This window comes from Geminicoccus roseus DSM 18922 (genome assembly GCF_000427665.1).
GTDB lineage: Bacteria > Pseudomonadota > Alphaproteobacteria > Geminicoccales > Geminicoccaceae > Geminicoccus > Geminicoccus roseus.
On sequence record NZ_KE386572.1, the window covers coordinates 4227000 to 4281890 of the forward strand.

The following is a 54891-nucleotide window of genomic DNA, read 5'->3' on the forward strand; positions in this document are numbered from 1 at the left end:
CAGATGCTCATGGTGGTGGTGGAGCCGCCGGCACCCGCCCCGGTCAGGGTGTAGACATTGTCGAACACCCGGAAACCGTCGATGAAGCGGATGAAGAAGGCCGCCCCCATGGCCGGCGCCATCAGCGGCAGGTCGATCGCCCAGAGCCGCCGCCAGGGTCCCGCCCCGTCGATCGCGGCTGCCTCGCGCACCTCGGCCGGGACCGCCGCATAGGCCGAGTAGAGGATCAGCAGCGCGAACGGCGTCCATTGCAGGACCTCCACCACCACCAGGGTGGTGAACGCATTGTCCGGGCCCAGGAAGGACGGGCTGTCGCCCCAGTAGGTGAACAGGAACCAGGGCACCACGCCCACGAACTCGTGCAGGATCAGCCGGTACATCAGGCCGACCAGAGCCGGCGCCACCATCATCGGCAGCATCAGGAACGCGAGCAGCCAGGGCCGCTTGTCGATCAGGGGTGCGAGGAAGATCGCCAGGAACAGGCCCAGCAGGAGCTGAGCCAGGGCGGCGATCAGCCCGAAGCGCAAGGAGAACCAGGCGGCCTGCCAATAGCTCTCCGAGCGCAGGGCCTGGCCATAGTTCTCCAGCCCCACGAACTGGGGCGAGAGGATCGTGGCGAACTCGACGCGGGAGAGCGAGTAGATCAGGTCGACCGCCAGGGGCAGGCCGAGCATCGCCAGGAGGAAGATGGTCAGCGGTGCCAAAAGGAACCGCCCGTCGCGTGCATGGGCCGTCGACAACGGAAGGCCGCTCCTCGTCGCTTGGGTCAAACAAACGGCAACGGAGGGCCGAAGCCCTCCGCAGGTCGAAACAGGGCAGCCGGCGGCGCCCTGGCTTACTTCAGCAGCTCTTCCATGCCCTCGGCGGTGGCGGACAGCGCCTCGTCCAGGCTTTCCTGGCCGGCCCAGTAGCCGGTGAAGTGCTGGGCCTGCAGCTCGTAGACCGGCAAGGCGCCGGCCGAGGTCGCCCCGGTCATCACGAAGCCGTACTGGCCGGCATAGTCGCCCAGCTGCGCCAGGTCCGGGCGCTGCTCCACCACCGGCTGCAGCGCGTCCTTCGAGAGAGCCGGCGCGCCGCCGGCCAGGGCATAGGCCTGCATCGCCTCCGGGGTGGCCAGCCACTCCAGGAAGCGCACCGCTCCCTCCTTGTTCTGCGCCGCCTTGTTCAGGCCGAGGCCCAGGCCGTGGATATGGGTGAAGCGGCCGGCATCGCCGGAGGGCGGCGCCACCGTGCCGACCTTGCCGCCCACCGCCGGGGTCTTGTCCGGGTCGTTCAGATCGGCGGCCGCCGCGTTCCACTGCAGCATGGTCGCGACCTGGCCGGAGCCGAACGCCGCGTTGGCTTCCGCGAACTCGTAGCTCAGGCTGTCTTTGGGCGAGGCGCCGGCATCGTAGAGAGCCTTGTACAGCTCCAGCCCCTGCCGGTAGGCCTCGCTGTCCACGGTGATCTCGCCCTGGTCGTTCATCCAGTCGCCGCCGAACGAGCGGGCGGTGGACTGCCAGACCATCATGTTGAACAGGAGGTTCTTCATCTGCAGCACCGTCCCGTAGCGGGTCGGGCTGTCCGGGTTGACCGCCTTGGTGAAGAACAGCGCGGTCGCCTGGTAGTCGTCCCAGCTCCACTGCTCGGGCGGCAGGGGCGACATCTCCTTGCCCAGCCGTTCCTGCGCGATCTCCTGGTAGCGCGCCTGCCAGTCGGCGTCGGAGAGGAGCTGGTCGATCAGGTCCTCGCGGAAATACATGAAATGCAGCGACAGGTCGGTGGGCACGCCGTACTGCTGGCCCTCGAACTGCATGGTCGCCAGCACCTTCTCGCCGAACAGCTCGGCAGCGCCGTCCGGCAGGGTGATCGGCTCCATGAACGGCGCGTAGCGGCCGATCGCGTAGGTCGCCAGCAGGTTCAGGTCGAACTCGCCGCTGCCCGCCGCGAGGTCGGTCTGCAGCTTGTCCCAGAACCCGTCGCGGTTGAAGAAGATCAGCTCGACCCGGTCCTCCTCGGCCAGCCCGTCCTGGCCGTTGTAGAGGTCGGCCGCGGCGCGCAGCGCCGTCTCCTCCGGCCCGCCCGGCCAGCCCAGGACGGTCACCTCGGCCCGGGCGGCGGCGCTCGACAGCAGCAGGCCGGCGGCCAGGGCGGGAAGTGCGAGGCCTGGAAGCAGGCGGCGGGTCCTCATAGCGACTGATCCTCTCTTGTTGCGGCGGCCTCGCGCAGCGCGAGGTCGACGATGCCGATAATGCCGGCATGGGCGCCGAGCGAAGCCGGAACCAGCTCCGGCCGCTCGACGTCGGACAGATGCGCGAGCCTGGCCCGGATTCGCTCCAGGTGGCCCGGCGCCAGGCCGACCCCGCCGCCCACGACGATGCGGGCCGGATCGTAGAGATATTGCAGGTCGCGAAACAATAGCGCGCTGGCATCGACCGCCCGGTCGAGGACCGCGGCGGCGAAGGCCTCGCCGGCGGCGGCCGCGGCGAACAGGGCGGGCGCGTCCAGGACATGGCCCTCCGCCGCCGCCATCCGGGCGATGCCGGATCCCGACGCTACCTCCTCCAGCCGCTGCCCTGCCGGCAGGCGGATCTGGCCGATGCTGCCGGCCATCCCGCTGCGCCCGAGCAGGAGCCGCCCGTCCAGGATCACCCCGCCGCCGATCCCGGTGGAGATCGTGACGAACACCATGTCGTCGGCACCGCGGCCGGCACCGGCGACATGCTCGCCCCAGGCGGCGGCCTGGGCGTCGTTCAGGGAGGTGACCGGCACGCGCAGCCGCCGGGTCAGCTCGGCTTCCAGCAGGAACCCGGCCGGGATCGGCAGGGTGTCCGGGTTGAGCGCCTGCCAGTGGCCGCGCTGGACCAGGCCGGTCACCGCCACGCCGGCCAGGCTGAACCGTCCGGCCCAGGGTGCGGCCAGCTCGCCCACCGCGTCCATCCAGGCGTCGACTCCGCCCTCCCTGGGCGTGGCCGCCCGGCTCTCCTCCAGGATCCGGCCTTCCTGGACCAGGCAGGCCAGGATCTTGCTGCCGCCGAGATCGACCGCCAGCACCGTGGTCATCGCTGCACCTTCGCTACCGCCTGCGCGAACCAGCCGGTCACATGCTCGGTCCGGGTGATCGCGGATCCGACCACCACGGCGAACGCGCCCGCCTCGATTGCCGCGGCGGCGTCGGCCGGGGTGTTGAAGCGTCCCTCGGCCAGAACCGGCACGTCCAGCGCCCGGGCGGCCTCACGCACGAACTCCAGGTCCGGCAGGTCCGGCACCGGGCCGCCAGTATAGCCGCTCATGGTGGTGCCGACGATGTCGGCACCGAGTTGCGCAGCCGCCTGCGCCTCGGCCGGGCTGGCGCAGTCGGCCATGGCGAGCCTTCCATGACGGCGCACTTCCGCCAAAAGGTCGGCCACCGGAACGGGCCGTGTCCGCTCGGTGGCGTCGAACGCCACCACGTCGGCGCCGGCTTCGGCCAGGGCCTGCACGTCGGCGATCAGCGGAGTGATCCGCACGGGGCTGTCGGCCAGGTCACGCTTGATCAGGCCCAGGATCGGCAGGTCGCAGGCGGCGCGCACCGCGGCGACGTTGGCCGCGCCCTCGATCCGCAGTCCGGCGGCGCCGCCGTCGCGCGCCGCCAGGGCCAGCGCTACCACGATCTCGACCCGGTCCATCGGCCCGCCGGACACCGGCTGGCAGGACACCACCAGCCGGCCGCGGAGCCGTTGCAGGAGCGCGTGCATGATCCTCCATCGCGTCATCGAAACCTGGCGGCACTTCTAGCGGCGCGCTCGGCCGGCGACAGGGGGTAAGTGGTTCAGCCGCCGTGTTTTTCGAGGAAGGCCTCGACGGTCAGGCTCCGGAAGTCGCCGATCGCCTCCGCCAGCCGCCCGTGCGGCCAGTCCCACCAGGCCAGCGCCTCCAGCCGCTCGGCGATTCCGGGCTCGAAACGGGCCCGCAGCGGCCGGGCCGGCACCCCGCCGACGATCTGGTAGGGCTCGACCCGCTTGCTGACCACCGCGCCGGCGCCGATCACCGCACCGTTGCCGATCTTGGCCCCGGCCAGGATCACCGCGCCATGGCCGATCCAGACATCGTGGCCGATCTCGACCGCATGGGCGCGCCGCCAGCCGAAGAACTCGGCCTCGTCCTGGCCCAGGCCGTAGCTGGCCGCGCGGTACAGCCAGTGGTGCTGGGAGGCGCGCCAGGTCGGGTGGTTGCCCGGGTTGATCCGGGTCTTGGCGGCGATCGAGCAGAACTTGCCGATGGTCGAGTAGATGATCTCGGCGTCGTTCACGACATAGGAATAGTCGCCCAGCACGCTCTCCACCACCGAGCTGCGGGCACCCACCGCCGTCCAGGCGCCGAAGGAGGAGCGGGCGATGTTGGCATGGGGGTGGATCGAGGGGCCGTCGGCGGAGAGCGGCGGCTGGCCGGGGTCGTCGGCGGCCGGGTGGCGGTCGATGGTGACGAGCGTGCTCATCGCGACGGTCCTCCGATGAAGCGGCGCCGGATCAGCGCGGAGGCCTGGTCGACCAGGGACACCGTGAGCAGGATCAGCAGCATGATGAAGGCGGCCTGGTCCCAGTACTGCACCTTCATCCGCTCGGAGAGCTGCAGGCCGATGCCGCCGGCGCCGACCACGCCCAGCACGGTCGCCGAGCGGGTGTTGCTCTCGATGTAGTAGAGGGTCTGCGACAGGAAGACCGGGAAGATCTGCGGCAGGAAGCCGAAGCGGTAGACCTGCATCCGGGACGCCCCGGTGGCCCGCACCCCCTCGACCTGCTTGCGGTCGACATTCTCCAGGGCCTCGGAATAGAGCTTGCCGAGCGTGCCGATGTCCGAGGTGAAGATCGCCAGCAGGCCGGACAGGGGCCCCAGGCCCAATGCCCGGACGAACACCAGCGCCCAGATCAGCTGGTCGATGCCGCGCAGCATGTCGAACAGCCGGCGGATGACGTGCCGGGGCAGGGCCGGGCGGACCACCGTGCGCGCCGCCAGGAACGCCAGCGGCAGCGCCACCAGCGAGGCCATGATCGTGCCCAGGAACGCCATCGCCAGCGACTGGCCCAGCCCCAGGAAGATCCCCTCGAAGTCCCAGGACCAGAAGTCCTTCCAGACCAGCATCTGGCCGAACACCACGCCGATCCGGCCAAGGCCCGCGGTCAGCCGCTGCCAGCTGACGTCGAACAGCCAGGCGCAGAACAGGCCGTAGGCCAGGCAGGCGGCGACCGCCCCCACCTGGATCTGGAGGCGGCGCGACGCCTGGCGGAAGGGCTCGGGATGGCGCGCGCGCACGTCGTCGATGGTCAGGCTGCTCACAGCATGTGCTCCTCGCCGGTGGCCATCGCGCGCAGCTTGGCGGACAAAAGGTCGATCGCGGTGACGGTGAGGATCACCATCAGAACGATGGCGCTGACTTCCTCGTAGAAGTTGAAGCTGATCACGTAGTAGAGTTCCTGGCCGATCCCGCCGGCGCCGACGAAGCCCAGGATCGAGCTGGAGCGCACGTTGATCTCGAAGCGCAGGAGCGTGTAGCTCAGGAAGTTCGGCAGGACCTGGGGGAACACGCCGTAGCGCATCTCCTGCAGCCAGGAGCCGCCGGCACCCCGCACCCCCTCGATCGGGCCCGTGGCGACGTTCTCGTTGACCTCGGAGAACAGCTTGCCGAGCGCGCCCGCGGTGTGGATCGCGAGCGCCAGCACGCCGGCCAGCGGGCCGATCCCGAAGGTGTAGACGAACAGGATCGCGTAGATGATCTCGGGGATCGCCCGGCACACCTCCATCAGCCGGCGGGTCCCGGCATAGATCCAGGTCGAGCGGACCAGGTTGCGGCTGGCCGGGAAGCACATCACCAGCGCCCCGGTGGCGCCCAGCGCCGTGCCGATCAGCGCCATGTTGAGGGTCTCGGCGAGCAGGCGCAGGTATTTCGGCAGGTTGAAGTACCAGTAGGCCAGCGAGCCCTCGGTCTTGCTGTTCTCGAACAGCACGTCCGGCCGCAGGTGGGGCAGGGTGGCGTAGATATAGTCGCCGACCTTGGGCAGGCCGGTCAGGAGGCGCTCGGGGAACAGCTGGGCGACGTTCAGGGAGACCGCCAGCCCGATCGCCAGGGCCAGGAAGAAGATCGCGCTGTCCCGGCGCCTGCGCGCCATCAGCTCGTGGCGGTGCAGTTCGAAGTTACGGACCGCCGGGCGGTTGCCGAGATCGATGTGGAGAGCGTCGCTGCCGGCCATCATGTCATCCGTGGAATGCGACGGGAGCCGCCCCTGGCGGACGGCTCCCTTTCGGATCGATCGGACCGGCGGTCAGCCGCGGCGGGAGTTCATCTGTTCCTTGCGGACGGCGATCACGCCTTCGTAGAAGGTCTGGTCGATCTCCTCGAACCCGTCGAAGTCGCCGCCCTGGGTCTTGTAGAAGCAGTCCGGGTCGGTCTCGGGCAGGGCGCGCAGGAACTCCTTGTACTCGGCCTTCAGTTCCTCGGGCAGCGCCTGGCGGACGACCTCGGGACCGTTCGGGATCAGGTTGGACTGCCACAGGATCCGGATGTCGCTCATCTTCAGCGCACCCTTGTCGACCATCTTGCGCAGGTTGCCGGAGGTGTAGCCCTCGGAGATCTCGCCCACGCCCGAGGTCCAGGTCACGCCGGCATCGTACTGGCCGTCCAGCACCGCGATGACGCCCTGCTCATGGCCGCCGGCAAAGCCGGTGGAGCCGAAATAGCTGGCGGGGTCGTAGCCCTGGAGCTTCAGCTCGACCGAGGGATAGAGATAGCCGGAGGTCGAGTTCGGGTCGGCGAAGGCCAGGGTCTTGCCCTCGAGGTCTTCCAGCTTCTGGTAGGGGCTGTCGGAGCGCACGTAGAGCACCGAGTAGTAGCCGGTGGAGCCGTCGACCTGCTTCTGGGTGAACAGCGGCTCGACCGCGTTCGGGTCCTCCAGGTAGATGCCGGCATAGCCGGAGGCGCCGAGCAGGCCAGCCTCCAGCGTGCCGGCGATCAGGCCCTGCATCACGCCGGCATAGTCGGAGGCCGGGTAGAGCTCGACCGGGATGCCGAGCTTGGCCGAAAGCTGCTCCTGGAAGCAGGCATAGTTGGTCAGGCGGTCGGCCTCGTTCTCGCCGCCGATGATGCCGTAGCGGAACACCGGCACCTCGTCCTTCCAGCTCTGGGCCTGGACGGGAGCGGAATGCAGGGCCACGGCCAGCGTGCTGGCGCCGAGCAGGGACAAGGCGAAACGTCGGAGCATGGATGCTCTCCAGGAGGTTTGTTCGAGGGCGGACGGACAGGCGGAGGCGACGCGGACTGCTCGGGTCAGGCGACCGCCTGGGGGGAGGCGGGCTCCCGGTTCAGCGTGGTGGAGGTGACGGTCTCGGCGAGCGACTCCTCGAGGCCGTCGCTGCCGTAGAGTTCGCGGGCGACGTCGATGGTGAGGTCGGCCGGAAGGCCGTCGAACACGACCTTGCCGCGGGTCATACCGACGATCCGGTCGCAATAGGTCCGGGCAGTGTCCAGCGTGTGCAGGTTGGCGAGCACGGTGATGCCGTCCTCGCGGTTGATCCGCCGGAGCGCTTCCATGACCAGCTGGGCATTGCGCGGGTCGAGCGAGGCGATCGGCTCGTCGGCGAGCAGCAGGTCGGGCTTCTGCATCAGCGCCCGGGCGATCGCGACCCGCTGCTGCTGGCCGCCGGACAGGGTGTCGGCGCGCTGCAGGGCGGTGTGCGCCATGTCGAGGCGCTCCAGCGCCAGGATCGCGTCGGCGCGCTCGCGGGCGGTGAACCGGGCCAGCATGGAGGACACGAAGCCGGTCTGGTTGAGCCGGCCGAGCAGGACGTTGGTGATGACGTCCAGGCGTCCCACCAGGTTGAACTGCTGGAAGATCATGGCGCAGCGGCCGCGCCACGCCATCAGCTCCCGGCCCTTGAGCCGGGTGATGTCCAGCCCGTCATAGCTGATCGTGCCGGAGCTGGGGTCGCCCAGCCGGTTGATGGTGCGCAGCAGGGTCGACTTGCCGGCGCCGGAGCGTCCGATGACGCCCAGCATCCGGCCGCGCGGAACGTTCAGGCTGACGTCGTCCAGGGCCTTCATCGTGCCGAAGACCTTGTCGACGTTCTGAACGACCAGCATGCAGGCTACCTCGTGCGGATCTCACTCACGCACGGGGTCCTAGTCCAGCTTGATGACCGGCGAGCGATCCGGCCGTGACGACCGGATGACGGGCGCCTCAGAGTTCGCGCACGAGCACCGGGCGGTCGCTGCGCTTCTCGCCCAGCGGGTTGCGCAGCGGCCGGCCGAACGGCTCGGCGGCGATCTCGAACACGTCGCCCGGCTGCGGCTTCATCCCGTCGGCGAAGCTGAGCGTGGCGGTGCCGAAGTAGTGGACATGCACGTCGCCCGGGCGGCGGAACACGTCGTACTTGAAGTGGTGGTGCTCGAGGTTGGCGAGGGTGTGCGACATGGCGCTCTCGCCGGACACGAACGGCTTGCTCCAGATCACCTGACCGTCACGCAGGATCGAGGAGGTGCCCTCGACCCGCTCGGGCAGCCCGCCGATCCGCAGTTCCGGCCCGAAGCTCGAGCTGCGCAGCTTGGAATGCGCCAGCCACAGATAGTTGACCCGCTCGGTCACGTGGTCGGAATACTCGTTGCCGAGCGCGAAGCCCAGGCGCCAGGGGGTTCCGTCCGGCCCGATCAGGTACAGCCCGCAGATCTCCGGCTCCTCGCCGCCATCCTCGGCAAAGCCCGGATACTCCATCGGCGCTTCGGGAGGCACGATCGAGCCGCCATCGCCCTTGTAGAACCATTCCGGCTGCGCGCCGATGGTGTCCGGCGCCGGCTTGCCGCCCTCGATGCCCATCTTGAACATCTTCATGCTGTCGGTGAGCTTTTCCGGCTCGGTGACATGCATCGCGTCGCGCGTGGCAGCGCTGCCCAGATGGGTCAGGCCGGTGCCAGTCACCAGCAGATGCGCCGGGTCGGGATGGTCCAGCGGGGTCAGCAGGCGCTTTTCCGCGATGACCGCCTCATAGTCCTCGACCTGGTCGCCCAGCCGCTCCGTCACGACCTTTTCCAGGCTTTCGCCAGCGGCCACCGCGGCCAGCGCCAGCCCGTAGACGGTTGTGGCCCGATCGACCACGCGCAGACTGTTGCCTTCGACCACAGCGACGGCACGCCCACCATGCGCCGTGCTGAATTGAACCAGGTTCATTGCGACCCCCGTTGGCGCCAAACGTACAGAAACTAGCGACCGGAGGTTGCGACGTCACTAGCTCTCCACCTCGAGGAGAACCGGTCACGCGGCAGTGATCCGGGCAGGGAACACTCGCGCCGCACCGGATGGCGTCCGGATCGTCGCCGGTCGCCTCCCGCCGGCCGAGCTTGCGAGCGGCCATGGCACGTGCGACCACCAAGCGCAACGGCCTGGGGAGGCGGGGATGACGGTTACCATCGAGGCTCTGCTGACGCAGGCGGAGCCGGCAGCACCTGCGATCGCCGGCTTTGGCCGGACGACGATGAGCCATGCAGGGCTGGCGGCGCTGACGGAGCGTACCCGCGCGGCGCTGGCGGCCGCCGGGATCGGCGGCGGCGCCCGGGTGGCGACGGTGCTGCCGAACGGGCCGGCCGCGGCCAGCGCGTTCGTCGCGATCGCGCAATGCGCCACGGTAGCCCCGCTCAACCAGGCCTATCGCGCCGATGAATTCGACTTCTACCTGTCGGACCTGGGCGCCAAGGCGGTGGTGGTGCCCGACGGCCTGGACGGGCCGGCGGTCGAGGTGGCGCGTCGCAAGGGCTGCGTGGTGCTGCGCCTGGCCGAGGACCCGGCCGGTCCGGCCGGCGACTTCACGCTGCGGGTGGACGGCCGGGCAGGGCAGCCGGTCGAGCCGCACCGCCCCGGGGCCGGCGACGTGGCGCTGATCCTTCACACGTCAGGCACCACGTCCCGGCCGAAGATCGTGCCGCTCACCCAGGCGAACCTCGCCGCCTCGGCCGGCCACATCGTGCAGACCCTGGCCCTGACCAGGGCCGACCGCTGCCTGGTGGTGATGCCGCTCTTCCATATCCATGGCCTGATCGCGGCGACCCTGTCCTCGCTTTCGGCCGGCGGCTCGCTGATCGTCCCCGACGGCGGGTTCGACGGGCTGAAATTCTTCCGGCAGCTCGAGGAGAGCGAGGCCAGCTGGATGACGGCGGTGCCCACCATGTACCAGGCGATCCTGGCCCGGTCGGAGCGCAACCGGGAGGTGATCGCGCGGGCAGGGCTCCGGCTGCTGCGCTCGTCCTCCGCCTCGCTGCCGCCCCAGGTGATGCTGGAACTGGAGGCCGCGTTCGGCTGCCCGGTGATCGAGAGCTACGGCATGACCGAGGCCGCCCACCAGATGACCAGCAACCCGCTGCCGCCGGCGGAGCGCAGGCCCGGCTCGGTGGGGATCGCGGCCGGGCCGCAGGTGCGGGTCTGCGCCCCCGACGGCACCATGCTGGCGCCGGGCGAGGAGGGCGAGGTGGTGATCAGCGGGCCGAACGTGACGCCCGGCTACGAGGCCAACCCCGGCGCCAATGCCGACGCCTTCTTCGAGGCCGTCGGCCGGCGCTGGTTCCGCACCGGCGACCAGGGCCGGATGGACGCCGAAGGCTATCTGCGCATCACCGGGCGCCTGAAGGAGATCATCAATCGTGGCGGCGAGAAGGTCAGCCCCCTGGAGGTCGACGAGGTGGTGATGGATCATCCGGCGGTGCGCCAGTGCGTCACCTTCGCGATCCCGCATCCGAAGCTGGGGGAGGAGGTCGCCGTCGCCGTGGTGCTGCGCGAGGGGCAGGAAGCCGGCGAGCAGCAGATCCGCGACTTCGCGGCGCAGCGCCTGGCGCCGTTCAAGGTGCCGCGCCGGGTGGTGATCCTGGCCGAGATCCCCAAGGGGGCGACCGGCAAGCTGCAACGGATCGGGCTCGCCGCGAAACTGGGGCTTGGGTGATGCGGATCTGCGTGTACGGCGCCGGAGCGATCGGAGGCTACCTGGCCGCCAAGCTGGCGCGCTCTGGACAGGACGTGTCGGTGGTCGCCCGCGGCGCCCACCTGGAGGCGATCCGCAAGGACGGGCTGGTCCTCCGTGAGAAGGACGGCGAGGTCCGGGTGCGGCTGGAGGCCTCGGACGACCCGCTGGCGCTGCAGCCGGCGGACTATGTCATCGTGGCCCTGAAGGCCCATCAGGTGACCGCCGCCGTGCCGGGCATCCGCCACCTGTGCGGGGCCGAAGGGGCCGTGGTGACCGCCGCCAACGGGGTGCCCTGGTGGTACACCTATGCCCTGGGCGGCCCGTTCGAGAGCCTGCGGATCGAGGCGGTCGACCCCGGCGGAGCGATCTGGGACGGGATCGGCCCGGACCGGGCGATCGGCTGCGTGGTCTGGCCGGCGGCGGAGATCGCGGCGCCCGGGATCATCCAGCACATCGCCTCGGAGCGCTTCGATCTTGGCGAGCCGCAGGGCGATCGCAGCGAGCGGGTGGTGCGCCTGTCCAAGGCGATGATCGCGGCCGGCCTGAAGGCACCGGTCCGGCCGCGCCTGCGCGACGACATCTGGACCAAGCTCTGGGGCAATTGCTGCTTCAACCCGGTCAGCGCCCTGACCGGCGCCACCCTGGAGCAGATCGCGACCGATCCCGGCCTGCGCGCGCTCTGCCGGCGGATGATGAGCGAGGCCGAGATGGTCGGCGAGGCGATGGGCGCCCGCTTCCTGCTCGACATCGACAAGCGGATCGACGCGGCCGGCGCTACCGGCGCGCACAAGACCTCGATGCTGCAGGACCTGGAGCGCGGCCGCCCGCTGGAGATCGACGCCCTGGTCACCGCCGTGATCGAGATGGCCGACATGGCGGAGATCCCGTGCCCGAACCTCCGCTCGGTCCATGCGTTGATTGCTTCGAAGGCGCGCCTCCTGGGACTTCATCCATGAGCTTCTCCGCAGACCTGTCCGGCCGCACCGTCCTGGTGACCGGCGCCTCCGGCGCCATCGGACGGCATGCCGCCGCCCTGTTCCGCCGCAGCGGCGCCCGCGTGGTCGCCACCGCGCGCGATCCCGGCCGGATCCGCCTGGAGGAGGAGGAGGACGGGCTGCTGCGCGCAGCGCTGGACGTGACCCGCCCGGAAACCGTCGAGGCCGCGCTCGACCAGGCCGAGCAGCGCTTTGGCACCGTCGACCTGGTCCTGAACAATGCCGGAATCGCGGAGGGCCAGCTGGCGCTGGAGATGGAGCCCTCGCGCTTCGCCGAGGTCGTGGCGGTGGACCTGACCGGCGCCTTCACCGTGGCCCGCGCCGCCGCACGGCGCATGGTCGCGGCGAAGACCGGCGGTGCCATCGTCAACGTCGCCTCGATCCTGGGTCTGCGGGTGGCGCAGGGCGTCGCCGCCTATGCCGCCGCCAAGGCCGGGCTCGTGCAGCTCAACGCCGCGCTGGCCCTGGAATGGGCGCGCCACGGCATCCGCGTGAACGCGCTGGCGCCGGGCTACCTCCTGACCGACATCAACCGCGCCTTCTTCGAGAGCCCGGCCGGCGAGCGGATGATCAAGCGGATCCCGCAGCGGCGCTTAGGGGAGCTCGCCGATCTGGACGGCCCGCTCCTCCTCCTGGCCTCGGAAGCCTCGGCCTACATGACCGGCTCGGTCCTGGTCGTGGATGGCGGCCACACCGCGACGACGCTGTGATGCTGGACCAGCCGGCACTCGAACGCCTGGTCGCCGACCAGACCGGCGCCTCCGCCTGCCGGATCGAGCGCCTGGCGCTGCTGGGCGGCGGCGCCATCCAGGAGAACTGGGCGGTCGACCTGCTGCTCGAAGGCGGCAGCCGTCCGGGCCGGCACGCCCTGGTGCTGCGCACCGACGCCGCGTCCAGCCTGGCGGTGAGCCACGGAAGGATGGAAGAGTTTGCCCTTGTGCAGGTGGCGCACCGGGCGGGGGTGACGGTCCCGGAGCCCTGGTTCGCCTGCGCCGACCCGGCGGTGATCGGCAAGCGCTTCTACCTGATGGCGCGGGTCGCCGGCGAGGCCAGGGGACAGCGCCTGACCAAGGACCCTGCCTTGCTGGCCGCCGGACCCGCACTGGCGTCCCGGCTGGGACGGGAGCTGGCGCGGTTGCACCGGGTCCGCCCGCCGGTGGCGGAACTGGGATTCCTGGAGATCCCGGACCAGCCGGTCGCGCTGCTTCGGGTTGCCCAGTACCGGGCCCATCTGGACGCGCTCGGCCGGGCCGAGCCGGTCCTGGAATGGGCGCTGCGCCGGCTGGAACTGCGGGCGCCGGCCGCGGTCCCGCCAGTGCTCTGCCACGGCGACTTCCGCACCGGCAACTACATGGTCCAGGACGGCCAGCTCACCACGATCCTGGATTGGGAGTTCGCCGCCTGGGCCGATCCCATGGAGGATCTCGGCTGGATGCTGTCCCGGCCGTGGCGCTTCGCCAATCCGCAGCTGGAAGCCGGCGGGATCGCCTCGGCCGAGGATCTCCTGAAAGGCTACGAGGCCGAAGCCGGAGCGCCGGTCGACCGCGCCCGGATCCGCTACTGGCAGGCGATGGCGGTGGTGCGCTGGGCGGTGGTGGCGCTGCTCCAGGCGGACCGCCATCTCTCCGGCGCGCAGTCCTCCCTGGAACTGGCGCTCACCGGCCATGTCGTTCCGGAACTGGAGGCCGAGCTGCTGGCGACGGTGCCGGGGATCTGATGCCGTGACAGGGTTGTCAACATTGTCAGCCAGGGCGCCTGCCGCTACAAGCGCCCTCGTTCTATGGGGTGCCCGCGGTGCGACGGGGCCGCGCGCGCCCTTGTTTCGTTCGTCCATCGGAGAGTGCAGATGAGTCGCCGTCGCCAGGTTTACGAAGGCAAGGCGAAGATCCTCTTCGAGGGGCCCGAGCCCGGCACCCTGATCCAGTACTTCAAGGACGACGCCACCGCCTTCAACAACCAGAAGAAGGGTGTCATCACCGGCAAGGGCGTGCTGAACAACCGCATCAGCGAATACATCATGCTGCGGCTGCACGAGATCAACATCCCGACGCATTTCGTGCGCCGCCTGAACATGCGCGAGCAGCTGATCCGCGAGGTCGAGATCATTCCCCTGGAGGTGGTGATCCGCAACGTGGCGGCCGGCTCGATCGCGACGCGGTTCGGCATCGAGGAGGGCACCCAGCTCACCCGCTCGATCGTCGAGTTCTACTATAAGGACGACAAGCTGGGCGACCCGCTGGTCACCGAGGAGCACATCACCGCGTTCGGCTGGGCAACCTATCAGGAAATCGACGAGATTTTGAACCTGGCGCTGCGGATCAACGACTTCCTGTCCGGCCTCCTGGTCTCGGTCGGCCTGAAGCTGGTCGACTTCAAGCTGGAGTTCGGCCGCCTCTGGGAGGAGGAGGAGTTCCGGATCGTGCTGGCGGATGAGATCAGCCCCGACAACTGCCGCCTCTGGGACACCAAGACCGGCGAGCGCTACGACAAGGACCGCTTCCGCCGCGACCTGGGCAAGGTCGAGGAAGGCTATCAGGAAGTCGCGCGTCGTCTGGGCATCCTGCCGGAAGCCGGCCCCCGCGACCTGCGCGGTACTGATACGATCCAGTGAAGACGATCGTGCACCGCTGTCGCTGTTGTGTCATGAATGTGCCATGACCAGCGAAAGGGCTGTGCATGGCTGCGGTTGTCGGTGCCAGTTGGAGCGGGACGAGCGGCAGCGACATGTTCATCGGCACCATCGGCGATGATGTTGCCGACGGGCTGGACCGCGACGACGACCTGAGCGGCCGGAGCGGCAACGACCGCTTGAGCGGCAGCGAGGGGCGTGACCGGATCCAGGGCGGTCTGGGCCTCGACCGGATCCTCGGCGGGGCGGGCGCCGACTGGCTGCTCGGCAATGACGGCAACGACCAGATCTTCGGCGACGCCGGCCGTGACGTGCTGGCAGGCGGCGCTGGCTCGGACCTCCTGTTCGGGAACGCGGATGCCGACATCCTCACCGGCGGCACCGGCGACGATGTTCTGTCCGGCGGCACCGGCGATGACTTCATCGCCGGGAACCGCGGCAACGACGTGCTGCAGGGCGGCACCGGCGCGGACGAGTTCGACGTCGTCATCGAGAGGTTCTTGGGTGTCGACGAGCAGGCTGGCCGGGACGTCATTGTCGATTTCGAACGCATCGACCGGCTGGTGGTGGCCTGGCGCACCGGCCCCGGCACCCGCTTCGGACCCTCCGAGACGGTTTTCCTGAACTTCGACCTGTTGGACGACAACGGCTCCGGCCGTCTTGGCGATGGCGACCGTGCGGTCAGCATCGAGACAGTGACCCATGGGGGCGCGGCCAGGGCGTCGCTGGTGCTCGATCTTGTCGAGGCAATGCACCTGCCGCATGGGAGCGCCCAGACGATCACCCTGTTCGGCGTCACCGAGCTCCTGCCGGCGCAGATCAGCACGTTCGGCACGCGGGCCCTGGCACGGTTTTCCGGATCGGAGGGCGTGGACGCCATCTCCGGCAGCGACGACGCGCAGCACATCCGGGGGCTCGGCGGCGCCGACGATCTTCGCGGCAATGGCGGCGACGACCTTCTCGATGGGGGCGATAGCGACGATCGCCTGGACGGCGGTGCCGGTGAGGATCTGCTGCATGGCGACGACGGCGCCGAACTGATCATGGGCGGCACGGGCGAGGACGTCCTGCACGGCGACAGCGGCGATGATGTCCTGCGCGGCGGTGACGGCGCCGACACGCTTTATGGCGAGTCCGGTGATGCGCTGGCCGGCAACGATCGCCTGGAGGGCGGTGCCGGCGACGACCGCCTCTTCTCGAGTCCCGGCACCGATGTGTATACCGGCGGGGCGGGCAACGACATTTTCATCAACGTGTTCGGCCGGGACCGGCTGGTGGAGCCTGACCTGCGTCCCAGCCACATGATCATCACCGACTTCCGCCCGGGCGAGGACCAGATCGGGCTGCAGCTGCACGATCGCCTGTCCGTCCACTTCGGCCAGTTCGATACCGACAGAAACGGGCAGATCGACACCTTCGACCGAGGCACGGCCTTGGTCGTGCGCGAGGTCGACGGGGTTGCGCGGCAGGGGCTGCTGATGGATCTGGGCGCGGTCACCGGCCTGGGCGAGATCCAGCAGCACGAGATGTTCGTGGTGGGCGTGGAGCGGCTGCTCGCAACGGACGTCGTCACCTATCTCTAGCCGCACTTCAGAAAGCCTCGCAGCTTGCCGGATGGATGGTGTGCGACTACGGAAGGCCGCGTTGGACAGGCGTCGGGGTGCGGAGAGCGGCGGTGAAGGTCAGTGTGGAAGTGGGCCTGAAGCAGGGCGTGCTCGATCCCGAGGCGGTGACGATCGAGCGCTCGCTCTTGCACCTCGGCTTCGAAGGTGTGAGCGGCATGCGCAAGACCCGGGTCTTCAAGTTCGACCTCGCCGTTTCGGATCGCGGTGCCGCCGAGGCTGCGGTCAAGGCCATGTGCGAAAAGCTGCTCGCAAATCCGGTGATCGAGAACTATCGCTACCGGCTGGAGGAGTGAGCAACACCCTGCTCGCACGAGCGTCCATGACATTCCGATCTCCTGCAGAGGCCACGATCTGATGCGTGCTGCCGTCGTCACGTTCCCCGGCGCCAACCGCGATCGCGACCTGGTCCGGGCGTTCAGGGACACAGGCTATGCCGATGTCCACCTCGTCTGGCATGAGGACACCGAACTGCCGCCGGTCGACGTGGTCGGCATCCCGGGCGGGTTCTCCTATGGCGACTATCTGCGCTGCGGCGCCATCGCCGCCCGCTCCCCGGTCATGCGCGCCGTGGCCCGCTTCGCCGAGGCCGGTGGCTACGTGCTGGGCGTGTGCAACGGCTTCCAGATCCTATGCGAGGCGGGGATGCTGCCGGGCGCCCTGGTGCGCAATGCCGGGCTGCGCTTCATCTGCCGTCCCGCCGCCCTGCGCGTGGAGCGGGAAGGGACCGCCTTCACCGCGGGCCTGGCCAAGGGCGACGAGATCCTGATCAGCACGGCCCATGGCGACGGCAACTACACGGCCGACGAGGCGACCCTGGACCGGCTCGAAGGCGAGGGACGGGTCCTGTTCCGCTACGTGGAGAACCCGAACGGTTCGGCCCGCGACATTGCAGGGATCACCGACCAGGGCGGTCGCGTGCTGGGCCTGATGCCGCATCCGGAATGCCATGTCGATCCACGCACCGGCCATACCGGTGGCCGGGCGATCTTCCACTCCATCCTGCAGACGGTCGGCCGCGGATGATCACCCCAGAAATCGTCAAGTCCCACGGCCTGAGCTGGAACGAGTACCAGCAGATCATCGAGCTGATCGGCAAGGAGCCGAACCTCGTCGAGCTCGGCATCTTCTCGGTGATGTGGTCGGAGCACTGCTCCTACAAGTCGTCGCGGACCCATCTGAAGAAGCTGCCGACCGAGGCCCCCTGGGTGGTGTGCGGGCCCGGCGAAAATGCCGGCGTGGTCGATATCGGCGGCGGGCTGGTCGCCATCTTCAAGATGGAGAGCCACAACCACCCCTCCTACATCGAGCCGTTCCAGGGTGCCGCCACCGGCGTCGGCGGGATCATGCGCGACGTGTTCACCATGGGTGCGCGTCCGATCGCCCTGCTGGATGCCTTGCGCTTCGGCTCGCCGCAGCATTCCAAGACCAGGCGGCTGGTGGATGGCGTGGTCCGCGGCATCGGCGGCTACGGCAACTGCGTGGGCGTGCCGACCGTCGGTGGCGAGACCACCTTCCACCGGGCCTATGACGGCAACATCCTGGTCAACGCCATGTGCGTGGGCGTGGCGCCGGCCGACCGGGTCTTCTATGCGGCCGCAGCCGGCATCGGCAATCCGGTGGTCTATGTCGGCGCCAAGACCGGCCGCGACGGCATCCATGGCGCTACCATGGCCTCGGCCGAGTTCTCTGGCGAGGACAGCGACGAGAAGCGGCCGACCGTCCAGGTCGGCGACCCGTTCCGCGAGAAGCTGCTGATCGAGGCCTGCCTGGAACTCATGGAGAAGGACGCGATCATCGCGATCCAGGACATGGGCGCTGCCGGGCTGACCTCGTCCTCGTTCGAGATGGCCGCCAAGGGCGAGGCCGGGATCGAGCTCGATCTCGACCAGGTGCCGATGCGCGAGCCGGAGATGACGCCCTACGAGATCATGCTCTCGGAGAGCCAGGAGCGGATGCTCATGGTGCTCAAGGAGGGTCGCGAGGCCGAGGCCGAGGCGATCTTCCGCAAATGGGAGCTGGACTTCGCGGTGGTCGGCCGGGTGACCGATACCGGTCGCATGGTGCTGCGCCGCCACGGCGAGGTGGTGGCCGACCTGCCGGTGGCGCCGATCGCCGGCAACTCGCCGGTCTACGAGCGGCCCTATGTGGAGCCAGGCGCCCCGATCCCGGTGGCGCTGTCGGAACCGGCGGTGCCGGTGATGCCGCACGACCAAGCGATCCTGAAGCTGATCGGCTCGCCGGACCTCTGCTCCAAGCGCTGGATCTGGCAGCAATACGACCACACCGTCGGCGCCGACACCCTGATCGGGCCTGGCGGCGATGCGGCAGTGGTGCGGGTGCTCGGCACCGACCGCGCCCTGGCGGTCTCCGCGGACTGCACGCCCCGCTACTGCCAGGCGCATCCGCGCACGGGCGGGATGCAGGCGGTGGCCGAGTGCCGACGCAACCTGATCGCCACCGGGGCCCGGCCGCTCGCCATCACCAACTGCCTGAACTTCGGCAATCCGGAACGGCCGGAGGTGATGGGCCAGTTCGTCGGCTGCATCGAGGGCATGGCCGATGCCTGCCGGGCCTTCGACTTCCCGGTCGTGTCCGGCAACGTCTCCCTCTATAACGAGACGGACGGACGGCCGATCCAGCCGACCCCGGACATTGGCGGCATTGGCCTGATCGAGGATCTCGACCGGGTGGTCGGCATCGGCCCCACCGCTGACACCCAGGTCCTGGTCCTGGTCGGCGAGACCTATGGCTGGATGGGCGCGTCCCTGTACCTGCGCGAGGTCATGGGCCGGGAGGAGGGCGCTCCCCCGCAGGTCGACCTGAACCACGAGAAGCGCAACGGCGACTTCGTCCTGGCGCAGATCCAGGCCGGCGTCGTGCGCGCCTGCCACGATGTCGGCGACGGCGGGCTCGCCATCGCGATCGCCGAGATGTGCCTGGCGTCGGGCCGTGGTGCCACGCTGGAGATCCCCGATGGCCTGGCCTCGATCGGCTGGCTCTTCGGGGAGGAGCAGGGCCGCTACGTGCTGGCGGTGGAGCCGGATGCGCTGGAACGGCTGGCGAGCGATGCGACGCGGGAGGGCGTGATCCTGCGCGAGATCGGCCGGGTCGGCGGCGACGCGTTGCAGGTCAAGGACCTGCCCCCCATATCGATCGAAGAGTTGCAGCGTGCGCATGAAGCCTGGCTCCCCGACTACATGGGCGGGGACGCGGTAGCCGCCTGACAAGAGGAGCCTCGATGCCAGTCGCCAAGGACGATCTCGAACGGATGCTGAAGGACAGCTTTCCGGATGCGAGCGTGCGGATCGACGATCTCGCCGGGGATGGCGATCACTATCGTGCGGTGATCGTGTCCGAGGCGTTTCGCGGCAAGACGCGCATCCAGCAGCACCAGCTGGTCTATGCGGCGCTTGGTGGCCGCATGGGCGGCGAGCTCCATGCACTCGCGCTCACGACTTCCGCACCTGCGTCCTGAAGCCCCTGGAGTTTTTCGACAATGAACGATACCGCCGACAAGATCCGCGAGCAGATCAAGGCCGACCAGGTCGTGCTCTACATGAAGGGCACCCCGGTCTTCCCGATGTGCGGGTTCTCTGCTGCCGTGGTGCAGATCCTTTCCCAGACCGGCGTCAAGTTCCAGACCTACAACGTCCTGGACGATGCCGACCTGCGCCAGGGGCTGAAGGAGTTCAGCAACTGGCCGACCTTCCCGCAGCTCTATGTCGACGGCGAGCTGGTCGGCGGCTGCGACATCGTCCGCGAGATGTACCAGTCCGGCGAGCTTACCCAGCTGTTCGACGAGAAGTCCCTGGCGAAGGCGTGACCCGGTGCAACGCCGCCTGCTAGCTGCAGGCGGCGTTGCCGGAACAGTCCTGGGCGAGCTCGATCGAGGAGGCCGTGCCTCCATCCTGTGTCTGGACCAGGAGGGGGACCGCGCGTGGATCGTTGCTGACCCGCGCCTCGATCCACCGCCCGTCGTCGGACTGCCACTTCTTCAGCCAGGAGGAGTTGCTGGCCGATGCGATCGGCTGGATCACCAGCCTGGCACGGGCGGCGCCGTTCTCGGCCGGCAGTGCCGTGGCTTCGATGTCGTAGCGCGAGCGGCCATCGAAGATCGGCACCGTCTCGCGATCCGAGCGATCGGCGGAGGCCATCCAGCGGCGGATCCGCAGGATCCCGGTGAGCGGGTCGACCGTGTTCGCCCAGAGTTTCTTCGGAATGTCGACCTTCTGCGGCTCGCCGCGCTTGAGCAGAACGATGTCGGCCGGGTTGCCTGCTTCGTCGTAGTGGATCTCGATGTCGCGCGTGTAGCGTCGGCTCTCGTAGTAGGCGCGGTAGCGCTGGGACACGAGGCGTCCGTCCAGCTCCCGCGCCACGGAACTCATCTGGCCGCTGTAGGAGGTCAGCAGCGACGCCACGCCGCGGCTGGTGATCGTCATGCTGCCGGCGACGGCGTCGTCATCCGGCCGGAAGGCCAGGACCAGGTCGGCCACGTGGAGGCCGCCCCAGTTCACGCCCAGCCGGAAATCCTCGGCCACGGTGTCGGCGGCAAGGCCCATGCGTGGCAGGAGCGTCGCCGCAGCAAGAGCCCCGATGAGCACGCCACGTCGGTGGATCATCGTCGACACATCTCCAGTCTCTTGCGATAGGGACGGCATTCGCGGTCAATCTGATGGCATCGATGCAACTGTCGGACAAGTGGTTCGGGCGCTTGGTGGTTCCAAGCCTCCTGATGGCCGGATTGGCAGGATGCGAGAACGGCCTGCCCGACAGCCCGTGGACGATCGTGCAGCCGTCCCGGCTGGAACGGCCGGGCGTCGTGCTGTTCGATCCGGAGGCGCGCCATGCCGAGCTTGCCGCCATGGACCTGCGGGCCCGCGCCTTTCTGTGCGGCCCGCCGGAAGAGGAATGGCAGAGCTTCAAGGCGATCGCCCGCCCGAAGGCGCCGGGCAGCAGCAAGGGCAAGTCCGCCGAGCCCTTCGCCATGGAGGTGATGCGCGCCACCGCCTGGGCGGTCGCCACCCATGACCACGGCTCCATCCGGGCGGTGGTCCGGGTGATGGACCGCTGGGCCAAGGGCGAGGCGCTCACCCAGGTGGACGAGACCAGCAACGAGCTCTACGCGGTCAACCGGACGGTCCTGCCGTTGATCGTGTCCTGGTCGGCGCTGAAGGGCGAACTTGCCCGTGACAGGGAGAAGACCGCCCGGATCGAGCGGTGGCTGGCCGACCTGATGCAGCTTCGCCGGCAGATGGCGCCGGCACCGGGCAAGACCACCGCGCGCAACAACCACCACTACCTGAACGCCAGCGTCGACATGGCGTGGGGAGCGCTGACCGGCAACCGGAGCGCGTTCGACCTGGGCGTGGCAGCCTACATGGATGCGCTTGCGGCAATGCGCGCCGACGGCTCCCTGCCGCTGGAAACCAACCGGGGCGCCCGGGCGCTCTGGTACCAGCGCCATGCGATCGCCTCCCTGGTGACCATCGCGGAGATCGCCTCGGTGCAGGGCGTCGACCTGTACGGACGGGAGATCGAGGGCCGGTCGCTCCACACCGCGGTCCGCTTCCTGATCGATGCGATCCAGCAGCCGGAGATGGTGCTGGGCTACGCCGCGGAGAACCACAACCCCGGCACCGCGGACGAGTGGTGGATGCAGGATCTTTCCTTCCTCGCGACGCGAGGGCATGGCAGGCACTACATGGCCTGGGTGGAGCCCTACCGGACCCGTTTCGCGGACCGGCCGGAGGCCCGGGAGCTGAGCGCGCTCCTGGCGGCCCGGGATCCGGACTTCCAGCCGGCGATCGACGACTATTCGGGCGGGAACATGAGTTGCTTCTTCGCTGATCCCCCGGCCCGGTTCGCCATCTCGACCGTCTCCGCCGTCCAGTCGCAACCCGACGAAGGATAAGAGCTTGATTCGCTTCTACTTCAACCTTGCGCCGAACCCGATGAAGGTGGCGCTGTTCCTCGAAGAGGCCGGCCTCGACTACGAGGCGGTCCCGGTCGACACCCGCAAGGGCGAGCAGCACAGCCCGGAGTTCCGGGCGATCAACCCGAACGGCAAGCTGCCGGCGATCGTCGACAAGGACGGGGCCGGCGGCGCGGTGACCGTGTTCGATTCCAACGCGATCCTGCTCTACCTGGCCGACAAGACCGGGAAGTTCACAGGCTCGCCCGCCGATCGCGGCCAGCTCCTGTCCTGGCTGATGTTCGTCGCCACCGGGATCGGCCCCTATTCCGGGCAGGCGGTGCATTTCCAGAAGGCTGCGCCGGAGCAGCTGCCCTACGCGATCAACCGCTACCGGCGCGAGGTCGAGCGGCATTACGAGGTGCTCGACCGGCGCCTTCAGGGCCGGGCCTTCATCGTCGGCGACGACTACAGCATCGTCGACATGGCGGCGTGGGGCTGGATCATGCGGGCCGACTTCGCGCTGGGCGGCGACGACCCGCTGGGTGACTTTCCGGAGCTGAAGCGCTGGTACCAGTCGATCGACGCGCGGCCGGCCGCGGTGCGGGCGCGGGCGATCGGGCAGGGACACACGTTCAAGCAGGAGATGGACGAGGACGCCAAGCGGGCCCTGTTCCCGTCGAACTACCCCAAGGGGTGACCGGCCAGCCCGGCAACGAAAAGGCCCGCCGGAGCAATCCGGCGGGCCTTCGCGTCTGTCGAAACCGTTCGACGAAAGATCAGCGCGAGTAGAACTCGATCACGTCCGACGGCTTCATCTCGACCGGGTAGGGAACATCGGCGATCAGCGGGGTGCGGACAAAGGTGCCCTTCTTCCCCTTGGTGTCGACCGAGACATATTCCGGGATGTCGCGCTCGGCGAGGTTCAGGGCTTCCTCGACGAACGGGAAGTCCTTCGCCTTGGGCGACAGCTCGATCAGGTCGCCCGGCTTCACGCGGTACGAAGGAATGGTGACCCGGCGGCCGTTCACGTGGACATGGCCGTGGTTCACGAACTGGCGGGCGGCGAACGGGGTCGCCACGAACTTCATCCGGTAGACCACCGCATCCAGGCGGCGCTCGAGCAGGCCGATCAGGTTCTCGGCGGTGTCGCCACGCATCGCGGAGGCAGCTTCGTAGGTGTTACGGAACTGCTTCTCGGTGAGATTGCCGTAATATTCACGGATCTTCTGCTTCTGCGCGAGCTGGACGCCGTAGGGCGTCACCTTCTTGCGCTTGGCACCATGCTGCCCGGGACCGTAGGCGCGACGCGCGAGCGGATCCTTGGCGCGGCCCCACAGGTTCACGCCCAGACGGCGGCAGATCTTGCTCTTCGCGGCATTACGCTTAGTCATCGACCCTCGATACCCACGGCACGACAAAAACAACGCCGCTTCCCAGATCGAAGCAGCGTGGCGGGAGCTATAGCGACACCATCGGCGATGTCAAGGCGCTGTCTCCTTGCGACGGCGCACCGTCGCCAGTTCCTTCACGATCCCGCGGAACAGATGGACCTCCGAGGTCGTGAAACCGCGGCGCTCCAGCATGGTCTCGATGGTGAGCGCGAAGGTGCGCCGACGGTCGGCAGTCTTGAAGAAGTCCACCCCGTCCAGTTCCACCATCAGCGCCTCGTGCAGCCGGTGCACGTCGGCCTTGGATGCCGGGACGCTTTTGTCGGTGGAGGCTGGCAGGGGACGCTCCGGGCGCTGGCGGTGCCATTCGTAGGACGCCAGCAGGACCGCCTGGGCCAGGTTCAGGGACGGGAAGTAGGGATTGACCGGAATGGTCAGGATCGCGTCGGCAAGGGCGATCTCGTCGTTCTCCAGGCCGGTCCGCTCGGGGCCGAACAGGAAGCCGACCCGGTGCCCGTCGGCGATCGCCTGGTGGGCGGCCACCGCGACCTGCTCGGCCTCCAGGACCGGCTTGGTCAGGTCGCGGCTCCGTGCGGTGGTAGCATAGAGCGTGTTGACGTCGTGCAGGGCGGCCGGGAGGTCCGGGAAGATCTCCATCCGGTTCAGCACCTCGTTGGCGCCGGATGCCGCCATCAGCGCCTTGGCGTTCGGCCAGCCGAAGTTCGGGGCGACCAGGCGGAGCTGGTAGATCCCGAAATTCAGCATGGCGCGTGCGGCGGTGCCGACATTCTCGGCCATCTGCGGGCGGCTGAGGATGACCACCGGGGCCTCGCCCAGGGTCTCGATTCCGCCGCGCAGGGTCTTGGAGCGGATCATGCTGGCGTCCTTCACGCGGCCTCCGCGGCAGACGCGCGCTGCTCGGTGACCAGCTTCCAGACGATCGCGTCGCAAAGGGCGGCGTAGGAGGCGTCGATGATGTTGCCGGACACGCCGACGGTCTGCCAGACCCGGCCGTCCTCGTCGGCGCTCTCGATGATGACCCGGGTGACCGCGGCGGTGCCGGCACGCGGCGTCAGGATGCGCACCTTGTAGTCGACCAGCTGCATGTCGCGCAGGCTCGGATAGATGTGGCTGAGCGCCTGGCGCAGGGCGGTATCCAGGGCGTTCACCGGGCCGTTGCCCTCGGCCACCGTGTGGAAGACATGGCCTTCCGCCAGCACCTTGATGCTGGCCTCGGACAGGTCGGTCACGTGGCTGCGAGCGTCGAAGCGGCGCTCGTTGATGACCCGGAAACGCTGCAGCTCGAAATAGTTCGGCAGGATGCCCAGCGAGCGGCGCACCAGCACCTCGAAGCTGGCGGCGGCCCCGTCATAGGCCCAGCCTTCCGCCTCGCGTTCCTTGATGGTGCGCAGGAGGTCCTGGACCTGGTCGTCGGACGGCGAGACGGCCAGGCCCATCTCGGTGAAGCGCGAGAGCAGGTTGGAGCGGCCGGCCTGGTCGGAGACCAGCACCTCGCGGGCATTGCCGACCAGGCCCGGGTCCAGATGCTCGTAGAAGCTCGGGTTCTTGGCGACAGCCGAGGCGTGCAGGCCGGCTTTATGCGCGAAGGCGGACGCGCCGACATAAGGCGCGTGCCGGTTCGGCGTGCGGTTCAGGCGCTCGTCGAAGGTGCGGCTGATCTGGGTCAGCCGCTTCATGCCCTCGGGCGTCACGCCGGTCCGGTAGCCCATCTTGAGGACGAGCGTCGGGATCAGGCTGACCAGGTTGGCGTTGCCGCAACGCTCGCCCAGCCCGTTCAGCGTGCCCTGGACCTGCCGGGCGCCCTCGCGTACCGCCGCGATCGAGTTGGCGACCGCGTTGCCGGTGTCGTCATGAGTGTGGATGCCCAGCCGGTCCGGCGGCACGAAGGCCGCGACCTGCCGGGTGATCGCCGCGACCTCGTGGGGCAGGGCGCCGCCATTGGTGTCGCACAGCACGATCCAGCGCGCGTCGGCTTCCAGGGCCGCCTCCAGGGCGGCGCGGCCGTAGCCTGGGTCCTTCTTCCAGCCGTCGAAGAAATGCTCGGCGTCGAACATCGCCTCCTTGCCGCGCGCCACGAGGGCCGCGATGGAATCGGCGATCATCCGCAGGTTCTCGTCAGGCTCCACCCCCAGCGCGTCGACGACCTGGGCGCGCGAGGACTTGCCTACCAGGGTGACCGCCTTCGCCTGGCCGCGCAGCAGAGGTGCGAGGACCGGGTCGTTGTCGGCGGAGCGGCCGGCCCGGCGGGTCATGCCGAACGCGGTGAAGACGGCCCGCGCCAGGGCCGGCGGCTTGGCGAAGAACTGGTCGTCGGTCGGGTTGGCGCCCGGCCAGCCGCCCTCGACATAGTCGATGCCGAGCTCGTCCAGCAGCCTGGCGATCTTGATCTTGTCGGCCACCGAGAAGTCGACGCCCTGGGTCTGGGCGCCGTCGCGCAGGGTGGTGTCGTAGAGCCAGAGGCGCTCGCCGCTCATGACGCCCTCCGCCAGGTGGTGCCGCCGGGCCCGTCCTCCAGGATGATGCCGCGCGCGGAAAGTTCGGCGCGGATCCGGTCGGCCTCGGCGAAGTTCTTGCCCTTGCGCGCGGCCAGGCGTGCGGCGATCGCGGCCTCGATCTCCTGGCTGTCGTCGGCCACGGAGCCTCCCTTCAGCCAGGCCTCGGGCTCGGCCTGCAGCAGGCCCAGCACCGCGCCGGACGCCCGAAGCCGCTCGCGGTCCTCGGGTTCGTTCGTGCGGTTGAGGCGGCCCAGCAGGTCGTGGAGGACCGCCAGGGCCTTCGGCGTGTTCAGGTCGTCGCACAAGGCCTCGAGCAAAGCGGGCTCAGGTTCGTTCGTGCGATCCGCCCGGCCTCGGGTTCGTTCGTGCAAATCGCCGTTCTCGGGTTCGTTCGTGCGAAGCGCGGGAACCCGGGCCAGGGCGCCGTAGAAGCGGTCCAGGGTCGCCTTGGCGCGCTCGATGCCCTCCCAGGAGAAGTCCAGCGGCGAGCGGTAATGGGTGCCGAGCGTCCACAGGCGCACGGCCTCGCCCGGCGCCTTGGCCAGGACGTCCTCCACCGTGGTGAAGTTGCCGAGCGACTTCGCCATCTTCTCGCCGTTCACGGTGACGAAGCCGTTGTGCAGCCAGAAGTTCGCCATGTGGGAGAGGCCGCGCGCGCAGCAGGTCTGGGCGATCTCGTTCTCGTGGTGCGGGAACACCAGGTCGATGCCGCCGCCATGGATGTCGAACGGCACGCCCAGATGATGCTCGGACATGGCGGAGCACTCGATGTGCCAGCCGGGCCGGCCGCGGCCCCAGGGGCTGTCCCAGCCGGGCTGGTCCGCGGCGGAAGGCTTCCACAGCACGAAGTCGGCCGGGTCGCGCTTGTAGGGGGCCACGTCGACCCTGGCCCCGGCGATCTGCTCGTCGCGGTCGCGGCCGGACAGGCGGCCGTACCCGGCGAACGACGGCACGTTGAACAGGACGTTGCCGTCCTTCTCGTAGGCGTGGCCGTTCGCGATCAGCGTCTCGATCAGCCGGATCATCCCGGCGATGTGCTGGGTGGCGCGCGGCTCGTGGTCGGGCGGGGTGCAGCCCAACGCCGCCGTATCCTTGTGGAACTGCTCGGTGGTGCTGCGGGTCACCTCCTCGATGGAGATGCCGCGCTCGGCCGCGCGGTCCATGATCTTGTCGTCGACGTCGGTGATGTTGCGCACATAGGTTACCTGCGGGAAAAGCTGGCGCAGGAGCCGGTTCAGGACGTCGAAGACGATCAGGGGCCGGGCGTTGCCGATATGGATCCGGTCGTAGACGGTCGGTCCGCAGACATAGAGGCCCACCCGGTCCGGACGAATCGGCGCGAACGGCCGCTTGGCACGGGTCGCGGTATCGTGGAGGGTAAGGGTCGGCGACAAGGGACCGGTTCCAGCCATGGACGTTGGTGGGCGCAATTGCCCGCCGCGCCGGGCGGGTGCCCGGCGCGGGTCACGCTGGATATCAGGAAGTGCGCGCGGATTCCAGGAACGTCCGGGCAGGCGTGGCGGGCTAGCCGGCCGGCTGCCAGAGGGCCGGGGTGGTGGACGGCGTCCAGCCGGCGCCGACATAGGCGGTGTGCGCCTGCAGGCAGCGATAGGTGCGGCCCTGATGGGTCACGGCCTGGCCGACCCGGTAGCTCGTCCCTTCCTGCCAGGTTCCGCTGCCACCCGTGCCGCCGCCACCGGTGGCTGGCGTATCGATGTCGATCTCGTAGCCGTGGCCCGGGTGCCGGCTGCTGCGATAGACCCGGTTGGCGGTGGCGCTTGCGACCGGCGTGACCGTCACGTTGGCGCCGCTGGTGCCGAGGACACCGATCCGGAAGATGGACGAGGCGTCGTTGACCGCCTTGGCCAGGGTTGCCGGCCATTTGGCGGCCTTGCCGGTGGCGGCCGAGAGGGTAACGGCGTGGCGGGCGACATCGCGGCCGGCCGCGTCGAACACGCGCAGGGTCGCGGTGGAGCCGGCCGGCAGGTCGGCCCGCGCGACCACCTGGCCGGCCTCGTCCCAGCTGACCGGCGGGGTGGCGCCGCCAATGGCGGCGATCCGCACGTCCGAGCAGGAATAGAAGGCTTCCGGGCTGTCCGAGCGCTGCCAGATCGCGAAGATCACGTGCCGACCGGTCTTGCCGGCCGGGAGCTGGACGTTCATCCGGAAGCGGTGGTCGACCGCTTTCGGCGACGAGACCGAGGCGAACCTGGCGAGGTCGGCCCATTTCAGCGGTGCCGCCGGGTTCCAGCCGTCCCTGGTGATGTAGAAGTCGACATAGCGGGCGGCGTGGACCGCGGTGGCGTGGAACACGAAGGGGAACCGGCCCGAGGCGTCGGGTACGATGGTGGTGGCCGGCCAGTCCTGGCCCGGCAGGTCGAGCCCGGCATATTTGGAGCGGCCGCCGGCGCAGATCGCGCCGTCGCGGACCAGCCTGGCATGGTCGCCGTTGGCCTGGCCCTGGTTGACCTCGTTCCAGTCGTAGAGCGGCTGGGTGCCACCCGCCTGCACGACGGCCTTGCAGGCGGCGCTTTTTGGCGATTCTGGCCCTTCCTTGTAGCAGGCATAGACCCGGCTGATCGGCACTTCCATGGTGCCGTGCGCGGCGGCGGCCAGCGGGAAGAACAGCAGCGACAGGCCGGCGAAACCGGCGAATCCGATCTTCATGCCTCGACTCCAGAGGATGGGCGACGGATCAACGAAGTAACGGAAGAATGCACACTTGCCCATGCGCCTTCATGTTATTGAAGCGGCAAGAAATAGTATGAATATTACTTGAATTTGTTTGAAAATTTCCGCAAACCGGGTTGATCCGGCATGAGGGAGTTGCGTCTTCCGGATTGGCTGCGATGCGGCCGGGCGCGGTCGTTCGCCATCCGCGCGGCGACGTCATGATCCATGGTCGTCACGGCAGGTCGCCCCTTGCCATGGTTCGGCACGAACGGCGCGCAAGTCTTCTCGACCGCGGTCATTCCGGCCCGCAAACGCCGCCCGCGCTCGCGAAGCCTCACCCATGGATGAAATTTCCCGTTATACGGTAGAGATCGCCTCGGGCACGCCGACGCTTGGTGCGTTCATCAAGCATCCGACGCGCTACCAGAGAGGCTGCATCGTCGTTCAGGAGGGCAGTCTCCTCGATGAGACCAATCCCGCTATGCGCCCCAACGATTTCCCGACCCCGGCATCCGCATCGAGGGTCTTCGCGTCGCTCCTGGTCGACGTGCTGATCGAGCAGAACGAGCCCGCCGGCGCGCATGTCGGGAATGTCGCGGGCAGCGCCTGGGAAGGGATCAAGGTTGCCCGCATGCTCGACTTGGCCCCCGGCCTCGACGCCATCGGCAGGCCTGAGCACTTCGCGGATGCCGCCGCGATCATCGCGCGGATGCTGACCGCGGGGATGGGCGGACGATCCAGACCTATCTGCGTCCCCTTGCGATGTCCGGGTTCTCCGGAAGCTGAGGAAAGTTTTTGTGCCGAAGCTCAGCAGCCGAGGGCGCGGCAGAACCGTCGTCAGTGGAGGAAACATGTCGGACAAGACGTTCCATGGCTGCCCCTGCTGCAGCGGCACGTTTGGCGGGCTGTTCGCCGTCAACGAAACGGTGCGCCACCTGAAGGATCAGGCTGCACCCGGGAAGGGTTGGTCCTGCAACTGGGGGATCGACTGGATGGCCCTCCATCGGCGGGATCTGCTCAAGACCGGCGCCGCAGCGGCCAGCCTTGCGGCGCTGATGCCGAAGAAGGGTCTGGCGCAGACCGCCGCCGAGGGGCAGGCCACCACCGTCTTCACCAACGGCAGCGTGCTCACCGTCGATGCCGATTTCTTCGAAGGCGAGGCGATGGCCGTGCGCGGCAACCGCATTCTGGCCGTGGGCACCGACGGCGAGGTCCGCGCCGCGGCCGGCGACGGCGCCGCCATCGTCGACCTCGACGGCAAGACCGTCCTGCCGGGCTTCATCGATCCGCATACCCACGTCATTTCCGGCTCCGTCGTCGATTCCATCATGGACTATGTCGGCATGGCCCGGTTCGCGACGGCGTCCGAAGTGCTGGATCATATCGCCATGCGAGCGGCGCAGACGCCCGCTGGCGAATGGCTGGTCTTCCGCAACTTCGATCCTGCGGTGCAGGAGGGACCGGACGCCCTGACCTTCACGGAACTCGATCCGATCTCGACCGAGCACCCGATCTTCGTCCTGAATGCCTCAGGTCATCTGGCTTATGCGAACTCGAAGGCCTTCGAGGTGTCAGGCATCACCGGGGACGTCGAAGACCCGCCGGGTGGCGAGTTCGTTCGCGACGCGGAGGGCAACCTTACCGGCTTCATGAAGAACAACGTGGCATTCCTGCAGGTCGCGTCGAACTACCCGGCGATGACCGAGGCCGATCCGGTCGGAGGCCTGATCGCCCTGCTCGACAAGTGGTGCGCCGTCGGCCTCACGACGGTCTCGGAGTTGAGCCTCGGCGCTCTCGCGCAGTCCCCGGCGGACGCGCAAGTCATGGCTGCGGCGGCGCAATCGGGGCGTCTCAAGGCCCGTATCCGCGCCTATCCCTTCTATACCTTGGGGACGAAGGCCTGGGCCGATGCCGGCATTCGCCAGGGCGATGGCGACGCCATGGCCCGGATCGCGGGCTTCAAGCTGGTCGCCGATGGGTCCAACCAAGGTTTCACCGGGTTGCAGCGCGAGCCATACCTGAACCGCGAGGATCGGGGCCTTGCCTACATGGAACCCGGCGAACTGACCGCAATGGCGCTCGATCGGGCCGAGAAAGGCTGGCACCTCGCCATCCACGGCAATGGCGATTCAGCCATCGACAACATCCTCGACACCTGTCAGGCGCTGGCCGACGCGGGCGTCGACATGTCGAAGGTTCGCCCGCGGATCGAGCACTGCTCGATCCTCCACGACGAGCAGATCGAACGGATGCGGCAGCTGGGTGTGTCGGCGAGCTTCCTGATCGGGCACGTCCACTACTGGGGGATCGCGATGCGGGATGAGGTGTTCGGCGAGGAGAAGGCGCAACTTCTGGACCGGTGCCGAAGCGTGGAGCAGGCCGGCGTCGGCTTCACCCTGCATTCGGACTTCCTGGTGACCGACCCGGACCCGCTGCACATGATCGAGATGGCGGTGACGCGCCGGACATGGAAGGAGCCGGATTTCGTGCTGGCGCCGCACGAGAGGATCTCCGTCGAATCCGCCATCCGCGCGGTGACGTCGGAAGCTGCCTGGCAGCTGTTCTCCGAACACGAGGTCGGGAGCCTGGAGCCGGGCAAGCTGGCCGACTTCGTGATCCTCGCTCGGGATCCCCGCAGGGTCGATCCGGACACGATCAAGGATATCGGCGTCATCGAGACCTGGATGGACGGCAAGCAGGTCTATTCATCCTGACCAGCCCAGGCGGCGCGAGCCACATCGCGGCGAGGCGACCTTGGCGCCGGTAGGGAGGATGACGGCTCGAGGCTTTGGACCGGCGATAGGGCGCAACGAAGGCGACTGGTGCTTCGGGCTCAAGCCGGGCACCTGGCCGCCACGGCGCCACGTTGCGGAGCATCCTCCACAGCTTTCCTGACAACCAGTCGGGGTTTCGCTGCCCGGAACCGGAGCAGGCCCACGCAATACGCGGCCCCCCGGTGTGGTGATTTTCGGAATGGCGGATCGCCATGGTCCTCGTGCCGCTTGCCGCGAGGGCCGGAACGGATCAGCCCGCGGCGCGCAGCAGGGCCGAGAGACGCCGGGCGCTCGCGACCGCGGCCTGCCCCTCCAGCGGCCAGCTCTGGGTCAGGCCTTCCAGGATGAGGGTCAGGTCGGCCTCGCGGCCGGGCAGGCCGCAGGCTAAAGCCGCCTGCCTTGCCACCTCGGCCTTGTGCCGGAGCAAGAGGGCCCGAAGGTCCGGGTCGGACGGCGCCGCCGCCACCGCCGCGTGGAACAGGCAGCCATGGGAGGCCTCGGTCTCCATCCACCCCGCCACCCGGTCGATGATGGCGTCCAGCGCCTTTCCCCGGTCGTCCGGCAGGTCGGCGAACAGCCGGGCCAGGTAGCGCTGGTGCCGGTGCTCCATCGCCAGGCGCACCATCTCCTCGCGGGACGGCGCATATTTGTAGAGGGTCCGCAGGCTGACGCCGGCGGCCTCGCGGAGATCCTCGACGCTCGGCTGGGCAAAACCTTGCGCCGCGAAGGCGCGCTCCAGCCCGGCAGCGATCCTGTTGGCCATCTCGGTCATGGTTGACCTGGTAGAGCGATCCCTCTACCTGAGCAAGTAGAGCGATCATTCTACCTGCGAGGTTCCCATGACCAAGCTCCCGCAAACGATGCAAGGCGTCGTCCTGACCGGCCATGGCGGCCTGGAGCGCCTGCAATGGCGGGACGACCTGCCGGTCCCGCAGCCTGGGCCTGGCGAGGTGCTGATCCGGGTCGGCGCCTCGGCGGTGAACAACACCGACATCAACACCCGCACCGGCTGGTACTCGAAGAGCGTGCGCGGCGACACCGCATCCGGCGCCTCGGGCGGCCATGGTGCCGCGGCCGACAAGGACGGCAGCTGGACCAACAGCCCGCTCGCGTTCCCGCGCATCCAGGGGGCGGACTGCTGCGGCCGGATCGTGGCGGTCGGGCAGGGCGTTTCGGTCGAGCGGGTCGGCCAGCGCGTGCTGGTGCGCGCTGTCCAGGCGCCGGACGGGCCCGGGCTGCGCATCGCCACCTTCGGCTCGGAACAGGACGGCGGCTTTGCCGAGTTCACGGTCGCGGCCGACCACGACGCCGTTGCGGTCCGCTCCGGCTGGTCGGATGTCGAGCTCGCCTCGTTCCCCTGCGCGTTCTCGACCGCCGAGGGGATGATCCAGCGCAGCGGGCTCGGCGCGGAGCGGGTGCTGATCACCGGGGCCTCGGGCGGGGTCGGTTCGGCCGCGATCCAGCTGGCGCGGCGGCGCGGGGCGACGGTCACCGCGCTCACCAGCCCGTCCAAGGCCGACGCCCTGCGTGCGCTCGACGCCCATACCATCCTCGACCGGGACGAGCCGGTCCCGCAGCGGGCGTTCGACCTGGTGCTGGATCTGGTCGGCGGGCCGCGCTGGCCGGAACTGCTGGACGGCCTGCGCGATGGCGGGCGCTATGCCACGGCCGGTGCGATCGCCGGGCCGATCGTGGAACTGGACCTGCGCACCCTCTACTTGCGCGACCTGTCCCTGTTCGGCTGCACCCACCAGCCGCCGAACGTGTTCACCGACCTGGTCGGCTATATCGAGGCCCAGGAGATCCGCCCGGTGGTGGCGGCGGTCTATCCCTTGCGGGACCTCGCCGCCGCGCAGGAAGCCTTCCTGACCAAGTCCCATGTCGGCAAGATCGGGATCGCCGTCGCCTGAGCGCCGGCCGGCCCGGCAGGACCACGCCATCCGGTTCAGGTCGCGTAGTAGCGGGCGTGGCGGACATAGGCGAAGGATCGGTCGTCCAGGCCGTAGAGGGCCTGGCGGCGCAGGTCGACCGCGGTCAGCACCGCGCCGACCAAGGGCGCCCGGACCTCGCGCAGCTCGGCCACGGCCCGTGCGATCAGCCGGTCGCCGGTTTTTCCCCAGCGCGCCAGCAGGAGCACGCGGTCCACCGAGCGGGCGAGCAGCTTGGTGTCGGCCACGGCCAGGGCCGGGGCGGCGTCGACCACCACCAGGTCGACGTCGCGGGTCAGGGAATGGACGACCTGGCGCAGGCGCTCGCCGCTCTGGCTGGCCAGCGCGGTGCGGCCGGCGGCGCTGCCGGGCAGGATCCGCAGGCCCGAGCGGCGATCGGTGCGCAGCGCCTGCTCCAGCGTCGCCCGGCCGGCCAGGATCTCCTGCAGGCCAGGGCCCGCCGGCAGGCCCAGCCGCTCCAGGACCGAAGGGTGGCGGAGGTCGCCGTCGATCAGCACCACCCGCAGCCCCTCCGCGGCGGCCATCCGCGCCAGGGAGATCGCCGTCGTGGTCTTGCCTTCCTCCGGGACCGCCGAGGTGACCAGCACCGAGCGGCCGCGGCCCTCCGGTCCCTGCGGCGTGGCGAACGGGTCGGTCACCGCCGCCAGCATGTCGCGCAACGCCTCGCTGTAGCGGCCGAGCGGCTGGTCCAGGGCGACGTCGTGCGGGTGCTGGCGCTCGCGCCGGCTGGAGAGGCGCGGCACCATCGCCACGGTGACCAGGCCGGTGATCCGCTCCAGGTCCCGGGCGGTGCGCACCGAGCGGTCGCGGGATTCCAGCAGCCAGGCCAGGAGGGCGGCCAGGGCCAGCGCCACGCTGCCGCCCACCGCCATGAAGGTGGCGGGCTTGGGGAAGGCCGGGCTTGCCGGCGGGACCGCCTCGGAAACGATCCTGGCGTCCGGGGCCTGGTCGGCCAGGCGCTGGACGATTTCCTGCGCCTTCAGGTCGAAGGCGTCGAAGGCCTGGCGCCGGGTGCGCGCCTCGTCCTCCAGGCCGGCCAGCTCCTGCCGGCTGCGGGCGAGCCCGGCGGCGTCGCCCTTGATCGCGTCCAGCTGCGCGGCCAGGCCATCGGCGCGCACCCGCGCCAGCTCCGCCTCCATGTCGAGCTTCTGCAGGATCTGGTTCTGCTCGGCGCCGATCCGGCGGGCCAGGTCCTTGCGGCGGCTGCGCAGGTCGACCAGCCTTGGGTGGCGCTCGCCGTACTGGGCCAGGAGGTCCGCCTCCTCGCGCGCGGCCTGCGCCTCCAGCGCCAGCAGGTTCTGCATCGCCGGGGACTGGGCCGGCTCGGCGCCCAGCAGGCCGGTGCTGCCGTTGCGGGCGGCTTCCTTCAGCCGCTCGGTGCGGATCGCCCGGGTCTGCGCATCGATCCGGGCGTCGATCAGCTGGCGGGACAGGGCCCCCATCTGCTCCTCGCCGCCGCCGAAAGACGCGACCAGCACCGGCTTGGCGGCGGCCCTGGCCAGCTCCAGCCGGGTCTCGGCCTGGATCATCGCGTCGCGCATCTGCGTCCGGCGCTGCCGCAGCCGCTCCTCGACCCGCTCCGCCGCCTCCAGCTTCTGGGCCAGGCGCGCGGTCACGAAGGCCTGGGCGACCTCGTTGGCGACCTGGGCGGCCTTGACCGGGTCGTGGGAGCTCCAGGCGATGCCGAACACGTGGCTCTTGCCCTCGCGGCTGCCCTGCAGGCGCTCCAGGAACCGGTCGAGCTGGCGCGCCGGCGGCTCGCCCTGGACCGGCAGGATCGGCACGTCGGTGGTGGCGGCGGAAGCACCGCCCAGTTCCAGAAGCCAGGCTGCCATCCGGCCGAGCCCCCCGCCGCGGGCCTCCAGCTCCGCGCCCAGGTCCAGGCGCTGGATGACCTCGCGGGCCATGGCGCGCGACGCGATCTGGCGGATCTGGCTGTCCAGCGTGCCGCCTTCCGGGGCCGCCACCACCTGGTCGAACCCGTCCGGCCCACCGGCGGTGACCGGCTCGTAGATCACCTCCGCCCGGGCCACGAACACCGGCTCGATCAGCCGCGCCGCGAGCGCGCCGCCGCCGATGCCCAGCGCCAGCATCAGCGCGCCCAGCGGCCAGTGCCGCCGCACCACCAGCAGCTGCTCGACGATGCCCGGTTCCTCGGCGGCCGAAGGCTGTCCCCGATCCTGCGTCATGCCCGCTCTTGCCCCGGTCGACCCATGGCGACGCAGCATAGAAGAAAACCGGAGAAATTCAACCTATGGTATAATTAGCGCCGGATCCCGGCCGGCTCAGTCCGGGACGGGCGGGCGGACCCGCACCACCAGCGGCCGGCAGCGGCGGCGCGCGGCCAGCCGGACGAGCCGCTCCTGGATTTCCGCCACCCTGGCCGCCTCGAAGCCGCGGGCCTCCAGCGCGGCCGGGTCGAGCTGCAGGTCGAGGAGCCCGTGCAGGATCGCCTCGGTGGCCGCCTCGCCCGGCAGCGGCTCCAGCGATGTCGGGGGCAGGGCCGGGCCGCCCGGGCGGGCATTGCGCCACGAGGCAAGTGCCCGGACGCTGCCGAGGTCGAGGTCGCCCAGGAGGGCGAAGGATTCCGCCGGCCCGGCGGCGCCCAGCGCCAGGGAGGTCCGGTCCAGGCCGCAAAGATGCAGGGCGCCGGTGCGGCGGGCGAGGGCCTGGGCGGCCAGGCCCGCGACCTGCCGCGCCGGCAGCCCCTCCAGGAAGGGGGGCAGCGCCGCGTCCAGGGCGAGCGGGTCGGCGGCGATCCCGAGAACCGTGGCGAGCGCCGCCGCCTCGCGGGACGACGCCAGGGCGCGCACCCTGGCGGCACCCAGCGCGTCCACCGCCAATGCGGCGGCCAGGGGGGCTGCCGGCCCTTCGTCCAGGTCGACCACCACCCCGGCCTGGCCGGAGCCCTGCAGCCGGTCGGACAGGGCCAGGACCAGCGCCTGGTGCAGGGCCGCCATCTCGTCCAGCGGCGGGGTGCGCCGGGCCGCCTCCACCGATGCCAGCGGCGCGTCGTCCGGCCGTTCCCATCGGGTGACGGTCAGGTCCTGGACGAAGCCGGGCGCCAGGGCCGCCAGCCGGCGGGCGTCGTCCAGGGCGAACGACATGCCTTCGAACACCTGCCTGCCCCGGCCGCCCAGCAGGTTGACCTGCACCAGCGGCAGGCCGGTCTCGGTCACCCGGTGCACCGCCTGCTGCAGGCGCCGGTCGAACCCGCCGGTGGCAAACGGCAGCGCGGAGGGGGCGACCAGGATCTCCGCGCCGGATTCGGCCAAAGCCTCGGCGATGTCGGGCCCGGCCAGGTCCTGGCCGGACAGGACGCCCAGCCGGATCGGGGGCTGGCCCTCCACCGGGAAGCCGATCGGCCCGGGCACCGGCCCAGGGATGAACCAGGCGTCGCGCCCGTCGCCGGCGACCCTGGCCCGCCAGCCCAGCAGCTCGCCCCGATGCAGCAGGGCCAGGGCGCTGAACGGCCGGGCCTGCCCCGGCTCGGCATGGGGCAGGCCCACCAGCAGGGCGGGCCCGCCGGCAGCGCTGTCCGCCTGCAGTTCGGCCAGCGCCCGGGCGGATTCCGCCAGCAAGGCCGCCTGCACGAAGCCCGGCAGCCGCTCGAACGGGCCGGGCCCGGTCAGCGCCAGCTCGGGCAGCACCAGGAGGTCGGCCCCGGCCGCGGCGGCCTGCGCGCGCAGCTGGCGGATGGTGGCGAGGTTGGCGGCGATGTCGGCCAGGCTCGGGGCGAACTGCGCCAGGGCGATGTTGATGCGGGTCAAGTCCTGCCCAATCGGGAACGGGGTCCGGCGGCGGCTGGGCGCCGGCGGCGGTTCGAGCAGCGTCCGCGCCGCGGGGCAAGCATCCCGAGGCGGCCGGGACCAGGGGACGCTTCTCTTTTTTTCCGCATCGCGCTACCCAGTCGCAACTCGTTTTTCGCCGGAGTTCCCTCGATGCGTCCCGCCGTTATCCTGGCCATCCTGATCCTGCTCCTGACCCCGGCTTTGGTCCGGATGGTCATGGGCCCGCCCGCGCCCGAGCATATCGAGGAAACCCGCCAGGACGCCGTTCCGCTCTGATCGCGAATTTCCGTCCAAACAGGGGGTTGCGCCGTCGCCGTCACGGCGCTATCACCCCGCCACGCCGCTAGACGGCTGCGCGCCCGTAGCTCAATGGATAGAGCATCTGACTACGGATCAGAAGGTTAGGAGTTCGAGTCTTCTCGGGCGCGCCATTCCCCTCGTTGGATCGGCTGGTTTTTTTCTTCCTGAGGCTGCTCAGCCCATGGGAAGCGCCATGCCTCCAGACTGCCGCCCATCTGGGTAATCCGCCCTGAAATCAGCGTAGCGCCTGAGTGCGGTCGAGCAGCTGGGTGGTACTGCCCGCTGCCTTTCGGCAGGCAGACTTCCTGCCGGCCATGGGCCTTGCGGGTTCCATGGGGCGATCCTGGCAGCGCACGACAACAAGCTGAAGCAAGGCGTCGCCGGCATCATTCGCGTGCGCGGGTTCAGCCCGGCGCGGGTGCCGCATCCGGGTGGCGGCAGATGGTGGAGGTCGGTCGGTTGGTTCGACCGGCACCGTAGTGGACGGCGGCCGCACCATGTTCGCGTGCCAGATGCACCCATAGGTTGCTCAAGAAATGCGCTGGATGCGCCGGTCGGCGACGGCGCTGCGCCGTGCCGCCCAGCTTGTGCATCCACCAGGTCGGGGTGACTGAGCCCGATCGGTATACGCTCCGCCCAGCCGGGGGAACCTGCGCCTGAGGCAGGTCGTGTCGGGTGTCGGTTGATCTAGGTCAGCGCAGGGGTCCGTTCGGGGTCGAGCTCGTAGCATTCGACGGTCCACATGAAGCTTTGGATGTCGATGTTGCTGCGAGGTTCGAAATCCTTGAGCTTGTCGGCAGTCAACGTCGCCAGATCGAGAAGACTTTCGTAGACCTCAGGATCGAGCGCTGGCCTGTAGTCACGGGCGAAGCGGTGGCCGACATTCGCGGCGAACGTGCGGGTCATCGTGGGCTTGAGGAACATGTGGGTCGCCGGCGCCCAGAGGAAGGGCAGGTAGGTGACGACCGTCCATTTCTTCAGGCCATGCCCGGCCAGCACCCGCGCGATCTCCTCCAGAGCCGGCTTCATCTCCCCCAGCGCCAGGCGCGCCGCGGCACGGATGAACCGGTCGCCATCCGCGCTTCGCAGAAGATCCTCGACTTTTGGCTTCTCGAACTTGTGGTGCAGCAGGTCGGTCGCCCGGAAGGCCTTGATGATCGCGCCACCCAGACCGGACCCGGTCGCGGCTTTCTCGACCGGGGCCAGCCTGTCCAGCTCAGTCTTGGCCTTGATCTTGTAGTTGTACTCCCGCTGAGCATAGAGGGGCGACCGGAAGCCCTGCGGAAAGTGGGCGCGAAACCGGGTGCTGGCGCCGTCGAAGCCCACGAACCGGGGGCTGAGCTTGAGGGCCGTGTGGTTCAGGCGGTCAGACATCTTTAGCTTCTCCACCCTTGACCTGGGCAAGCTTCACATCGCCTTCGGTGATCAAGCCAATGAACGTCGAGCCCTTCGCCAGCAGCCGGAGAAGGAACCTGCCCATCCGGGCCTCACGTACCGTCTTCATGCAGTCGTGCTCCAAGATGCCATCATGCGCGTCCTCCACGCGGGTGATCGGGATTCAGATCCGCAGGCGCTGATTTGAGCGGAGGTTCATCGGCGTCGGGTCGCTGCAGGAACGTTCCCGGCCGGCGCAGCGTTATTCTTGGGGCGATGTTATGAAGATCGAGCAAAGGTCGGCTGTCCAGGATGCCGGAAAGGAGTGAGTGGTATCCCGGTAGGTTTTCTGGAATGCAACGACACCTGCTCGAGCTATCTATCGGACTCTGGCCGGAATGGAGGCCGCACCTTCCCCTGCCGATGGAACGGGCGGCGGTGGTGTTGGCGTAGCTTGGTAGGACTGCCCTTCGAATGCCGGGCGGGTGATCTTCCGCCAGGGAACGTGGCGGCTACACTTGGCGCATGACGCTGCACCCTTTGCTCGTTTCCTGCATGGTCGTGCTGGGCCTGGCGGCCGCTGGTTTGCCTGGGCCGGCCCATGCCGTCGATGCCGGCACCTGCTACACGCTGGGCGACGCGGATGCGCGCGTACTCTGCCTGGCGCGGGCCAGGCGGGATCCGGGCATGTGCCATGCCGTGCAGCGGGCCGATCTGCGGGCGCAGTGCCTGGCGGAGATCCGCTCGTGATGACGCCGTCCTGGCAGCCGGTGATCGCGGAGATGGCGGCGGCTTCGGATCGCGGGCGGGCGCTCGCCCGGCCCTATACGGACCCCGGGGCGGCTCAAGCGTGGCTGGACGCGCAACCCTGGGTGAGGCAGGTCTGGCCGCATACGAGCCGCCGGGAGGTCATCAGCGAGCTTTATCGGGTGATCTGGTGGCGGGCCGTCGTCACCGGCGGAGGCGAGGGCTTCGAGCGGCCAAGCGGGATCGAGGTCTTCGCGGACGGCCACCTCTGGCCGAAGGACCAGCGGGACATCGAGTTCAGCCAGGGGATGCTGGCCCTCCTGCGCCGCCTGCAGGATGCCGCCGGCAGCCTCGACCGGGTGCTCGACCGGTTCGAGGAGGCGCTCTATGGCGAGCAGTGGCGCTGGGACATCCAGCACCCGCGCACGCTGGACGGCTACCCGCCCTTGGACCTGCGCGACTTTGCGGCGGTGCGCCACGAGGTTTTGTGCCGGGCCGGGCATGAGCTCTGGCTGGAACTGACCGGCTGGGAGATCTGGCACGAGAACCGCGACTGGGGCGTGGGCTTCCTGAAGAGCAGGCGCCCGGGCGGCCATGGCGAGCCGCTGGATCCGGCCGCTTTGCGCGACCTGCTCGAGCGGGCGGCGCAGCTGCCGGTGCTGCTGGGCCGGGTCCAGCCCCTCTGGCCGTCGATCCTGGCGGCCAAACGCGCCTGCCGCCCGCTGCCGGACGAGCTGCCGGCCGGGCTGGCGCACCTGCTCCAGGGAGGAGCGGGCGACATGTTCAGGCTCCACTGGCCAGGCGTCGCCGACGAGCCGGCCACCCGGCTGGAACAACTGAGCGCGGCCTATGTGGCCTCGTTCGGGACGGGCGGCGGCCCATGGTGGCTGGACGGCTGGCGCCTCCTGGCCAAGCATTACCAGAGCGCCACGACATCCTAGGACGTGCCCGCGCGGGCTGCCGAAGCCGGGGCGCCTGGCGCCCATGGTCGTCAGGCGCGGGGAGCTGGATCGACCGGGGCGGATGGCTGCGGCCCGTGCTTTCGGAGATAGGCCGCCGTGCCCGAACGCGTCGCCAGCTGTTCCTGGATCCGGCTGGAGGCCCCTGCCGCCAGGCTCCCCGACCGCCGAGCCCCGCCGACGATCGCCGCGCGATCGAGCCCCTGACCGTTGCATCGTCCAGCGGGCGCTGGTCGGCGACCTTGCACTCGGTCACGTCCGCTGCCAGCCGCTCGGTGGCCGGGAGCGCCTTCCTCAGGTTGCCGCCGAAGGTCACGATGGTGGCGGCGTGGAGGACTACCCCCCAAATGGAAGGCATGACGCCGGTCCCCGAGCGGCTGGCCGCCCGAGGCCTGGCCATCCCCGGCAGGGATCAGGCGGCGGCGGCCGGCACCGGGGTATGGAGCAGCTGCTGCTCCCACAGATAGGCGATGCCGCTGCCGCCGGCATGCTGGGCGAACACCTCGGTCATCTTGTTGACCGTCTCGGCCCGGGCCCAGTCGCGCTGCCATTCGGCCGCCAGCGCCATCCACGTCATCATGTTGGCGCCGGCAGCGATCATGCGCTGGATGGCGACCTGATGGGCTTCCACCGAGACGCCGCCGGATGCGTCGGTGACCACCGTCACGTCCCAGCCTTCGCCCAGCGCCTGGATCACCGGCATCGCCACGCACACCTCGGTCCACAGGCCGGCGATGATCAACTGCTTGCGTCCGGTCGCCTTGACCGCGTCCACCACCTTCGGGTCCTCCCAGGTGTTGATGAGCGTGCGGTCGATCACCTCCTGGTTGGGAAAGACCTCGATGATCTGCGGGAACAGCAGGCCGCCGCGCTCGGCCAGCACGCTGGTCAGGATGGTGGGGACGCCGAACGCCTTGGCGACCTTCGCCAGGGCCGTCGCGTTGTTGACCACCATCTGCGGCTCGTGGCTGTTCAGGTTGGCGAGCTGGTAGGGCTGGTGGTCGATCAGGACGAGCACCGAATCCTCAGGCCGGAGAAGCGAATCCAGGCCGTTGCGAGGGGTCATCAAGACTTCCTTTGCCTGCCGCCAGGGACGGCGATGAGTGGGTCGGGCGACGTGCGCCAGCGGGCGACGTTGCTCGCCGCATTCTGTTGTTCCTTGCGGCAATGCTGTAGCGCCATGACCGGACAAGCTGTGTCGCGAAACCGGGAACGTCCGAATGGACATCGAGGATCTGCAGACCTTCGTCGCCGTGGCCGATGCCGGGGGCGTGTCGGCCGCCGCGCGCCGGCTGGGCGTCTCCAAGTCGATCGTCAGCCGGCGGCTGTTCCGGGTGGAAGCGGAACTGGGCGTCCAGCTCCTGGCGCGCACGACGCGCGGCGCCGCGCTTACCGAAGCGGGGCTCACGTTCCGGGACCATGCGGCCCGGGCCAGCGCCGAGATCGATTCGGCCAGGGAAAGGATCCTGCCGACCGGTGAGCTGTGCGGCCGCCTGAGGGTCGCCATGCCGCTCACGTTCGGCCCTACTCACTTCGCCCCCGTGCTGGCGGACATGGCGCAGCAGCACCCGCAGCTCCACATCCACACCTCCTACAGCGATCGCTTCGTCGACCTCATCGCCGAAGGCTTCGATTGCGCGATCCGGGTCGGCTATCTTCAGGACTCCAACCTGATCGCGAAGCGCATCGGGCCGATCTACGGAAAGCTTGTCGCAAGCCCGGGCTATATCGAAGCCCATGGGTCACCCGAGACACCGGAGCAGGTCGTCGACCATCCGGCCGTCATGCAAGGAACGGAAGCCTGGCAGTTCCTGGATGGCGACAAGATCGTCACGGTCCAGCCGCAGGGCCGGTTCAAGGCCGACAACGCCACGGCGCTTGCCGCCGCCGCGGCGGCCGGACTGGGCATTGCCTGGCTTCCCGATTGCATTACCCACGACTATGTCGCCTCCGGCGCGCTCGTTCCGGTGATGACGCGCTATCCGCCACCTTCGGCGGGCGCCTATGTCGTCCGGCCGCCGGGTCAGCACCCCGCGCGGAAGGTCCGGGTCCTCATCGAGATGCTGACCGAGTACTTCGCACGCCATCCGGACGTCTGGGGTCTCGGCCGGTAGGGCACGAACGGGTCGAGGCCTGATCAAAGGCCCGCGTTCGACGGGTGCGCCCATGCGCGCCGCGAAGCCCGACGGCCTTGCCCGCGCGTTCCACTTGCTGCGACACGATTCGACGGATCACGAGGCTAGCTGGGCAGGCGGTCGCTTGCCACTCTGGGCGCTTGCCGGACCGAAAGCGCTCTTCCCGCTCGCGCGGCCCGGATCAATCGAATGTTGGCATTCGCATCGGCAAGGGCGAGGCCCTCCGGCAACCCAGGAGAGGATGAGGCGCATGAGCTGGAACCCGGCGATCGACCCCGGCTGTCCCGATCAGGTGGGCATCGACGCGATCGAGACCCTCATCGTTCCACGGGCGCGCGATCTGGGCGGCTTCGAGGTCCGGCGCGCCCTGCCGGCGCCGAAGCGGCAGATGGTCGGACCGTTCATCTTCTTCGACCAGGCCGGGCCGGCCGAGTTCCTGACCGGGCAGGGCGTCGACGTCCGGCCGCATCCGCATATCGGGCTCGGCACCGTCACCTATCTGTATCGCGGCGACTTCCATCACCGGGACAGCACCGGCGCCGACCAGACGATCCGTCCGGGCGAACTGAACTGGATGGTCGCCGGGCGCGGCGTCTCCCATTCCGAGCGCACGTCGGCCGCCGCCCGAACCGGTCCGAGCAGCCTGTTCGGAATCCAGACCTGGCTGGCCCTGCCCGAGCGTGACGAGGACATGGCGCCGATGTTCGAGCATCACGGCAAGGAGGCGCTGCCGGTTCTGGGGGATGGCGGCGTCTCGGTCCGGCTGATCCTGGGGAACGCCTACGGCGAAAAGGCGCCGGCGACGATGTTCTCGGAGACATTCTACGCGGATGTGGCGCTCCAAGCAGGAAGCCGGCTGCCGATGCCGGACGAGCACGAGGACCGGGGCATCTACATCGTCGAGGGCTCGATCTCCATCGCCGGCCAGGAGTACCAGGCAGGCCGGATGATGGTCTTCCGTCCCGGCGACAGGATCACCGTCGCGGCCGGCGACCGAGGCGCCCGCCTGATGATCCTCGGCGGGGCGACCCTGCCGGGCCCCCGCTACATCTGGTGGAATTTCGTCGCGTCCTCGCAGGAGCGCATCGAGGCGGCCAAAGCCGAATGGCGTGCGCAGAACTGGGGCAAGGGGCGCTTCGATCTCCCGGTCGGCGACCGGGACGAGCATATTCCCCTTCCGGCCTGACCAGTCCCGGCAGCGCGATCGCCGGGCCTAGCTCACGCCGTCGAGGACGACACACTGGCGAGAGGTGCAGTTCCCATGAAAGTCAGCAAGTTCTCCATCGCCGACGCAGTGCTGGCGCGGTCCCCAGGGCAGGACGGAGACGTATTCGTCGCCAATCTGGTCGATCAGCGTCATGGCTCCCCGATCACCATCGGGTACGGGCGCTATGGGCCGGATCAGGTGCTCGAGGAGACGATGGCCGTCGATGATGTGATGATCGTCCTCGAGGGGCGGCTGTCGGTGTCCGGAGAGGCCGGCAGCGTCACCGCAGGACCTGGTGACATCGTCCATATGCCAAAAGGCCAGAAGGTCACGATCCGGTCGCATGAGCAGGGCGCGCTTACGGCCTATGTCACCTATCCCCACTGGCAGGAGGCACGGGCGTAGGTCCTTCCTCGACCAGCACCCCGCGCCCGTCCGGAGCTTCGGTCGTCTGGGCCGGGGAGGCAGGGAGGGTGGTGGTCGGCGGCAGTTTCCGGTTCAGCTAGCGGGACAGCAGCCGCGCCATCGCCGCGGTGAGTAGGGGTGCTGCGGCGCCCTCCAGCTCCAGCTCGCTGCTGCGCTGGTCGGCCTGAAGGTCCGGGGAAGCCACGGCGGTCAGCAGGCCCTCGGCCTGGAAGCGGCGGTGGAACTCGGCCCATACCTGCGGATTCGCGACGAACGGGCCGGAGATCACCACCCGGCGCGGGAACAGGATCCGGCACAGATTGGCCAGCGCCACCACCACCTGGTCGACCGCGCGGTCCATGGCGGGCAGCGACAGAAGGTCGATGGCGCCGACCTGCCGGGCCAGCGCCGTCTCGTCGATGTCGAGCATCGGCCAGCGCTCCGCCAGGACCGGCTGGAGCGCCCAGAGCGAGGCCAGGGTCTCCAGGCATCCCGTCCGGCCGCAGCGGCAGGGTGCGGCGGCCGCCGCCGACACCCGGCAATGGCCGATCTCGCCGAACCGGCCTTCGCCGCCATTGATCGGGATGCCGTCGATGGCGAACGACGCGCCGATGCCGTAGCCCCAGTGCAGGAGCAGCGTGCCGCCGGCCCGATCCTCGGAGCGCGCCAGGCGGGCGCGCAGCTCCACGTCGAGGTTGCGGGCCACGGCCACCGGCAGGTTCGTCGCGCGCACGGCCTCGCCAATGTCGAGGCTGCGCAGGCGGGGCCAGCGCGACGAGAACAGCCAGCGCTGCGAGGCCGCGTCCACCACCCCGGACAGCGAGAAGCTCAGGCCGGCGAGATCGGCATGGCGGGGAACCAGCCCCTGCAGGCGCCCTGCCAGCTCCTGGAAGGTTTCGGCCATCTGCTGGTTGTCGCAGCCGACCGGCACGTCCGCACGCTCGGCGGCGACCGCCTGTCCGGCGAGGTTGACGATGGCCGCCTGGACCGACTGGCTGGCGATCCGGAACACCACCGCGGCCAGCCGGTTCGGGTTGGCGACCAGGAGCTGGGCGGGCCGGCCGCGCCCGCCGGAGCGCACCGGGGTTTCGGCCAGAAGACCCGCGGCCACCAGGTCGCCCACCAGCTCTGACACGGTGGAGGAGCGGATCCCGAACAGGTCCGACATCTCCTTGCGCGAGGCCGCCCGTCCCTCGGCGACGGCGCGCAGCAGCCTTGCCCGCTCGCCCGCCTGGGCCGAGGCCGCTGCCCGGGGAAGAAACGCCGCCATGGGCGCGGCCGGGGCGAGGGGGAGGTCCGGCGACAGGGCGGCGGCTCCTAGCGGAACAGGTTCGGCAGGGTCAGGGACAAAGCCGGCACGTAGGTGACCAGCATCAGCACCAGCACCATGACCAGGTAGAACGGCAGCATGTCCCGCAGCGTCCGCTCGATCGGCACGCGGGCGATCGAGCAGCCGACGATCAGCGAGGTGCCGACCGGGGGCGTCACCAGCCCGATGCCCAGGTTGATCATCATGATGATGCCGAAATGGATCGGGTCGACCCCGATGCTCTTGGCGATCGGCAGGAGGATCGGCGTGAGGATCAGGATCAGCACGCCCATGTCCATCAGCATGCCCAGCACCAGCAGCAGGACGTTGATCGCGAGCAGCACGAACACCGGGTCGCCGGAGAGCGAGAAGATCATGCCGGCCAGCGCCGTCGGCACTTTCAGGTAGGACAGCAGGAAGCCGAAGGCGGACGAGGTCATGATGATGGCGATCACCATGGCCAGCGTCTCCAGCGAGCCGCGCAGCACCGCCAGCGCCTTCTTCCAGGTCATCGTGCGATAGACCAGGATGGTCACGAGCAGCGCGTAGGCCACGGCGACCGCCGCCGATTCGGTGGCGGTGAAGATGCCGCCGACGATGCCGCCGATGATGATGACGATGGTGAACAGGCCGATCGATGCGTCGATCGCCACCTTCAGCCCCTCGCGCCAGCCATAGCGCCGTCCCACCGGATGGCCCTGGACGACGGCCAGCAGGAAGGCCAGGCCCATCAGGGAGGCGCCCAGGATGACGCCCGGGATGTAGCCCGCCAGGAACAGCTGCCCGATCGGCAGGCCGCCGGCGGCGAGCGCATAGTAGATCATGTTCTGACTGGGGGGGATCACCACGCCCTGCACCGAGGAGGTGACGGTCACCGCCACCGCGTAGCCGGGCTTATAGCCGCGGTCCTTCATCGCCGGGATCAGGAAGGAGCCGATCGAGGCGACGTCGGCCACGGAAGAGCCGGAGATGCCGCCGAACAGCATGCTCGCCACGATGTTGACCTGGGCGATGCCGCCGCGCACCCGGCCGATCAGGGTGTCGGCGAAGCGGACCAGCCGCTCGGAGATACCGCCCTCGGTCATCAGCTGGCCGGCCAGGATGAAGAACGGCACCGCCAGGAAGGTGAAGGAGTTCAGCCCGTTGACCATGCGCTGGGCGACGAACAGGCTGGGGATGCCGAGATAGAAGGCGGTCACCATGGACGAGATGCCCAGCGCGAACGCGATCGGCACGCGCAGGAGCATGAGCACGAGAAAGCCGCCGAGCAGGAGGCCGATTCCGATCGGGTCGCCCATCAGCCCATGGTCTCCGGATCGGGGGCGGCGACGCGGCCGAGCACGAGGTTGCCCAGCGCATTGACGCTCATCAGCAGCCCGCCGACCAGGACCGGGTAGTAGAGCCAGGCCCGCGAGATCCCGAGGGCCGGCATCACCTGCACGCCGGACAGCCCGATCAGCTCGAAGCTCTTGGCGAACAGCACCAGGGAGAAGCCCAGGATCAGGAGCTGGGCGAACAGATCCACCGCATGGGCCAGGCGGGGCGGCAGGCGGTCGCGCACCGCCATGATCGCGATGTGGCCGTGCCGGCGGATGGCGATGCCGATCGCGATCATGCCGAACCAGATCAGCAGCAGCAGGGCCAGCTCCTCCGACCAGCTGGTCGGCCGGTCCAGCACGAAGCGCAGGAACACCTGCAGGACGGTGATCGCCGTGATCACCACCAGGAGGAGGTGGCAGACCACCTCCATGACCCGGTCGACGACGGCGAGGATGCGGTCGAGGGCCTGCATCTGGACTTGCTGCTCCGATGGGGAACGATGAGCGTTCCGCCCGGCGGCGCGGGACGCGGCCGGGCGGCGCGTTGGGCCTACTGCACGGCCTGGATGCGCTCGAGCAGCGGCTTCAGGTCCGGGAACTCGTCGTAGATCGGGGCCACCGCCTCGCGGAACGGCGCGTTGTCGACCGTGGTGATGGTCACCCCGGCCTCCTGGACCTTGGCCTTGGCTTCCTCGTTGGCCTTGAGCATCGCCTCGCGCTCGAACTCGGCGGCCTCGGCGGCGGCCTCGCGGATCGCGTCCTGCTGCTCCTGCGGCAGGCCCTGGAAGGTCGCGAGGTTCATGACCAGCAGGGCCGGCGGGCTCAGATGGCCGTCCTCGATCAGGTTCGGGGCGACGTCGAAATGCGAGGAGGTGAGGTAGCTCACATAGTCGTTCTCGGCGCCGTCGATCACGCCGGTCTGCAGCGCGGAATAGACCTCGCCATAGTTCATCGGGGTGGGGGTGGCGCCCAGCAGCTCGACCATCCGGGTCGAGATCGGCGCCGGCTGCACGCGGATCTTCAGGCCCTTGAGGTCCTCGATGCTTTTCACCGGGTGGTCGGCGCCACTGTAGAAGTTGCGGGTGCCGGCCTCCATGTAGTCGAAGCCGATCAGGCCGACCTGCTGCAGGTCCGCCAGCACCTCCTGGCCGACATCGCCGTCCAGCACCTTGTACTTGTGTTCCACGTCGCGGAACACGTAGGGCAGGGTGAACGCGCCCATGGATGGGCTGACATTGGCCAGCACCACCGAGTTGACCCGGGCGAAGTCGATGACGCCGGCCTGCGCCTGCTCGATCGATTCCGGCTCCTGGCCGAGCTGGCCGCCGGAGTAGACCTCGACCTTCACCTCGCCGTTGGTCTTCTGGTCGACCAGCTCCGCGAAGCGCTGCATCGCGATCGTGACGGGATTGTCGTCCGGCTGGTTCTCGGCCAAGCGCAGCGTGGTCTGCGCCGTCGCCATGCCGCTGGTGGCCACGAGGCCGGCGAGCAGGACAGCAAGCGCGGGAAGTCGCGCCCTGGAAGCGAACATCATCTTGTTTCTCCGCTGATCATCCCATCCGATCCGTGGATGGGTGCTTCGGCCGGCGCGGCAGGTCAACCTTATTGAACGGTCCATGTTGAAAAATATGCCGGCGACGTTTCCGGTGTGGGTTGCGCCCTTGCGGAGGGCGGCGTAGCGATCTGCCCAATTCGTTCCAGCACCTGTTCCGAAAAAGGAAGGCGCCATGCAGGTCGTGATCAAGCCCAGCAAGACCGAACTCGGCGCCGAGGCCGCGCGGATCGGCGCGGAGGCGATCCGGGACGCGATCGCGGCCAGGGGCGAGGCGGTGATCGTGGTCGCCACCGGCGCCAGCCAGTTCGAGATGCTGGAGCGGCTGGTGGCGGCGGAAGGCATCGACTGGTCGAAGGTCACCGCCTTCCATCTGGACGAGTATGTCGGGCTGCCGGCCGACCATCCCGCCAGCTTCCGGCGCTACCTCGCCGAGCGGTTCGTGACGCCGCTGGGCGGCCGGGTCCGCTTCGTGCCGGTGGACGGCGATGCCGGGGATCCGGCGGCCGAGGCGAAGCGCCTGGGCGAACGGATCGGCAATCGTCCGATCGATGTCTGCTTTGCCGGCATCGGCGAGAACTGCCATCTGGCGTTCAACGATCCGCCGGCCGATTTCGAGACCGAGGAGCCGTTCATCGTGGTGACGCTGGACGAGGCCTGCCGCCGGCAGCAGCTGGGCGAGGGCTGGTTCCCCTCCCTGGAGGACGTCCCGGCCACCGCGATCTCGATGAGCGTCCGGCAGATCGCCAAGGCTGCGCGCGTGGTGCTCTCGGTGCCGGACGCGCGCAAGGCCGAGGCGGTGCGCCATGCCGTGGAAGGCCCGGTGACGCCGGACTATCCCGCTTCGATCCTCCAGCAGCACCCGGACTGCGTCCTGCTGCTGGACCCGGCCTCGGCGTCGCAACTGAGCGGCCGGCATGGCTGAGACCGATCCGGCCGCGATGCGTCTCGAGGCCGAGGCGCCCGGACGCGTGCCGCTGGACACCGGCGTCGCCATCCTGGACGTGCATCCGGACGAGCAGGGCCGCGTGCTGGAGCAGGACCCGGCCGAGGGCCTGGCCTTCGGCCAGGGCGGGACGACCGCCGGTCTGGTCGACCTGCAGGTCAACGGCTTTGCCGGGGTCGACTTCAACGATCCTGGGCTCGATGCGGGGGCGCTGGACCGGGCGCTGCTGGCGATGCTCGCCAGCGGCGTCACCGTCTGCCTGCCCACCATCATCACCGCCCAGCCGGACGAGCTCCGGGCGCGCTTCGCGGCTCTGGACGAGGCGGTGGCCGCCAGCCGGCTCGGGCGCTGGATGGTGCCGGGCTACCATCTGGAGGGGCCGTTCCTCAATCCGGCGGACGGCTATGCCGGCTGCCATCCGCCGGACGCCATGGGCGTCGCGTCCTGGGACCTGGTGGCGTCGCTGGAAGCGGGGCTGCGCCGGCCGATCCTGCTGGTCACCGCGGCGCCGGAGCGGCCGGGCGTGCCGGGCCTGATCGAGCGCGCCCGGGCCGCCGGCAAGCTCGTCGCGATCGGTCATTCGGCGGTGGACGCGGCCGGCCTGGAGGCGGCGGTGGCGGCCGGGGCCAGCCTGTCCACCCATCTGGGCAACGGCCTGCCGCAGACCCTGCCCAAGCTCGCCAACCCGTTCCTCCTGCAGCTGGCCGAGGACCGGCTGGTGGCAACCGTGATCGCCGACGGGATCCATGTCCCGCCGGCGGTGCTCAAGGTCATGCTGCGCGCCAAGGGCCTGGACCGGCTGGTCCTGGTGACCGATGCGATCTCGGCCGCCGGCGCCACGCCCGGCCTGCACCCGTTCGCCGGGATGACCGTGGAGCTGACGGCCGATGGCACGGTGCGCCAGCCCGGCAGCGCCTACCTTGCCGGCTCCTCGCTCCGGCTGGACCAGGCCGTGCGCAACCTGGTCGCCTGGGGCCTGGCCACGCCGCGCGAGGCGCTGCGGCTGGCCTGCGCCAACCCGCTGGCGCTCCTGCGGGAGCCGTTGCGCCGCCACGGGATCGAGCTGCCGTTCTCCAGCCTGCGATGGTCGGCGGAGCTGCGGGTCGAGGAGGCCCGGGTCGGCCCGCTGCGGCTGCGCGGCTGAGACCCGGGCGGATCCTCGGGGTCAGCCGGCGCCGGGGCCGTCGGCGAGCGCGTAGCCCTCGGGCATCTGGAAGAAGGGCGCGCTGGTCAGGATCGAGTTGACCTGGCTCACCAGGTAGCCCGCCTCGGCGCTGAGCTTGAGATAGGCCTGCCATTCCGGGTCGGCGGCCAGGGCCGCGCGCTTGGCGGCGCGGTCCGCCGCGTCCTTGTAGACCCAGATGTGGACGTAGGAATTGACGTCGCCGGTCTCGACCTTGCCGTACAGCAAAGGCTGGCCGAGGTTGCGCGCCTGCGCCTTCCAGCCGTGCTCCTCGTAGAGCTTCATGTGCTTGTTGATGGTGCCGGGGCGGCAGGCATAGGTGCGGTGGTCGAAGATCATCAAGCAGGGTCCTTCTGGGGGCTGGAACGGAACAGGAGGCTGGACAGGTCGGCCAGCGAGTAGGCCAGCATGGTCGCGCCCGACAGCGGGATGGCGACATAGAAGAGAGCGGTCGGCAGGTCGAGGATCGGGGTCAGCGCCCGGGCCTTGAGGGTGAGGGTGGCGCCGTACCAGGTCATGGCCACCAGGAAGGCGATGCCCAGCAGGCAGATCAGGATGCGCACCAGGCGGGCCTGCGCCGGGGGCAGCGAGCCCGGGAGCCAGTCCAGCTGGAAATGGTCCCTTTCCCGCCAGAGCGCTGCCGCGCCGACAAAGACCATCCAGGCGAACAGGCCCTGCACCACCTCGTCGAACCAGGCAAAGCCGGAGAACTGCAGCGTCCGCGCTGCGACGTTGACCAGCAGCAGCGCGAACAGGGCCGCCAGGCAGGCGGTCGGCACCGCGCGCAGGACCATGCCGACGGCCCGGTCGAGCCGGCAAAGCGCGGTCATGGCCCGAGCACCAGGTTGGGCAGCCAGGTCGAGATGCCCGGGATCGCGACCACCGCCAGCAGCACGAGGCAGAGCCCGGCCAGGTAGGGCAGCAGCGCCACCGAGAGCCGCCCGACCGACAGGCCGGCGATCGAGGAGACCGCGAACAGCACCATGCCGACCGGCGGCGTCAGCAGGCCGACCATCGAGCACATGATCATGATCACGCCGAACTGCACCGGGTCCACGCCGATCTGGTCCATGACCGGGGCGAACAGCGGCACGGTCAGGACGATCACGGCGATGCCTTCCAGGAACATGCCCAGCACCAGCAGGATCGCCACCACGATGGCCAGGATCACGGCAGGGCTGTCGGAGAGCGCCAGGAGCGCGTTGACCAGCTGGTTGGGGACGCGCTGGTGGATCAGGAGCCAGCCGAAGAAGCCGGCGGCGGCGATCACGAACATCACCCGGATGGTGTGCTGCAGCGTTTCCCACAGGATGCCCGGCAGCTGGGCGAGGCGGATCTCGCCATAGACGATCATCGCCAGGATCAGCGCATAGGCGCTGGCGGCGACGCCGGCCTCGGTGGGGGTGAACATGCCGCCGAAGATCCCGGCGATGATGATCACCGGCGCCAGCAGCGAGAGGGCGGCGCCCGAAAAGCTGCGGGCGACCTCGGTCCAGTCCATGTGGTCGCGGCGCGGCATCTTGGTGCGGTGGGCGACGATCCAGACCGCGGCCATCAGCGCCAGCGCCATCAAGACGCCCGGCACCACGCCGGCCAGGAACAGCTTGGCCACCGAGACGCCGGTGATCGAGGAATAGAGCACGAAGGGGATCGAGGGCGGGAACACCGGGCCGATGGTCGAGGAGGCGGCGGTGATCGCGGCGGAGAAATCGCGATCATAGCCCTTGTCCTCCATGGCCTTCAGCTCGACCTGGCCCAGGCCCGCGGCATCGGCCACCGCCGCCCCGGACATGCCCGAGAAGAACAGCGACGCCAGCACGTTCACCTGGCCCAGGCCGCCGCGGACATGGCCCACGCAGGCATCGGCGAAGCGGAAGATCCGCTCGGTGATCCCGCCGGTGTTCATCAGGTTGCCGGCCAGGATGAAGAACGGGATCGCCAGCAGGGTGAAGCCGGTGGTGGCGGAGAACATCCGCTGCGGCAGCATGGCGAGCGTGCGGAAATCGCCCAGCAGCACATAGAAGCCGACCGCGGTGAGGCCGAGGGAGACCGCGACCGGCAGGCCGAGCGCGATCAGCAGGACGAGGACGCCCAGGATGAGGAAGGTGGTCATGCGCGCCTCTCGACGCGAAGCCCGGCCGGAGCCGGGCTTCGGGCCCTTTGGTTCAGTCGAGGAAGCCCAGGAAGGTCGCCATGTTCTCAGCACCGCTATACTCGGCGACCCGCTCGCGGGCCGGCCCCATCTTCGCGGCGAACGGCGCCAGGTCCGGGCGGGTGACCTTCATCCCGGCCTGCTCCAAAGCGGCGATCTCCTCCTCCTCCTGGGCGATGACCGCCTGGCGCATCATGTCGCCCGCGGCCTTGCTTTCCTCGCGCAGGATCGCCTGCTGGTCCGGGGTGAGGCCGTCGAACACGTCCTTGTTGATGACGTGGACCATCGAATTATAGACGTGCCGGGTCAGGGCCAGGTGTTCCTGGAAGTCGTTCAGCTTGAAATGGTAGATCACCCCGATCGGGTTCTCCTGCCCGTCGACCACGCCCTGGTTCAGCGCGTTGGGCAGTTCGGGAAACGCTATCTGGGTGGTGGTGGCGCCCAGGCCCTCCATCGCGGCCACGATCTGCAGCTCCGGCGGGGTGCGCAGCTTGAGGCCCTCGACATCGGCGGGGCTCTCGATCGGCTTCTTGCTGTTGGTGATGTTGCGGAAGCCGTATTCCCAGTTGGCCAGCATCACCAGGCCCTGCTCTTCCAGCTTGGGCGCCGCCCAGTCGGTGAACGGACCGTCCAGCACCTGGTGGGCCTGCTCGTAGGACGAGAAGGCGAAGGGCGTCATCACCGTGCCGAACGCCTTTTCGTACTTGTCCAGGGCGCCCTGGGTCGGAAGGCTCATCTCGACCGCGCCCAGCACGGTCTGCTCGAGCTGCTCGGGCGGCGAGCCAAGCTCGTTGGCAGGATAGATCTCGACGGCGATGGCCCCGTCGGTGCGCGCCGCCACGCGGTCGGCAAACTGCTGGGCGGCCGCCTGGGCGGGATGGGTGTCGGCGGCGAAATGCGCCAGCCGGAGCGTCACGTCCTGGGCGAGTGCTGCCGAGGCGAGGGCGGTGCTGGCCGCGGCGGCCAGGGCCAGTGTCCTGAGCATGTTGATTCCTCCCTGTTGATCGATCGCCGATGGCGTGCGCCCGGCTGCGGGCGCTGCGCTCCGGCCTTGTTCTTGATGAGCGTGGATCAGCTGTCGGGCAGGCGGGCCTCGATCCCGGTCAGGTCCTCGTAGGCCTTGATCACGGCGGTGCAGCCCTCGGCGCCGTGGCCCATGATCGAGGCCAGGGCGAAGGTCTGGTGGACCGACTGCGCCATGAAGCCCGGCAGGCCGGCCTGCTCCAGCCATTCGGCGTAGTAGCGGACGTCCTTCTGGGCGTTGGACAGGGACATGTGCGGGGTGAAGTCCCGGCGCAGGGTGAGCTCGCCGTAGAGGTCCATCATGCCCGAGCGGCCGCCCGCGGCCGAGATGATCCCGATGACCTTCGACATGTCGAGGCCGTCCTTGGCGGCCAGGGCGAAGCCCTCGCACCAGGCGGCGACGTTGGCGAAGGCGATGTAGTTGTGGATCAGCTTCAGCCGGATCGCGTGGCCGGCCGGGCCGACATGGAAGATGTTCTCGGCATAGGTGGCGAACACCGGGCGCAGCCGCTCCAGCAGCTCTTCCTCGCCGCCGAACAGGATGTTGACCTGGCCGCGGTCGGCATGGGCCGGGGTCCGGGTCATCGGCGCCTCGGCATAGGCGATGCCGGCCTTGGCGCAGGCGGCGCGCATGGTGTCGACATGCTCGGGCGAGACGGTGGTGTGGTCCAGGAACACGGACCCGGGCTTCATGGCGGCGAGTGCGCCGTCAGGGCCCAGCGCCAGGGCGCGCACCGCCTCGGCGGTGGTGACGCAGACCGACAGCACGTCGACCTTTGCGGCCATCGCCGCGGCTCCCTGGCCGGCCTTGGCGCCCTGCGCCACCGCGGCTTCCACCCGCGCCGGATCGAGGTCGTAAACGGTCAGGTCCAGCCCCTTCAGGAGCATGTTCTTGGCCAGGCCGCGGCCCATGCCGCCAAGGCCGATCAGCCCGATGCGCGTTGCCATCCCGCCTCCTGTTCTGGTGGCCGGACCGAAGCACATGATCTGTTGTCTGACAACCTGTTTCCATCTATGCAGCACTCATATCGGCGAGCGCCACCAATCCTGCTAGAAAGGCCGCGCCCCAGGAG

52 protein-coding genes, 1 tRNA gene and 1 pseudogene (1 of these 54 cut by a window edge) are annotated in these 54891 nt (G+C 69.4%); 24 read left to right on the top strand and 30 right to left on the bottom strand.

Annotated elements, in window-relative coordinates; genetic code table 11:
* The 9 genes and pseudogenes from GEMRO_RS0120975 to araD1 form a co-directional block, all read right to left on the bottom strand.
* A protein-coding gene (locus tag GEMRO_RS0120975) for a carbohydrate ABC transporter permease (RefSeq protein ID WP_027135574.1) crosses the window boundary here: on the bottom strand, positions 1-740 show its 5' portion. 124 nt of this gene lie to the left of the window's left edge; the window shows 740 of its 864 coding nt (coding positions 1-740); it begins with the start codon at positions 738-740; its stop codon lies off the left edge, out of view.
* A gap of 95 nt (positions 741-835) precedes the next feature.
* Positions 836-2170, bottom strand: coding sequence for an extracellular solute-binding protein (locus tag GEMRO_RS0120980; RefSeq protein WP_027135575.1), 1335 nt, complete (start codon positions 2168-2170; stop codon positions 836-838).
* Positions 2167-3719: pseudogene (locus tag GEMRO_RS35850) on the bottom strand (putative N-acetylmannosamine-6-phosphate 2-epimerase). Before GEMRO_RS35850 ends, GEMRO_RS0120980 begins: the two are co-directional and overlap by 4 nt.
* A 71-nt stretch (positions 3720-3790) precedes the next feature.
* On the bottom strand, positions 3791-4456 hold the full coding sequence (locus GEMRO_RS0120990; RefSeq protein ID WP_084507282.1) for an LbetaH domain-containing protein: 666 nt from the start codon (positions 4454-4456) through the stop codon (positions 3791-3793).
* Positions 4453-5295: a phosphonate ABC transporter, permease protein PhnE gene (gene phnE / locus GEMRO_RS0120995; protein ID WP_027135577.1), complete on the bottom strand. Its 843-nt coding sequence runs from the start codon at positions 5293-5295 to the stop codon at positions 4453-4455. Before phnE (GEMRO_RS0120995) ends, GEMRO_RS0120990 begins: the two co-directional genes overlap by 4 nt.
* Positions 5292-6206 carry a phosphonate ABC transporter, permease protein PhnE gene (gene phnE / locus GEMRO_RS0121000; RefSeq protein ID WP_157505678.1) on the bottom strand — a complete coding sequence of 305 codons (915 nt, stop codon included), beginning with the start codon at positions 6204-6206 and terminating at the stop codon, positions 5292-5294. The genes phnE (GEMRO_RS0120995) and phnE (GEMRO_RS0121000) overlap by 4 nt, the downstream gene beginning before the upstream one ends.
* A gap of 72 nt (positions 6207-6278) precedes the next feature.
* Positions 6279-7214, bottom strand: coding sequence for a phosphonate ABC transporter substrate-binding protein (gene phnD / locus GEMRO_RS0121005; protein ID WP_027135579.1), 936 nt, complete (start codon positions 7212-7214; stop codon positions 6279-6281).
* 65 nt (positions 7215-7279) lie between these two features.
* The gene (phnC, locus tag GEMRO_RS30980) at positions 7280-8092 is read right to left on the bottom strand and encodes a phosphonate ABC transporter ATP-binding protein (protein ID WP_035485760.1); all 813 of its coding nucleotides are present in this window, start codon (positions 8090-8092) and stop codon (positions 7280-7282) included.
* 97 nt (positions 8093-8189) lie between these two features.
* The gene (gene araD1, locus GEMRO_RS0121015; RefSeq protein ID WP_027135580.1) at positions 8190-9173 is read right to left on the bottom strand and encodes an AraD1 family protein; all 984 of its coding nucleotides are present in this window, start codon (positions 9171-9173) and stop codon (positions 8190-8192) included.
* Between the two features lie 226 nt (positions 9174-9399).
* Here araD1 and GEMRO_RS0121020 point away from each other — a divergent pair, with 226 nt between their 5' ends.
* From GEMRO_RS0121020 to grxD, 11 genes are all read left to right on the top strand, one after another.
* Entirely contained in the window at positions 9400-10932 is a 1533-nt protein-coding gene (locus GEMRO_RS0121020; protein WP_051329311.1) for an AMP-binding protein, read from the top strand.
* The gene (locus GEMRO_RS0121025; protein WP_027135582.1) at positions 10932-11909 is read left to right on the top strand and encodes a 2-dehydropantoate 2-reductase; all 978 of its coding nucleotides are present in this window, start codon (positions 10932-10934) and stop codon (positions 11907-11909) included. The genes GEMRO_RS0121020 and GEMRO_RS0121025 overlap by 1 nt, the downstream gene beginning before the upstream one ends.
* Entirely contained in the window at positions 11906-12658 is a 753-nt protein-coding gene (locus GEMRO_RS0121030; protein ID WP_027135583.1) for an SDR family NAD(P)-dependent oxidoreductase, read from the top strand. Before GEMRO_RS0121025 ends, GEMRO_RS0121030 begins: the two co-directional genes overlap by 4 nt.
* Positions 12658-13665 (top strand): phosphotransferase family protein, encoded by a 1008-nt coding sequence (locus GEMRO_RS0121035; protein ID WP_027135584.1) that lies wholly within the window; start codon positions 12658-12660, stop codon positions 13663-13665. The genes GEMRO_RS0121030 and GEMRO_RS0121035 overlap by 1 nt, the downstream gene beginning before the upstream one ends.
* A gap of 129 nt (positions 13666-13794) precedes the next feature.
* The gene (gene purC / locus GEMRO_RS0121040) at positions 13795-14559 is read left to right on the top strand and encodes a phosphoribosylaminoimidazolesuccinocarboxamide synthase (RefSeq protein ID WP_027135585.1); all 765 of its coding nucleotides are present in this window, start codon (positions 13795-13797) and stop codon (positions 14557-14559) included.
* A 65-nt stretch (positions 14560-14624) separates the two neighbouring features.
* Positions 14625-16160, top strand: a complete 1536-nt coding sequence (locus GEMRO_RS0121045; RefSeq protein WP_157505679.1) for a calcium-binding protein — start codon at positions 14625-14627, stop codon at positions 16158-16160.
* A gap of 92 nt (positions 16161-16252) precedes the next feature.
* Complete coding sequence (gene purS / locus GEMRO_RS0121050; RefSeq protein WP_027135587.1) at positions 16253-16495, top strand: phosphoribosylformylglycinamidine synthase subunit PurS; 243 nt, start codon at positions 16253-16255, stop codon at positions 16493-16495.
* Positions 16496-16556: 61 nt separating this feature from the next.
* On the top strand, positions 16557-17225 hold the full coding sequence (gene purQ / locus GEMRO_RS0121055; protein WP_027135588.1) for a phosphoribosylformylglycinamidine synthase subunit PurQ: 669 nt from the start codon (positions 16557-16559) through the stop codon (positions 17223-17225).
* The gene (purL, locus tag GEMRO_RS0121060; protein ID WP_027135589.1) at positions 17222-19426 is read left to right on the top strand and encodes a phosphoribosylformylglycinamidine synthase subunit PurL; all 2205 of its coding nucleotides are present in this window, start codon (positions 17222-17224) and stop codon (positions 19424-19426) included. The genes purQ and purL overlap by 4 nt, the downstream gene beginning before the upstream one ends.
* 14 nt (positions 19427-19440) lie before the next feature.
* Positions 19441-19677, top strand: a complete 237-nt coding sequence (locus GEMRO_RS0121065; protein WP_027135590.1) for a BolA family protein — start codon at positions 19441-19443, stop codon at positions 19675-19677.
* Positions 19678-19698: 21 nt separating this feature from the next.
* Positions 19699-20025 carry a Grx4 family monothiol glutaredoxin gene (gene grxD, locus GEMRO_RS0121070; protein ID WP_027135591.1) on the top strand — a complete coding sequence of 109 codons (327 nt, stop codon included), beginning with the start codon at positions 19699-19701 and terminating at the stop codon, positions 20023-20025.
* Between the two features lie 19 nt (positions 20026-20044).
* Here grxD and GEMRO_RS0121075 read toward each other — a convergent pair whose 3' ends face one another.
* Complete coding sequence (locus GEMRO_RS0121075; protein WP_169728422.1) at positions 20045-20821, bottom strand: DUF3108 domain-containing protein; 777 nt, start codon at positions 20819-20821, stop codon at positions 20045-20047.
* A gap of 53 nt (positions 20822-20874) precedes the next feature.
* Here GEMRO_RS0121075 and GEMRO_RS32905 point away from each other — a divergent pair, with 53 nt between their 5' ends.
* Positions 20875-22113: an alginate lyase family protein gene (locus GEMRO_RS32905; protein ID WP_027135593.1), complete on the top strand. Its 1239-nt coding sequence runs from the start codon at positions 20875-20877 to the stop codon at positions 22111-22113.
* A 4-nt stretch (positions 22114-22117) separates the two neighbouring features.
* The gene (locus GEMRO_RS0121085) at positions 22118-22813 is read left to right on the top strand and encodes a glutathione S-transferase family protein (RefSeq protein ID WP_027135594.1); all 696 of its coding nucleotides are present in this window, start codon (positions 22118-22120) and stop codon (positions 22811-22813) included.
* A 79-nt stretch (positions 22814-22892) separates the two neighbouring features.
* On the opposite strand, the gene rpsD is transcribed toward GEMRO_RS0121085, so the two are convergent.
* The 5 genes from rpsD to GEMRO_RS0121110 all read right to left on the bottom strand — a co-directional run bounded on the left by rpsD (position 22893) and on the right by GEMRO_RS0121110 (position 28687).
* Positions 22893-23507, bottom strand: coding sequence for a 30S ribosomal protein S4 (gene rpsD, locus GEMRO_RS0121090; RefSeq protein WP_027135595.1), 615 nt, complete (start codon positions 23505-23507; stop codon positions 22893-22895).
* Between the two features lie 90 nt (positions 23508-23597).
* Positions 23598-24395 carry an RNA methyltransferase gene (locus GEMRO_RS0121095; RefSeq protein WP_084507291.1) on the bottom strand — a complete coding sequence of 266 codons (798 nt, stop codon included), beginning with the start codon at positions 24393-24395 and terminating at the stop codon, positions 23598-23600.
* Positions 24392-25999, bottom strand: a complete 1608-nt coding sequence (gene cimA, locus GEMRO_RS0121100) for a citramalate synthase (protein WP_027135597.1) — start codon at positions 25997-25999, stop codon at positions 24392-24394. Before cimA ends, GEMRO_RS0121095 begins: the two co-directional genes overlap by 4 nt.
* On the bottom strand, positions 25996-27432 hold the full coding sequence (gene cysS / locus GEMRO_RS0121105; RefSeq protein WP_035485763.1) for a cysteine--tRNA ligase: 1437 nt from the start codon (positions 27430-27432) through the stop codon (positions 25996-25998). The genes cimA and cysS overlap by 4 nt, the downstream gene beginning before the upstream one ends.
* A gap of 112 nt (positions 27433-27544) precedes the next feature.
* A complete protein-coding gene (locus tag GEMRO_RS0121110) occupies positions 27545-28687 on the bottom strand; it encodes a lytic polysaccharide monooxygenase (RefSeq protein WP_027135599.1) in 1143 nt (380 codons plus the stop codon).
* A gap of 857 nt (positions 28688-29544) precedes the next feature.
* On the opposite strand from GEMRO_RS0121110, the gene GEMRO_RS0121120 reads away from it, so the two are divergent.
* Positions 29545-31407 (top strand): amidohydrolase, encoded by a 1863-nt coding sequence (locus GEMRO_RS0121120; protein WP_051329312.1) that lies wholly within the window; start codon positions 29545-29547, stop codon positions 31405-31407.
* A gap of 310 nt (positions 31408-31717) precedes the next feature.
* Here GEMRO_RS0121120 and GEMRO_RS0121125 read toward each other — a convergent pair whose 3' ends face one another.
* On the bottom strand, positions 31718-32239 hold the full coding sequence (locus GEMRO_RS0121125; RefSeq protein WP_027135602.1) for a TetR/AcrR family transcriptional regulator: 522 nt from the start codon (positions 32237-32239) through the stop codon (positions 31718-31720).
* A 67-nt stretch (positions 32240-32306) separates the two neighbouring features.
* On the opposite strand from GEMRO_RS0121125, the gene GEMRO_RS0121130 reads away from it, so the two are divergent.
* A complete protein-coding gene (locus GEMRO_RS0121130) occupies positions 32307-33377 on the top strand; it encodes an alcohol dehydrogenase family protein (protein WP_027135603.1) in 1071 nt (356 codons plus the stop codon).
* A 35-nt stretch (positions 33378-33412) separates the two neighbouring features.
* Here the strand turns inward: GEMRO_RS0121130 and GEMRO_RS0121135 are convergent, their stop codons facing one another.
* Positions 33413-35605: a GumC family protein gene (locus tag GEMRO_RS0121135; RefSeq protein WP_027135604.1), complete on the bottom strand. Its 2193-nt coding sequence runs from the start codon at positions 35603-35605 to the stop codon at positions 33413-33415.
* A gap of 96 nt (positions 35606-35701) precedes the next feature.
* Positions 35702-37186, bottom strand: a complete 1485-nt coding sequence (locus GEMRO_RS35730; protein ID WP_051329313.1) for a nitrilase-related carbon-nitrogen hydrolase — start codon at positions 37184-37186, stop codon at positions 35702-35704.
* Positions 37187-37357: 171 nt separating this feature from the next.
* On the opposite strand from GEMRO_RS35730, the gene GEMRO_RS35735 reads away from it, so the two are divergent.
* The gene (locus GEMRO_RS35735; protein ID WP_276202838.1) at positions 37358-37483 is read left to right on the top strand and encodes a hypothetical protein; all 126 of its coding nucleotides are present in this window, start codon (positions 37358-37360) and stop codon (positions 37481-37483) included.
* Positions 37484-37562: 79 nt separating this feature from the next.
* Positions 37563-37638 (top strand) — tRNA-Arg (locus GEMRO_RS0121150).
* 556 nt (positions 37639-38194) lie between these two features.
* Here GEMRO_RS0121150 and GEMRO_RS0121155 read toward each other — a convergent pair.
* Positions 38195-38881, bottom strand: a complete 687-nt coding sequence (locus GEMRO_RS0121155) for a hypothetical protein (RefSeq protein ID WP_027135605.1) — start codon at positions 38879-38881, stop codon at positions 38195-38197.
* Positions 38874-39011 (bottom strand): hypothetical protein, encoded by a 138-nt coding sequence (locus tag GEMRO_RS34410; protein WP_157505682.1) that lies wholly within the window; start codon positions 39009-39011, stop codon positions 38874-38876. The genes GEMRO_RS0121155 and GEMRO_RS34410 overlap by 8 nt, the downstream gene beginning before the upstream one ends.
* A gap of 395 nt (positions 39012-39406) precedes the next feature.
* On the opposite strand from GEMRO_RS34410, the gene GEMRO_RS0121165 reads away from it, so the two are divergent.
* Positions 39407-39631 (top strand): hypothetical protein, encoded by a 225-nt coding sequence (locus tag GEMRO_RS0121165; protein ID WP_027135606.1) that lies wholly within the window; start codon positions 39407-39409, stop codon positions 39629-39631.
* On the top strand, positions 39628-40569 hold the full coding sequence (locus GEMRO_RS0121170) for a hypothetical protein (RefSeq protein ID WP_157505683.1): 942 nt from the start codon (positions 39628-39630) through the stop codon (positions 40567-40569). The genes GEMRO_RS0121165 and GEMRO_RS0121170 overlap by 4 nt, the downstream gene beginning before the upstream one ends.
* A 430-nt stretch (positions 40570-40999) precedes the next feature.
* Here the strand turns inward: GEMRO_RS0121170 and GEMRO_RS0121175 are convergent, their stop codons facing one another.
* The gene (locus tag GEMRO_RS0121175; RefSeq protein WP_027135608.1) at positions 41000-41653 is read right to left on the bottom strand and encodes a hydrolase; all 654 of its coding nucleotides are present in this window, start codon (positions 41651-41653) and stop codon (positions 41000-41002) included.
* Between the two features lie 154 nt (positions 41654-41807).
* Between GEMRO_RS0121175 and GEMRO_RS0121180 the strand changes: the two genes are divergently transcribed.
* The 3 genes from GEMRO_RS0121180 (at position 41808) to GEMRO_RS0121190 (ending at position 44334) form a co-directional block, all read left to right on the top strand.
* On the top strand, positions 41808-42701 hold the full coding sequence (locus GEMRO_RS0121180) for a LysR family transcriptional regulator (RefSeq protein WP_027135609.1): 894 nt from the start codon (positions 41808-41810) through the stop codon (positions 42699-42701).
* Positions 42702-42972: 271 nt separating this feature from the next.
* Complete coding sequence (locus tag GEMRO_RS0121185) at positions 42973-43908, top strand: pirin family protein (RefSeq protein ID WP_027135610.1); 936 nt, start codon at positions 42973-42975, stop codon at positions 43906-43908.
* 75 nt (positions 43909-43983) lie between these two features.
* On the top strand, positions 43984-44334 hold the full coding sequence (locus tag GEMRO_RS0121190) for an ethanolamine utilization protein (RefSeq protein WP_027135611.1): 351 nt from the start codon (positions 43984-43986) through the stop codon (positions 44332-44334).
* A 97-nt stretch (positions 44335-44431) separates the two neighbouring features.
* Here the strand turns inward: GEMRO_RS0121190 and GEMRO_RS0121195 are convergent, their stop codons facing one another.
* The 4 genes from GEMRO_RS0121195 to GEMRO_RS0121210 all read right to left on the bottom strand — a co-directional run bounded on the left by GEMRO_RS0121195 (position 44432) and on the right by GEMRO_RS0121210 (position 48496).
* Complete coding sequence (locus tag GEMRO_RS0121195; RefSeq protein ID WP_027135612.1) at positions 44432-45604, bottom strand: ROK family transcriptional regulator; 1173 nt, start codon at positions 45602-45604, stop codon at positions 44432-44434.
* A 47-nt stretch (positions 45605-45651) separates the two neighbouring features.
* Positions 45652-46941, bottom strand: a complete 1290-nt coding sequence (locus GEMRO_RS0121200; protein WP_027135613.1) for a TRAP transporter large permease — start codon at positions 46939-46941, stop codon at positions 45652-45654.
* Complete coding sequence (locus GEMRO_RS0121205; protein WP_027135614.1) at positions 46941-47435, bottom strand: TRAP transporter small permease; 495 nt, start codon at positions 47433-47435, stop codon at positions 46941-46943. Before GEMRO_RS0121205 ends, GEMRO_RS0121200 begins: the two co-directional genes overlap by 1 nt.
* Before the next feature lie 77 nt (positions 47436-47512).
* Positions 47513-48496, bottom strand: coding sequence for a TRAP transporter substrate-binding protein (locus GEMRO_RS0121210; protein ID WP_027135615.1), 984 nt, complete (start codon positions 48494-48496; stop codon positions 47513-47515).
* 193 nt (positions 48497-48689) lie between these two features.
* On the opposite strand from GEMRO_RS0121210, the gene GEMRO_RS0121215 reads away from it, so the two are divergent.
* Positions 48690-49439: a glucosamine-6-phosphate deaminase gene (locus tag GEMRO_RS0121215; RefSeq protein WP_027135616.1), complete on the top strand. Its 750-nt coding sequence runs from the start codon at positions 48690-48692 to the stop codon at positions 49437-49439.
* The gene (locus GEMRO_RS0121220; protein ID WP_240476729.1) at positions 49432-50604 is read left to right on the top strand and encodes an N-acetylglucosamine-6-phosphate deacetylase; all 1173 of its coding nucleotides are present in this window, start codon (positions 49432-49434) and stop codon (positions 50602-50604) included. Before GEMRO_RS0121215 ends, GEMRO_RS0121220 begins: the two co-directional genes overlap by 8 nt.
* Positions 50605-50625: 21 nt before the next feature.
* Here the strand turns inward: GEMRO_RS0121220 and GEMRO_RS30995 are convergent, their stop codons facing one another.
* From GEMRO_RS30995 to GEMRO_RS0121245, 5 genes are all read right to left on the bottom strand, one after another.
* Entirely contained in the window at positions 50626-50982 is a 357-nt protein-coding gene (locus GEMRO_RS30995; protein ID WP_051329314.1) for an NIPSNAP family protein, read from the bottom strand.
* A complete protein-coding gene (locus tag GEMRO_RS0121230; protein WP_027135618.1) occupies positions 50982-51473 on the bottom strand; it encodes a TRAP transporter small permease in 492 nt (163 codons plus the stop codon). Before GEMRO_RS0121230 ends, GEMRO_RS30995 begins: the two co-directional genes overlap by 1 nt.
* Positions 51470-52756 (bottom strand): TRAP transporter large permease, encoded by a 1287-nt coding sequence (locus tag GEMRO_RS0121235; RefSeq protein ID WP_027135619.1) that lies wholly within the window; start codon positions 52754-52756, stop codon positions 51470-51472. Before GEMRO_RS0121235 ends, GEMRO_RS0121230 begins: the two co-directional genes overlap by 4 nt.
* A gap of 52 nt (positions 52757-52808) precedes the next feature.
* Positions 52809-53780, bottom strand: a complete 972-nt coding sequence (locus GEMRO_RS0121240) for a TRAP transporter substrate-binding protein (RefSeq protein WP_027135620.1) — start codon at positions 53778-53780, stop codon at positions 52809-52811.
* 86 nt (positions 53781-53866) lie between these two features.
* A complete protein-coding gene (locus GEMRO_RS0121245; RefSeq protein ID WP_027135621.1) occupies positions 53867-54766 on the bottom strand; it encodes an NAD(P)-dependent oxidoreductase in 900 nt (299 codons plus the stop codon).
* Between the last annotated feature and the right edge of the window lie 125 nt (positions 54767-54891).

What these genes read in the sequence shown, in the direction of transcription:
- GEMRO_RS0120980 (WP_027135575.1), bottom strand. Translation starts at nt 2,170, where the DNA reads ATGAGGACCCGCCGCCTGCTTCCAGGCCTCGCACTTCCCGCCCTGGCC.
- GEMRO_RS0120990 (WP_084507282.1), bottom strand. Translation starts at nt 4,456, where the DNA reads ATGAGCACGCTCGTCACCATCGACCGCCACCCGGCCGCCGACGACCCC.
- phnE (WP_157505678.1), bottom strand. Translation starts at nt 6,206, where the DNA reads ATGGCCGGCAGCGACGCTCTCCACATCGATCTCGGCAACCGCCCGGCG.
- phnD (WP_027135579.1), bottom strand. Translation starts at nt 7,214, where the DNA reads ATGCTCCGACGTTTCGCCTTGTCCCTGCTCGGCGCCAGCACGCTGGCC.
- phnC (WP_035485760.1), bottom strand. Translation starts at nt 8,092, where the DNA reads ATGCTGGTCGTTCAGAACGTCGACAAGGTCTTCGGCACGATGAAGGCC.
- araD1 (WP_027135580.1), bottom strand. Translation starts at nt 9,173, where the DNA reads ATGAACCTGGTTCAATTCAGCACGGCGCATGGTGGGCGTGCCGTCGCT.
- GEMRO_RS0121020 (WP_051329311.1), top strand. Translation starts at nt 9,400, where the DNA reads ATGACGGTTACCATCGAGGCTCTGCTGACGCAGGCGGAGCCGGCAGCA.
- GEMRO_RS0121025 (WP_027135582.1), top strand. Translation starts at nt 10,932, where the DNA reads ATGCGGATCTGCGTGTACGGCGCCGGAGCGATCGGAGGCTACCTGGCC.
- GEMRO_RS0121030 (WP_027135583.1), top strand. Translation starts at nt 11,906, where the DNA reads ATGAGCTTCTCCGCAGACCTGTCCGGCCGCACCGTCCTGGTGACCGGC.
- GEMRO_RS0121035 (WP_027135584.1), top strand. Translation starts at nt 12,658, where the DNA reads ATGCTGGACCAGCCGGCACTCGAACGCCTGGTCGCCGACCAGACCGGC.
- purC (WP_027135585.1), top strand. Translation starts at nt 13,795, where the DNA reads ATGAGTCGCCGTCGCCAGGTTTACGAAGGCAAGGCGAAGATCCTCTTC.
- GEMRO_RS0121045 (WP_157505679.1), top strand. Translation starts at nt 14,625, where the DNA reads ATGGCTGCGGTTGTCGGTGCCAGTTGGAGCGGGACGAGCGGCAGCGAC.
- purQ (WP_027135588.1), top strand. Translation starts at nt 16,557, where the DNA reads ATGCGTGCTGCCGTCGTCACGTTCCCCGGCGCCAACCGCGATCGCGAC.
- purL (WP_027135589.1), top strand. Translation starts at nt 17,222, where the DNA reads ATGATCACCCCAGAAATCGTCAAGTCCCACGGCCTGAGCTGGAACGAG.
- GEMRO_RS0121065 (WP_027135590.1), top strand. Translation starts at nt 19,441, where the DNA reads ATGCCAGTCGCCAAGGACGATCTCGAACGGATGCTGAAGGACAGCTTT.
- grxD (WP_027135591.1), top strand. Translation starts at nt 19,699, where the DNA reads ATGAACGATACCGCCGACAAGATCCGCGAGCAGATCAAGGCCGACCAG.
- GEMRO_RS0121075 (WP_169728422.1), bottom strand. Translation starts at nt 20,821, where the DNA reads ATGATCCACCGACGTGGCGTGCTCATCGGGGCTCTTGCTGCGGCGACG.
- GEMRO_RS32905 (WP_027135593.1), top strand. Translation starts at nt 20,875, where the DNA reads ATGGCATCGATGCAACTGTCGGACAAGTGGTTCGGGCGCTTGGTGGTT.
- rpsD (WP_027135595.1), bottom strand. Translation starts at nt 23,507, where the DNA reads ATGACTAAGCGTAATGCCGCGAAGAGCAAGATCTGCCGCCGTCTGGGC.
- cimA (WP_027135597.1), bottom strand. Translation starts at nt 25,999, where the DNA reads ATGAGCGGCGAGCGCCTCTGGCTCTACGACACCACCCTGCGCGACGGC.
- cysS (WP_035485763.1), bottom strand. Translation starts at nt 27,432, where the DNA reads ATGGCTGGAACCGGTCCCTTGTCGCCGACCCTTACCCTCCACGATACC.
- GEMRO_RS0121110 (WP_027135599.1), bottom strand. Translation starts at nt 28,687, where the DNA reads ATGAAGATCGGATTCGCCGGTTTCGCCGGCCTGTCGCTGCTGTTCTTC.
- GEMRO_RS0121120 (WP_051329312.1), top strand. Translation starts at nt 29,545, where the DNA reads ATGTCGGACAAGACGTTCCATGGCTGCCCCTGCTGCAGCGGCACGTTT.
- GEMRO_RS0121125 (WP_027135602.1), bottom strand. Translation starts at nt 32,239, where the DNA reads ATGACCGAGATGGCCAACAGGATCGCTGCCGGGCTGGAGCGCGCCTTC.
- GEMRO_RS0121130 (WP_027135603.1), top strand. Translation starts at nt 32,307, where the DNA reads ATGACCAAGCTCCCGCAAACGATGCAAGGCGTCGTCCTGACCGGCCAT.
- GEMRO_RS0121135 (WP_027135604.1), bottom strand. Translation starts at nt 35,605, where the DNA reads ATGACGCAGGATCGGGGACAGCCTTCGGCCGCCGAGGAACCGGGCATC.
- GEMRO_RS35735 (WP_276202838.1), top strand. Translation starts at nt 37,358, where the DNA reads ATGCGTCCCGCCGTTATCCTGGCCATCCTGATCCTGCTCCTGACCCCG.
- GEMRO_RS0121155 (WP_027135605.1), bottom strand. Translation starts at nt 38,881, where the DNA reads ATGTCTGACCGCCTGAACCACACGGCCCTCAAGCTCAGCCCCCGGTTC.
- GEMRO_RS34410 (WP_157505682.1), bottom strand. Translation starts at nt 39,011, where the DNA reads ATGAAGACGGTACGTGAGGCCCGGATGGGCAGGTTCCTTCTCCGGCTG.
- GEMRO_RS0121165 (WP_027135606.1), top strand. Translation starts at nt 39,407, where the DNA reads ATGACGCTGCACCCTTTGCTCGTTTCCTGCATGGTCGTGCTGGGCCTG.
- GEMRO_RS0121175 (WP_027135608.1), bottom strand. Translation starts at nt 41,653, where the DNA reads ATGACCCCTCGCAACGGCCTGGATTCGCTTCTCCGGCCTGAGGATTCG.
- GEMRO_RS0121180 (WP_027135609.1), top strand. Translation starts at nt 41,808, where the DNA reads ATGGACATCGAGGATCTGCAGACCTTCGTCGCCGTGGCCGATGCCGGG.
- GEMRO_RS0121185 (WP_027135610.1), top strand. Translation starts at nt 42,973, where the DNA reads ATGAGCTGGAACCCGGCGATCGACCCCGGCTGTCCCGATCAGGTGGGC.
- GEMRO_RS0121190 (WP_027135611.1), top strand. Translation starts at nt 43,984, where the DNA reads ATGAAAGTCAGCAAGTTCTCCATCGCCGACGCAGTGCTGGCGCGGTCC.
- GEMRO_RS0121195 (WP_027135612.1), bottom strand. Translation starts at nt 45,604, where the DNA reads ATGGCGGCGTTTCTTCCCCGGGCAGCGGCCTCGGCCCAGGCGGGCGAG.
- GEMRO_RS0121200 (WP_027135613.1), bottom strand. Translation starts at nt 46,941, where the DNA reads ATGGGCGACCCGATCGGAATCGGCCTCCTGCTCGGCGGCTTTCTCGTG.
- GEMRO_RS0121205 (WP_027135614.1), bottom strand. Translation starts at nt 47,435, where the DNA reads ATGCAGGCCCTCGACCGCATCCTCGCCGTCGTCGACCGGGTCATGGAG.
- GEMRO_RS0121210 (WP_027135615.1), bottom strand. Translation starts at nt 48,496, where the DNA reads ATGATGTTCGCTTCCAGGGCGCGACTTCCCGCGCTTGCTGTCCTGCTC.
- GEMRO_RS0121215 (WP_027135616.1), top strand. Translation starts at nt 48,690, where the DNA reads ATGCAGGTCGTGATCAAGCCCAGCAAGACCGAACTCGGCGCCGAGGCC.
- GEMRO_RS0121220 (WP_240476729.1), top strand. Translation starts at nt 49,432, where the DNA reads ATGGCTGAGACCGATCCGGCCGCGATGCGTCTCGAGGCCGAGGCGCCC.
- GEMRO_RS30995 (WP_051329314.1), bottom strand. Translation starts at nt 50,982, where the DNA reads ATGATCTTCGACCACCGCACCTATGCCTGCCGCCCCGGCACCATCAAC.
- GEMRO_RS0121230 (WP_027135618.1), bottom strand. Translation starts at nt 51,473, where the DNA reads ATGACCGCGCTTTGCCGGCTCGACCGGGCCGTCGGCATGGTCCTGCGC.
- GEMRO_RS0121235 (WP_027135619.1), bottom strand. Translation starts at nt 52,756, where the DNA reads ATGACCACCTTCCTCATCCTGGGCGTCCTCGTCCTGCTGATCGCGCTC.
- GEMRO_RS0121240 (WP_027135620.1), bottom strand. Translation starts at nt 53,780, where the DNA reads ATGCTCAGGACACTGGCCCTGGCCGCCGCGGCCAGCACCGCCCTCGCC.
- GEMRO_RS0121245 (WP_027135621.1), bottom strand. Translation starts at nt 54,766, where the DNA reads ATGGCAACGCGCATCGGGCTGATCGGCCTTGGCGGCATGGGCCGCGGC.